Annotated in this window: 48 protein-coding genes and 3 pseudogenes (2 of these 51 cut by a window edge); 27 read left to right on the top strand and 24 right to left on the bottom strand. The window is 66.4% G+C overall.

Annotated elements, in window-relative coordinates; all coding sequences use genetic code 11:
• The 10 genes from urtB to M8R19_RS19425 all read left to right on the top strand — a co-directional run.
• Nucleotides 1–583, top strand: the 3' end of a protein-coding gene (gene urtB / locus M8R19_RS19470) for an urea ABC transporter permease subunit UrtB (protein ID WP_249918648.1). The gene continues 1004 nt to the left of window position 1, outside the view; 583 of the gene's 1587 nt are visible here — the last part of the coding sequence; the start codon falls outside the window, past its left edge; it ends in the stop codon at nt 581–583.
• A 148-nt stretch (nt 584–731) separates the two neighbouring features.
• Nucleotides 732–1811, top strand: coding sequence for an urea ABC transporter permease subunit UrtC (gene urtC / locus M8R19_RS19465; protein ID WP_249918647.1), 1080 nt, complete (start codon nt 732–734; stop codon nt 1809–1811).
• A complete protein-coding gene (gene urtD / locus M8R19_RS19460) occupies nt 1808–2653 on the top strand; it encodes an urea ABC transporter ATP-binding protein UrtD (RefSeq protein WP_116424280.1) in 846 nt (281 codons plus the stop codon). Before urtC ends, urtD begins: the two co-directional genes overlap by 4 nt.
• Before the next feature lie 202 nt (nt 2654–2855).
• On the top strand, nt 2856–3554 hold the full coding sequence (gene urtE, locus M8R19_RS19455) for an urea ABC transporter ATP-binding subunit UrtE (RefSeq protein ID WP_249918646.1): 699 nt from the start codon (nt 2856–2858) through the stop codon (nt 3552–3554).
• A 289-nt stretch (nt 3555–3843) separates the two neighbouring features.
• Complete coding sequence (locus M8R19_RS19450; protein ID WP_249918645.1) at nt 3844–4677, top strand: urease accessory protein UreD; 834 nt, start codon at nt 3844–3846, stop codon at nt 4675–4677.
• Between the two features lies 1 nt (nt 4678).
• Complete coding sequence (locus tag M8R19_RS19445) at nt 4679–4981, top strand: urease subunit gamma (protein WP_043268703.1); 303 nt, start codon at nt 4679–4681, stop codon at nt 4979–4981.
• A 43-nt stretch (nt 4982–5024) separates the two neighbouring features.
• Nucleotides 5025–5531, top strand: coding sequence for a GNAT family N-acetyltransferase (locus M8R19_RS19440; RefSeq protein WP_249918644.1), 507 nt, complete (start codon nt 5025–5027; stop codon nt 5529–5531).
• 310 nt (nt 5532–5841) lie between these two features.
• Nucleotides 5842–6147, top strand: coding sequence for an urease subunit beta (locus M8R19_RS19435; protein ID WP_249918643.1), 306 nt, complete (start codon nt 5842–5844; stop codon nt 6145–6147).
• Nucleotides 6148–6256: 109 nt separating this feature from the next.
• On the top strand, nt 6257–7957 hold the full coding sequence (ureC, locus tag M8R19_RS19430) for an urease subunit alpha (RefSeq protein ID WP_249918642.1): 1701 nt from the start codon (nt 6257–6259) through the stop codon (nt 7955–7957).
• A 658-nt stretch (nt 7958–8615) separates the two neighbouring features.
• Entirely contained in the window at nt 8616–9863 is a 1248-nt protein-coding gene (locus M8R19_RS19425; RefSeq protein ID WP_249918641.1) for a substrate-binding protein, read from the top strand.
• A gap of 6 nt (nt 9864–9869) precedes the next feature.
• Here M8R19_RS19425 and M8R19_RS19420 read toward each other — a convergent pair whose 3' ends face one another.
• Nucleotides 9870–10133 carry a DksA/TraR family C4-type zinc finger protein gene (locus M8R19_RS19420; protein WP_043318848.1) on the bottom strand — a complete coding sequence of 88 codons (264 nt, stop codon included), beginning with the start codon at nt 10131–10133 and terminating at the stop codon, nt 9870–9872.
• Nucleotides 10134–10289: 156 nt separating this feature from the next.
• Between M8R19_RS19420 and M8R19_RS19415 the strand changes: the two genes are divergently transcribed.
• Together M8R19_RS19415 and M8R19_RS19410 are read left to right on the top strand one after the other, a co-directional pair.
• Nucleotides 10290–10961 carry a hypothetical protein gene (locus M8R19_RS19415; protein WP_074982747.1) on the top strand — a complete coding sequence of 224 codons (672 nt, stop codon included), beginning with the start codon at nt 10290–10292 and terminating at the stop codon, nt 10959–10961.
• Nucleotides 10962–11060: 99 nt separating this feature from the next.
• Nucleotides 11061–11717, top strand: a complete 657-nt coding sequence (locus M8R19_RS19410; RefSeq protein ID WP_249918640.1) for a hypothetical protein — start codon at nt 11061–11063, stop codon at nt 11715–11717.
• 6 nt (nt 11718–11723) lie between these two features.
• Here the strand turns inward: M8R19_RS19410 and M8R19_RS19405 are convergent, their stop codons facing one another.
• Nucleotides 11724–12587 carry an oxaloacetate decarboxylase gene (locus M8R19_RS19405; RefSeq protein ID WP_009613347.1) on the bottom strand — a complete coding sequence of 288 codons (864 nt, stop codon included), beginning with the start codon at nt 12585–12587 and terminating at the stop codon, nt 11724–11726.
• A 216-nt stretch (nt 12588–12803) separates the two neighbouring features.
• Between M8R19_RS19405 and M8R19_RS19400 the strand changes: the two genes are divergently transcribed.
• From M8R19_RS19400 to osmE, 3 genes are all read left to right on the top strand, one after another.
• Nucleotides 12804–14069 (top strand): Hsp70 family protein, encoded by a 1266-nt coding sequence (locus M8R19_RS19400; protein WP_249918639.1) that lies wholly within the window; start codon nt 12804–12806, stop codon nt 14067–14069.
• 188 nt (nt 14070–14257) lie between these two features.
• Complete coding sequence (locus M8R19_RS19395; RefSeq protein ID WP_116425595.1) at nt 14258–15400, top strand: IS481 family transposase; 1143 nt, start codon at nt 14258–14260, stop codon at nt 15398–15400.
• 399 nt (nt 15401–15799) lie between these two features.
• A complete protein-coding gene (gene osmE, locus M8R19_RS19390) occupies nt 15800–16150 on the top strand; it encodes an osmotically-inducible lipoprotein OsmE (RefSeq protein ID WP_009613351.1) in 351 nt (116 codons plus the stop codon).
• 14 nt (nt 16151–16164) lie between these two features.
• On the opposite strand, the gene M8R19_RS19385 is transcribed toward osmE, so the two are convergent.
• Nucleotides 16165–16419 carry a hypothetical protein gene (locus M8R19_RS19385; RefSeq protein ID WP_249918638.1) on the bottom strand — a complete coding sequence of 85 codons (255 nt, stop codon included), beginning with the start codon at nt 16417–16419 and terminating at the stop codon, nt 16165–16167.
• 113 nt (nt 16420–16532) lie between these two features.
• Here M8R19_RS19385 and M8R19_RS19380 point away from each other — a divergent pair, with 113 nt between their 5' ends.
• Nucleotides 16533–16988 carry a GyrI-like domain-containing protein gene (locus tag M8R19_RS19380; RefSeq protein WP_074985038.1) on the top strand — a complete coding sequence of 152 codons (456 nt, stop codon included), beginning with the start codon at nt 16533–16535 and terminating at the stop codon, nt 16986–16988.
• A 1-nt stretch (nt 16989) separates the two neighbouring features.
• On the opposite strand, the gene M8R19_RS19375 is transcribed toward M8R19_RS19380, so the two are convergent.
• Nucleotides 16990–19062 (bottom strand): AsmA family protein, encoded by a 2073-nt coding sequence (locus tag M8R19_RS19375; RefSeq protein ID WP_249918637.1) that lies wholly within the window; start codon nt 19060–19062, stop codon nt 16990–16992.
• Nucleotides 19063–19559: 497 nt separating this feature from the next.
• Here M8R19_RS19375 and M8R19_RS33485 point away from each other — a divergent pair, with 497 nt between their 5' ends.
• Nucleotides 19560–20135, top strand: a complete 576-nt coding sequence (locus M8R19_RS33485; protein WP_390895847.1) for a phage infection protein — start codon at nt 19560–19562, stop codon at nt 20133–20135.
• 69 nt (nt 20136–20204) lie between these two features.
• Here the strand turns inward: M8R19_RS33485 and M8R19_RS19365 are convergent, their stop codons facing one another.
• A complete protein-coding gene (locus tag M8R19_RS19365; RefSeq protein WP_009613359.1) occupies nt 20205–21506 on the bottom strand; it encodes an MFS transporter in 1302 nt (433 codons plus the stop codon).
• 252 nt (nt 21507–21758) lie between these two features.
• On the opposite strand from M8R19_RS19365, the gene M8R19_RS19360 reads away from it, so the two are divergent.
• The 3 genes and pseudogenes from M8R19_RS19360 (at nt 21759) to M8R19_RS33475 (ending at nt 24098) form a co-directional block, all read left to right on the top strand.
• Nucleotides 21759–22004 (top strand): DUF6868 family protein, encoded by a 246-nt coding sequence (locus tag M8R19_RS19360; RefSeq protein ID WP_116424267.1) that lies wholly within the window; start codon nt 21759–21761, stop codon nt 22002–22004.
• A 174-nt stretch (nt 22005–22178) separates the two neighbouring features.
• Nucleotides 22179–23243 (top strand): annotated as a pseudogene (locus M8R19_RS33480) (methyl-accepting chemotaxis protein); the annotation flags it as partial.
• Nucleotides 23226–24098 (top strand): methyl-accepting chemotaxis protein, encoded by an 873-nt coding sequence (locus M8R19_RS33475; RefSeq protein WP_370686630.1) that lies wholly within the window; start codon nt 23226–23228, stop codon nt 24096–24098. The pseudogene M8R19_RS33480 and the gene M8R19_RS33475, both read left to right, overlap by 18 nt.
• 148 nt (nt 24099–24246) lie before the next feature.
• Here M8R19_RS33475 and M8R19_RS19350 read toward each other — a convergent pair whose 3' ends face one another.
• Genes M8R19_RS19350 through M8R19_RS19340 form a run of 3 tightly spaced genes read right to left on the bottom strand, consistent with a single transcriptional unit; the run spans nt 24247 to nt 25983 of the window.
• Entirely contained in the window at nt 24247–24903 is a 657-nt protein-coding gene (locus M8R19_RS19350) for a DUF799 domain-containing protein (protein ID WP_249918635.1), read from the bottom strand.
• Nucleotides 24903–25274, bottom strand: a complete 372-nt coding sequence (locus M8R19_RS19345) for a DUF4810 domain-containing protein (protein WP_074985142.1) — start codon at nt 25272–25274, stop codon at nt 24903–24905. Before M8R19_RS19345 ends, M8R19_RS19350 begins: the two co-directional genes overlap by 1 nt.
• Before the next feature lie 31 nt (nt 25275–25305).
• Entirely contained in the window at nt 25306–25983 is a 678-nt protein-coding gene (locus tag M8R19_RS19340) for a CsgG/HfaB family protein (protein WP_009613369.1), read from the bottom strand.
• Between the two features lie 577 nt (nt 25984–26560).
• Between M8R19_RS19340 and M8R19_RS19335 the strand changes: the two genes are divergently transcribed.
• Nucleotides 26561–28096, top strand: coding sequence for a cyclic-di-GMP receptor FimW-related protein (locus M8R19_RS19335; protein ID WP_249918634.1), 1536 nt, complete (start codon nt 26561–26563; stop codon nt 28094–28096).
• A 350-nt stretch (nt 28097–28446) separates the two neighbouring features.
• Complete coding sequence (locus M8R19_RS19330; protein ID WP_249918633.1) at nt 28447–28899, top strand: BRO-N domain-containing protein; 453 nt, start codon at nt 28447–28449, stop codon at nt 28897–28899.
• 148 nt (nt 28900–29047) lie between these two features.
• On the opposite strand, the gene M8R19_RS19325 is transcribed toward M8R19_RS19330, so the two are convergent.
• The 12 genes and pseudogenes from M8R19_RS19325 to M8R19_RS19275 all read right to left on the bottom strand — a co-directional run bounded on the left by M8R19_RS19325 (nt 29048) and on the right by M8R19_RS19275 (nt 46989).
• The gene (locus M8R19_RS19325) at nt 29048–29458 is read right to left on the bottom strand and encodes an Imm63 family immunity protein (protein ID WP_249918632.1); all 411 of its coding nucleotides are present in this window, start codon (nt 29456–29458) and stop codon (nt 29048–29050) included.
• 166 nt (nt 29459–29624) lie between these two features.
• Entirely contained in the window at nt 29625–30017 is a 393-nt protein-coding gene (locus M8R19_RS19320; RefSeq protein ID WP_249918631.1) for a hypothetical protein, read from the bottom strand.
• Between the two features lie 129 nt (nt 30018–30146).
• Nucleotides 30147–31535 (bottom strand): IS4 family transposase, encoded by a 1389-nt coding sequence (locus tag M8R19_RS19315; protein WP_249918630.1) that lies wholly within the window; start codon nt 31533–31535, stop codon nt 30147–30149.
• 186 nt (nt 31536–31721) lie between these two features.
• Nucleotides 31722–32312 carry a hypothetical protein gene (locus M8R19_RS19310; RefSeq protein WP_237770699.1) on the bottom strand — a complete coding sequence of 197 codons (591 nt, stop codon included), beginning with the start codon at nt 32310–32312 and terminating at the stop codon, nt 31722–31724.
• Between the two features lie 261 nt (nt 32313–32573).
• Nucleotides 32574–32939, bottom strand: a complete 366-nt coding sequence (locus tag M8R19_RS19305) for a hypothetical protein (protein WP_147310745.1) — start codon at nt 32937–32939, stop codon at nt 32574–32576.
• A 3-nt stretch (nt 32940–32942) separates the two neighbouring features.
• The gene (locus tag M8R19_RS33470) at nt 32943–33068 is read right to left on the bottom strand and encodes a hypothetical protein (protein ID WP_159458831.1); all 126 of its coding nucleotides are present in this window, start codon (nt 33066–33068) and stop codon (nt 32943–32945) included.
• 126 nt (nt 33069–33194) lie between these two features.
• Complete coding sequence (locus tag M8R19_RS19300) at nt 33195–33449, bottom strand: MafI family immunity protein (RefSeq protein WP_074985066.1); 255 nt, start codon at nt 33447–33449, stop codon at nt 33195–33197.
• Between the two features lie 5 nt (nt 33450–33454).
• Nucleotides 33455–33817: pseudogene (locus M8R19_RS33465) on the bottom strand (EndoU domain-containing protein); the annotation flags it as partial.
• A 462-nt stretch (nt 33818–34279) separates the two neighbouring features.
• Nucleotides 34280–42868, bottom strand: a pseudogene (locus tag M8R19_RS19290) (hemagglutinin repeat-containing protein); the annotation flags it as partial.
• Between the two features lie 114 nt (nt 42869–42982).
• Complete coding sequence (locus tag M8R19_RS19285) at nt 42983–44680, bottom strand: ShlB/FhaC/HecB family hemolysin secretion/activation protein (RefSeq protein WP_249918629.1); 1698 nt, start codon at nt 44678–44680, stop codon at nt 42983–42985.
• Between the two features lie 113 nt (nt 44681–44793).
• The gene (locus M8R19_RS19280; RefSeq protein WP_074985075.1) at nt 44794–45873 is read right to left on the bottom strand and encodes a fatty acid desaturase family protein; all 1080 of its coding nucleotides are present in this window, start codon (nt 45871–45873) and stop codon (nt 44794–44796) included.
• An 18-nt stretch (nt 45874–45891) separates the two neighbouring features.
• Nucleotides 45892–46989 carry a ferredoxin reductase gene (locus M8R19_RS19275; RefSeq protein ID WP_249918628.1) on the bottom strand — a complete coding sequence of 366 codons (1098 nt, stop codon included), beginning with the start codon at nt 46987–46989 and terminating at the stop codon, nt 45892–45894.
• Between the two features lie 147 nt (nt 46990–47136).
• Here M8R19_RS19275 and M8R19_RS19270 point away from each other — a divergent pair, with 147 nt between their 5' ends.
• From M8R19_RS19270 to M8R19_RS19250, 5 genes are all read left to right on the top strand, one after another.
• Nucleotides 47137–47772 carry a TetR family transcriptional regulator gene (locus M8R19_RS19270; RefSeq protein ID WP_043268660.1) on the top strand — a complete coding sequence of 212 codons (636 nt, stop codon included), beginning with the start codon at nt 47137–47139 and terminating at the stop codon, nt 47770–47772.
• A 488-nt stretch (nt 47773–48260) separates the two neighbouring features.
• Nucleotides 48261–48761 (top strand): urease accessory protein UreE, encoded by a 501-nt coding sequence (ureE, locus tag M8R19_RS19265; RefSeq protein WP_058488236.1) that lies wholly within the window; start codon nt 48261–48263, stop codon nt 48759–48761.
• Nucleotides 48758–49432, top strand: a complete 675-nt coding sequence (locus tag M8R19_RS19260; protein ID WP_249918627.1) for an urease accessory protein UreF — start codon at nt 48758–48760, stop codon at nt 49430–49432. Before ureE ends, M8R19_RS19260 begins: the two co-directional genes overlap by 4 nt.
• Before the next feature lie 11 nt (nt 49433–49443).
• The gene (gene ureG, locus M8R19_RS19255; protein ID WP_074985081.1) at nt 49444–50058 is read left to right on the top strand and encodes an urease accessory protein UreG; all 615 of its coding nucleotides are present in this window, start codon (nt 49444–49446) and stop codon (nt 50056–50058) included.
• A gap of 106 nt (nt 50059–50164) precedes the next feature.
• Nucleotides 50165–50737 carry a HupE/UreJ family protein gene (locus M8R19_RS19250; protein WP_249918626.1) on the top strand — a complete coding sequence of 191 codons (573 nt, stop codon included), beginning with the start codon at nt 50165–50167 and terminating at the stop codon, nt 50735–50737.
• A gap of 248 nt (nt 50738–50985) precedes the next feature.
• On the opposite strand, the gene M8R19_RS19245 is transcribed toward M8R19_RS19250, so the two are convergent.
• The 4 genes from M8R19_RS19245 to mdlC form a co-directional block, all read right to left on the bottom strand.
• Entirely contained in the window at nt 50986–52236 is a 1251-nt protein-coding gene (locus M8R19_RS19245) for an OprD family porin (RefSeq protein WP_249918625.1), read from the bottom strand.
• Between the two features lie 96 nt (nt 52237–52332).
• Nucleotides 52333–53796, bottom strand: a complete 1464-nt coding sequence (locus M8R19_RS19240; protein ID WP_249918624.1) for an aldehyde dehydrogenase family protein — start codon at nt 53794–53796, stop codon at nt 52333–52335.
• A 14-nt stretch (nt 53797–53810) separates the two neighbouring features.
• Nucleotides 53811–55148, bottom strand: a complete 1338-nt coding sequence (locus tag M8R19_RS19235; RefSeq protein WP_249918623.1) for an MFS transporter — start codon at nt 55146–55148, stop codon at nt 53811–53813.
• Nucleotides 55149–55211: 63 nt separating this feature from the next.
• Nucleotides 55212–56336 carry the 3' portion of a benzoylformate decarboxylase gene (mdlC, locus tag M8R19_RS19230; RefSeq protein ID WP_249918622.1) on the bottom strand. It continues 462 nt past the right edge of the window, so 1125 of the gene's 1587 nt are visible here — the last part of the coding sequence; the start codon falls outside the window, past its right edge; its stop codon occupies nt 55212–55214.

Here is a 56336-nt window from a genome sequence, read left to right as displayed (position 1 = left end):
GGGCATCAGCCTGGTGCTGATCCAGCTGGTGCGCGTGCTGTTCGGCGCGCAGAACGTCGAGGTGGCCAACCCGGCCTGGCTGTCCGGCGGCGTCCAACTGCTGCCGAACCTGGTGCTGCCGTGGAACCGCATCGTCATCATCGGCTTCGCCCTGTTCGTGCTGGCGCTCACCTGGCTGCTGCTCAACCGCACGCGGCTGGGCCTGAACGTCCGCGCGGTGACGCAGAACCGCAACATGGCGGCCTGCTGCGGCGTGCCCACCGGGCGCGTGGACATGCTCGCCTTCGGCCTCGGCTCGGGCATCGCCGGGCTCGGCGGGGTGGCCCTGTCGCAGGTCGGCAACGTCGGCCCGGACCTGGGCCAGAGCTACATCATCGACTCCTTCCTGGTGGTGGTGCTCGGCGGCGTCGGCCAGCTGGCCGGCAGCGTCTGCGCGGCCTTCGGCCTGGGCGTGGCGAACAAGATCCTCGAACCGCAGATCGGCGCGGTGCTGGGCAAGATCCTGATCCTGGCGCTGATCATCCTATTCATCCAGAAACGCCCGCAGGGGCTGTTCGCCCTGAAAGGGAGGGTCATCGATTGATGAAAACGCCAATGCCCGAACCGACCGCTCTTCGTAGGAGCGAGGGGGGCGCCTCAGCCATTGCTCGCGAACAGCGCCCGCAGCGAAGCCGTTCGCGAGCAAGCTCGCTCCTACAGGGTGCATCCGCCGACCGTGGGGAGATCTGCCCGTGAACCAGCCACTCACCGTGACAGCCGCGCAGAAGGCCGGCCCGCGAGTCACCGCCGGCATCGTCGGCGCGGCCCTCGTCGCGCTGCTGATCCTGCCGCTGCTGCACCTGCTGCCCGAGACCAGCGCCCTGCACCTGTCGGCCTACGGCCTGACGCTGACCGGCAAGATCCTCTGCTACGCCATAGTCGCGCTGGCCCTGGACCTGGTCTGGGGCTATGCCGGCCTGCTGTCCCTCGGCCACAGCCTGTTCTTCGCCCTGGGCGGCTACGCCATGGGCATGTACCTGATGCGCGAGGCCGCCGGCGACGGCCTGCCGGCGTTCATGACCTTCCTGTCGTGGAACGAGCTGCCCTGGTACTGGGCCGGCACCCAGCACTTCCTCTGGGCCCTGTGCCTGGTGGTGCTGGCGCCGGGGCTGCTGGCCTTCGTGTTCGGCTTCTTCGCCTTCCGCTCGCGGATCAAGGGCGTGTACTTCTCGATCATGACCCAGGCCCTGACCTTCGCCGGCATGCTGCTGTTCTTCCGCAACGAGACCGGTTTCGGCGGCAACAACGGCTTCACCAACTTCCGCAGCATCCTGGGCTTTTCGATCACCGCGCCGGGCACCCGCGCCGCGCTGTTCCTGGCCATCGTCCTGCTGCTGGCGGCCAGCCTGGCGCTGGGCTTCGCCCTGGCACGGAGCAAGTTCGGCCGGGTGCTCACCGCCCTGCGCGACGCCGAGAACCGCCTGATGTTCTGCGGCTACGACCCGCGCGGCTACAAGCTGTTCGTCTGGACCCTGAGCGCGGTGATCTGCGGCCTGGCCGGCGCCCTGTTCGTGCCGCTGGTGGGCATCATCAACCCCAGCGAGATGTCGCCGACCAACTCCATCGAAGCCGCCGTGTGGGTGGCCCTGGGCGGGCGCGGCACGCTCATCGGCCCGCTGCTCGGCGCCGGCGTGGTGAACGGCGCCAAGAGCTGGTTCACCGTGGCCTTCCCGGAGTACTGGCTGTTCTTCCTCGGCGCCCTGTTCATCGTCGTCACCCTGTACCTGCCGCGGGGCATCCTCGGGCTGATCAAGCGGGAGAAAGCGCAATGAGAGCCGTCCCCCACCTGATGCTGGAACCGGCCTTCGACCCCAGCGGCACCAGCCGCGACGCCGTCGGCCTGGGCGCCAGCGCGAGCGAAGGCCTGGACGTGCGCCACGGCACCATCCTCACCCTGGAAGACATCAACGTCAGCTTCGACGGCTTCCGCGCCCTGCGCGACCTGACGCTGTACATCGGCGTGGGCGAGCTGCGCTGCATCATCGGCCCCAACGGCGCGGGCAAGACCACGCTGATGGACGTGATCACCGGCAAGACCCGCCCCGACAGCGGCAAGGCGTACTTCGGCGAGACCTACGACCTGCAGCGCATGAGCGAGGTGGAAATCGCCCAGGCCGGCATCGGCCGCAAGTTCCAGAAGCCCACGGTGTTCGAGGCGCTCTCGGTGTTCGAGAACCTGGAGCTGGCGCAGAAGGCCGACAAGTCGGTGTGGGCCAGCCTGCGGGCGAAGCTCAGCGGCGAGCAGAGGGACCGCATCGAGGAGGTGCTGACCACCATCCGCCTGCGCGAATCGCGCAACCGCCCGGCCGGCCTGCTCTCCCACGGCCAGAAGCAGTTCCTGGAGATCGGCATGCTGCTGGTGCAGGAGCCGCAACTGCTGCTGCTCGACGAACCGGTGGCGGGCATGACCGACGCCGAGACCGAATTCACCGCCGAACTCTTCAAGTCCCTCGCCGGCCAGCACTCGCTGATGGTGGTGGAGCACGACATGGGCTTCGTCGGCAGCATCGCCGACCACGTCAGCGTGCTGCACCAGGGCCACGTGCTGGCCGAGGGCTCTCTGGAAGAAGTGCAGGCGAACGAGCAGGTGATCGAGGTTTATTTAGGACGATAAAAGAGTCGATAAGAGCCGATAAAAAGCGCTGGAGGCTGGACGAAAGAGCCGGTGCTTCCTCGTTCAGCCTCCAACCTTAAGCCTCCAGCGGCTTTTAAAACCGATAAGAGCCGAGAAAAGCGCTGGAGGCTGGACGAGGGAGTCGCTTTTTCGTTCAGCCTTCAGCCTCGAGCCTTCAGCGGCTTTTCAAAGGATTCAAAGCATGCTCAATGTTGAAAATCTGCATCAGTTCTACGGCGGCAGCCACATCCTCCGCGGCCTGTCGTTCGACGCGAAGATCGGCGAAGTCACCTGCCTGCTCGGGCGCAACGGCGTGGGCAAGACCACCCTGCTGCGCTGCCTGATGGGCCTGGTGCCGGCGCGCGAGGGCAGCGTCAGCTGGGAGGGCAAGACCATCACCGGCTTCAGACCGCACCAGCGAGTGCACGCCGGCATCGCCTACGTGCCCCAGGGCCGCGAAATCTTCCCGCGGCTGAGCGTGGAGGAGAACCTGCTGATGGGCCTGTCCCGCTTCGGCGCCAGGGAAGCGAAGCAGGTACCGGAATTCATCTACGAACTCTTCCCGGTGCTGCGCGAGATGAAACAGCGCCGCGGCGGCGACCTCTCCGGCGGCCAGCAGCAACAGCTGGCCATCGGCCGCGCCCTGGCCAGCCGCCCGCGCCTGCTGATCCTCGACGAGCCCACCGAAGGCATCCAGCCCTCGGTGATCAAGGAGATCGGCGCGGTGATCCGCAAGCTCGCCGAGCGCGGCGACATGGCCATCCTGCTGGTGGAACAGTTCTACGACTTCGCCGCCGAACTGGCCGACCAGTACCTGGTGATGGCCCGCGGCGAGATCGTCCAGCAGGGCCGCGGCGCAAACATGGAAAGCGAAGGCGTACGCGGGTTGGTCGCCATCTGAACGGATGCTGCGCTGTCTTCTGGGTTCCCGCGTTCGCGGGAATGACGATGGGGGAATACGATTTCAATCCCGTCATTCCCGCGAACGCGGGAACCCAGTGACGTCACCACCCAGTCGCGAACCATAATGGTGCACGACACGCCCCAATGCACCGCAATCGCCCCCATACCTGACCACTCGGACAACCCGCCCAGCCGCATAACCCAGGCACTTCAGGGCCCACGCACTATCCTGGCGCAGAAGGCACGCCAATTGCTCTACCCAGGGCAACCCCAGCAGAACACGCCCCATGAACGCACCCGCCGCCCTCTTCCACCCCGCCTGGCACGCCGAGCTTGAGTTGGCCTACGCCCGCGTCGGCGACAGCACGCGGCCGGTCACGCGGCGCCACCTGGGGCCGCTGCGGGTGCAGAAGCACCTCTACGCCGAAGGGCCGGAAGTCTGCCAGCACATCGTGGTGCACCCTCCCGGCGGCATCGCCGGCGGCGACACCCTCGCCCTCGACATCCATGCCGGCCCCGGCGCCTGGGCCCAGCTCACCAGCCCCGGCGCGGCCAAGTGGTACCGCGCCGCCACGCCGGCCAGCCAGCGCCTGCGCATCCGCGTCGAGGCCGGCGCCACCCTGGAATGGCTGCCCCAGGAAACCATCGTCTTCTCCGGCGCCCAGGCCGAACTGCAGACCGACATCGACCTGCAGGGCGACGCCCGCCTGTTCTACTGGGACGTGGTCGCCCTCGGCCGCCCCGCCGCCGGCGAGCGCTTCGACCAGGGCCGCTTCGCCGCCACCCTGGACATCCGCCGCGACGGCCGCCGCCTGTGGCACGAACGCCAGCGCATCGACGGCGGCGAGCGCCTGCTGGACTCGCCCATCGGCCTGGCCGGGCAACCGGTCATGGCCACGCTGATCGCCAGCGGGCAGATCGACGCCGAGTTGCTGGAAGCCTGTCGCGCGCTACCCTGCCAGGGCCGCGGCAACCTCAGCCAATTGCCCGGCCTGCTGGTCGCCCGCTGCCTGGCCGCCGAGGCGCTGCACGCCCGCGCCTGGCTCATCGAACTCTGGCGCGCGCTGCGGCCCGCGCTGCTCGGCCGCGAGGCCGTCCCCCCCAGAATCTGGAGCACCTGAGATGGATTTGACGCCCCGCGAGAAAGACAAGCTGCTGATCTTCACCGCCGGCCTGGTGGCCGAACGGCGCCTGGCCCGCGGCCTGAAGCTGAACCACCCGGAGGCCATCGCGCTGATCTCCGCCGCTCTGCTCGAAGGCGCCCGCGACGGCCGCACGGTGGCCGAGCTGATGCACTATGGCACCACCCTGCTCAGCCGCGAGCAGGTGATGGAAGGCGTGCCGGAGATGATCCCGGAGATCCAGGTGGAAGCCACCTTCCCCGACGGCACCAAGCTGGTCACCGTGCACCAGCCCATCGCCTGATGAGCGGCCGCTTTCGAACGAACCTGCCTGAAGGAACACCGCAATGCTGATCCGCGACGCCAGCCCAACCGACCTCGGCGCCCTGCGCGACATCTACAACGACGCGGTGCTCAACACCACCGCGATCTGGAACGAAGTCGCCATCGACCTCGACAACCGCCGCGCCTGGCTGGAACTGCGCGCCCAGCAGGGCTTCCCGGTGCTGGTCGCCGAAGACGCCGGCGAAGTGGTGGGCTACGCCAGCTACGGCCCCTGGCGCGCCTTCGACGGCTTCCGCGAAACCGTCGAGCACTCGGTGTACGTGCGCGCCGACCAACGCGGCAAGGGCGTGGGCCCGCAACTGATGCAGGCGCTGGTCGACCGCGCCCGCGCCCAGGGCCTGCACGTGATGGTGGCGGCCATCGAGAGCGGCAACGCCGCCTCCATCCGCCTGCACGAACGCCTGGGCTTCGCCACCACCGGGCAGATGCCGCAGGTGGGCCAGAAGTTCGGCCGCTGGCTCGACCTGACCTTCATGCAACTGATCCTCGATGCGCGGGATACGCCCTGACAAAAGACGAGAAAAGCCGCTGGAGGCTGAAGGCTGGACGAGGGCCATCGCTTTTTCGTTCAGCCTCCAGCCTCCAGCGAATCGAGGGAAGCTGCGCATGAAAAACAGTCGTCAACCCCACACCGACAGGTTCGGCCCCAGGAGCACCCCATGACAAGGGACGAGAAAAGCCGCTGGAGGCTGAAGGCTGAACGAGGGAGTCGCTTTTTCGTCCAGCCTTCAGCCTTCAGCCTTCAGCGAATTGAGGGAAGCTGCGCATGAAAAACAGTCGTCAACCCCACACCGACAGGTTCGGCCCCAGGAGCACCCCATGATCCCTGGCGAATACGACGTCCAGCCCGGCGAGATCGAACTCAACGCCGGCCGCCGCACCCTGGCCCTGACCGTGGCCAACCGCGGCGACCGGCCGATCCAGGTCGGCTCGCACTACCACTTCTACGAAACCAACGACGCCCTGCAGTTCGACCGTGAGGCCGCCCGCGGCATGCGCCTGAACATCCCGGCCGGCACCGCGGTGCGCTTCGAGCCGGGGCAGAGCCGCGAGGTGGAGTTGGTGGAGCTGGCTGGCGAGCGTCGCGTCTACGGCTTCGCCGGGCGGGTGATGGGCAATCTGTAAAGCCGATAAGAGCCGATAAGAGCGCTAGAGGCTGGACGAGGGAGTCGCTTTTTCGTTCAGCCTTAAGCCTTAAGCCTCCAGCGGCTTTTAAACCGAGAGGAAGGGAACCATGAAAATCAGCCGCCAAGCCTACGCCGACATGTTCGGCCCCACCGTCGGCGACCGCGTGCGCCTGGCCGACACCGAGCTGTGGATCGAGGTGGAGCAGGACTTCACCGTCTACGGCGAGGAAGTGAAGTTCGGCGGCGGCAAGGTCATCCGCGACGGCATGGGCCAGGGCCAGCTGCCGGCGGCCGAGGTGGTCGACACCGTCATCACCAACGCGCTGATCCTCGACCACTGGGGCATCGTCAAAGCCGACGTGGGCCTGAAGGACGGCCGCATCTCCGCCATCGGCAAGGCCGGCAACCCGGACATCCAGCCCGGCGTGACCATCGCCCTGGGTGCCAGCACCGAGGTCATCGCCGGCGAGGGCATGATCCTCACCGCCGGCGGCATCGACACGCACATCCACTTCATCTGCCCGCAGCAGATCGAAGAAGCGCTGATGAGCGGCGTCACCACCATGATCGGCGGCGGCACCGGGCCTGCCACCGGCACCAACGCCACCACCTGCACCTCCGGGCCCTGGCACCTGGCGCGCATGCTCCAGGCTGCCGACGCCTTCCCGATGAACATCGGCTTCACCGGCAAGGGCAACGCCAGCCTGCCGCTGCCGCTGGAAGAACAGGTGCGCGCCGGCGCCATCGGCCTGAAGCTGCACGAGGACTGGGGCACCACCCCGGCGGCCATCGACAACTGCCTGAGCGTGGCCGACCGCCTCGACGTGCAGGTGGCCATCCACACCGACACCCTCAACGAATCCGGCTTCGTCGAAACCACCCTCGCCGCCTTCAAGGACCGCACCATCCACACCTACCACACCGAGGGCGCCGGCGGCGGCCACGCGCCGGACATCATCCGCGCCTGCGGCTTCGCCAACGTGCTGCCCAGCTCCACCAACCCGACGCGGCCGTTCACCCGCAACACCATCGACGAGCACCTGGACATGCTCATGGTCTGCCACCACCTGGACCCGAGCATCGCCGAGGACGTGGCCTTCGCCGAATCGCGCATCCGCCGCGAGACCATCGCCGCCGAGGACATCCTCCACGACCTCGGCGCCTTCAGCATGATCAGCTCCGACAGCCAGGCCATGGGCCGCGTCGGCGAAGTGATCACGCGCACCTGGCAGACCGCCGACAAGATGAAGAAGCAGCGCGGCGCCCTGGATGGCGACGGCGCGCGCAACGACAACTTCCGCGCCAAGCGCTACATCGCGAAATACACGATCAACCCGGCGATCACCCATGGCGTCAGCCACGAAGTGGGCAGCATCGAAGTGGGCAAGCTGGCCGACCTGGTGCTCTGGCGCCCGGCCTTCTTCGGCGTGAAGCCGAGCCTGATCCTCAAGGGCGGCGCCATCGCCGCCAGCCTGATGGGCGACGCCAACGCCTCCATCCCCACCCCGCAGCCGGTGCACTACCGGCCGATGTTCGCCAGCTTCGGCGGCAGCCGCCACGCCACCAGCCTGACCTTCCTCAGCCAGGCCGCCTGGGAATCCGGCCTGCACGCCCGCCTGGGCCTGCACAAGGCCATCGGCGTGGTGCAGGGCTGCCGCACGGTGCAGAAGACCGACCTGATCCACAACGCCTACCTGCCGCACATCGAAGTGGACCCGCAGAACTACCAGGTGCGCGCCGACGGCCAACTGCTGTGGTGCGAGCCGGCCGAAGTGCTGCCCATGGCGCAGCGTTATTTCCTGTTCTGAACACCCGCCCAGGAACACCCTCGTAGGATGGTGTTGAGCGAAGCGATACCCATCGCCACGGCATCATGGGTTTCGCAGGCTCAACCCATCCTACGAAGGCGCCTCGGCGCAGCCTGCAAGACAGTCGCACCTACGCCACAAGCGAGCACGGCTTCTCGGTACACCACGCCATTCCCCTGTAGGAGCGCGCCCTGCGCGCGATTCGCGGGCAGGGCGCGCTTACGTTCCAGGAAGCACGGCTTTTCGTAGGATGGTGTTGAGCGAAGCGATACCCATCACCGCCACCGCATGGGTTTCGCAAGCTCAACCCATCCTACGAAGGCGCCTCGGCGCAGCCTGCAAGACAGTCGCACCTACGCCACAAGCGAGCACGGCCTTTCGTAGGAGCGAGCTTGCTCGCGAACAGACTCCGCAGCGGGGCCCATTCGCGAGCAAGAACTAGGCGTCCCCCTCGCTCCTACGAAGAGCAGCTCGATACACCACGCCATTCCCCTGCGCGCGATTCGCGGGCAGGGCCCGCTCCTACAGGCGGCTGAAATCCCCCGGGGAAATTCAGAAGACCTCCCCCACCGGCACCGCTTCGCATTTCCCCGCCGAGTCCACCCCCTACGCTGGCAGGGCCTCTGTGCCCGTCCCTCCAGAACAACAAGGACTCCCGATGAAACGACTGACCGCCACCCTGGCCCTGGCGCTGGGCCTGTGCGCCTGCGCCCAGGCCGCCGATCCCATCACCCTGGGCCTCAACTACCCCCGCACCGGCAGCTACCAGAACGAAGGCCGCGACCAGATGCGCGGCGCCCTGCTGGCCATCGACGAAATCAACGCCGGCGGCGGCGTGCTCGGCCGCTCGCTGCGGCTGTCCAGCCACGACAGCGCCTCGCGCTCGAAGAAGGCCGTGGCCAACGTCGACAAGCTGGCTGACGAGGGCGCCGCCATGCTCTTCGGCGGCGCCTCCAGCGCCGTGGCCATCGCCGCCGGCAAGCGCGCCGCCGAGCGCGGGCTGCTGTACTTCGGCGCCGTCACCTATTCCAACGACACCACCGGCAAGGACGGCCACCGCTACATGTTCCGCGAGGGCATCAGCGCCTGGATGAGCGCCCGGGTGCTGGGCCAGTACCTGGCGCAGAAGCACCCGGGCAGCCGCTACTTCTACGTCACCTCCGACTACACCTGGGGCCACACCACCGAAGCCTCGCTACGCCAGGCCACCGGCACGCAGGACGGCGCCCAGCACCCCGGGCGGCGCATTCCCTTCCCCGCCGTCGGCCTCGCGCACTACCGCGACAGCCTCGCCCAGGCGGCCGCCAGCGACGTCCAGGTGCTGGTCCTGGTGCTGTTCGGCCGCGACCTGGTGCGGGCCATGCAGGTGGCCCACGACCTCGGCCTGACCAAGCGCATGCAGATAGTCGCGCCCAACCTCACCCTGAACGTGATCGAGCAGGCCGGGCCGAGCGTGATGGAGGGCGTGGTCGGCACCGAGCCCTGGACCTGGCGCGTGCCGGAACTGGAGAACAGCGCCCGCGGCAAGGCCTTCGTCAACGACTACGTGAAGCGCTACCAGAAGTACCCGTCCAGCTCCGCCGCCTCGGCCTACGGCATCGTCTACCAGTGGGCGGACGCCGTGCGGCGCGCCAACAGCCTGGACAGCGAGGCGCTGATCAGGGCCCTGGAAGGCCACCGCTACGCCCTGCTCAAGGGCGAGCAGTACTGGCGCGCGTTCGACCACCAGAACGTGCAGCGCATCTATGCGGTGAAGGTGAAGCCGCGCAGCGAAGTGCTGAAGGACCCGCTGAAGCAGGACTACTTCGAGATCATCCACCAGCTCGACGGCGACCAGGCCGCGCCCAGCCTCGACGAGTGGAAGGCGGAAAGGCGCGCCGCCGGCAAGCCCCCGCAGTTGCAGTGAGGCGCCTCAGCGCAGCTGGCTGTCCTTGCTGCCGCGCCGGTTGTAGCCGGCGAAGGCCGCCTGCTCGTCATGGGCGGCCTGGCAGTTCACGCACAGACGCACGCCGGGCACGGCCTTGCGCCGCGCCTCGGGAATGGGCGCATCGCACTCCTCGCAATGCGTCAGGCTCTCGCCGCGGGGCAACTGGCTGCGCGCCCGGGCGACTGCGTCCTCGATGGTGCTGTCGATCTGTTCCTGCACCGCGCCGTCGTTCGCCCAACCACTGGCCATGGCAACCTCCGATCAAACTTTGTACAGATTGCAGATATTGGCGCCCCGGCGGCCGATTGCAAGGGCGAAAACGCGGCGGGGTGCGCTGAAAAGCCCCTTCCCCGGGCGCCGCGCAACGAGAACAATAGCGCGCTTTCCCGCCATGGATGTTCCCCGATGCGAATCCTCCCGTCTCCTCTGCGCCACTGCCTGCCGCTGGCCCTCTGCGCCCTGCTCGGCAGCCAGGCCCAGGCCGCCGAGGCCCCCGGCGTCGAAGCCGACCTGGTCGACGCCAACCGCTACCTGCTGCTGTACAGCGCCACCGCCGACGAGCGCTTCCTCGACCGCCTGGACGCCACCGGCAAGCACCTGCAAGCGGCCCTTGCGCAACGCCAGGATGCCACCACGCTGCGCACACTCTGGGCCAGCTACGAGCAGGGCCGCCAGCAGATGCTGGCCGAGCACGCCGCCCGCAAGCTCGACCAGAACGGCGAGATGGCCCGCAGCCTGAAGCTGGCCGAGCCCCTGGACGCCTACCTGCAAGCCCACCCCCTGGCCACCCCGGGCCTGGCCGACGACCTGCGCAGCCGCGCCCTGCTCACCGCCCGCCTGGCCAACCTGCAGAAGGTCGACGGCCCGCGCGCCGAGGCCGAGGCGGCGAACGTCAAGGCCCTGGACGAGCGCATCCAGCAGCGCATCGATGCCCTGGCGAAGAGCGACCCGGCCCTGCACGACGAACTGGACAAGCGCTGGCGCTACCTGCAGGTCAGCCAGCGCAACGGCCAGCAGTTGCTCTATCCCTTCAACGCGCAGATCGAGGCCATGCTCGGCAAGCTGGCCGGCGCCTGACGGGGACCCGGAGGCGGTCTACCGCAGCTTCGGAATCGTCCGATATCCGGCGCCGGGAGGGCCGCCAAGAATGGCGGCTCCATCGCCAGGAGCCGCCCCATGCACCGCCTCGTCCTTTCCCTGCTGCTGAGCCTGCTGGCCAGCCTGCCGACCGCGGCCCTGGCCGATGACTTCGACGCCACCCTGCAGGCCGCGCAGCGCTACCTGCTGCTCTACAGCGCCACGGGGGACGAACGCTTCCTCAAGCGCCTGGAACGGCTCGACGAGGCCTTCCAGGGCCAGGTCGCCGAACAGCACAACGGCGAGACGCTGCAGGACATCTGGTCGCTCTACGGCGAAACGGTGGCGCAGGTGGAAAGCGGCTACGAACAGAGCGGCCCGGTGCTACGCGAGGCGCTGGCCCAGGCCCTGGAAGTCTCGGCGCTGCTGCAGGAATTCCGCCTCCAGCCCGGCGCCACGCCGGGGGATGCGACCCTGGCGGCCAACCTGCAGCGCCTGGCCCTGCTGCAAGCCAAGCGGGCCAACCACCGCCTGCTGGGGGAAGACACCGACACCCTGCGCGAGGCCATCGCCGACCTGCAGCAGACCATCGAGACGCAGTTCGCCGCCCTGCCGGCCAGCGTCGAAGGCGAAGCGATGCGCGCCCGCTGGCGCTACCTGCGGCTGACCGAGCGCCCGGCCGGCACCCTGCTCTACCCGTTCAACGCCCAGGTCGAGTACCTGCTGGAGAAGCTCGGCGAGAACGGGGAAGCCTGAAAGGCCCTACTCCTTCACTTCCATGTATTCCCTGGCGAAGATCTGGTACTCCTCCGGCAGGGTGTACTTCTTCGCCAGCTCCGAGGCGGTCAGGTCGGACGCATCCACGCCGCGCTGCTCGCGCAGGCAGTCGTAGGTGGCCTTGATGGCGGCGAAGTAGGCGGCATGGCCGTCCACCACGATGCGCACGCCGAGCTTGGCCAGGCGCTTGTCGTCGTGCAGCTTCGGGTTGCCGTAGGACACCAGCATCAGCGGCACGCTCAGGTGCCGGGCGATGGCCTCCAGGTGCTCGAAGTCGCGGATGCCGACCATGCAGATGCCGTCGGCGCCGGCGGCCTGGTAGGCCAGGGTGCGGCGGATCACGTCGTCCACCTCGATCACCTCGGCGTTGGTCCGCGCGATGATCGCCATCTCCTGGTCCACCCGCGCCTCCAGCGCCGCGCGGATCTTGCCCACGCCCTCCTCCACCGGGATCAGGTCGGTGGACTTGCGGCCGAACTGCGCCGGCAACAGGGTGTCCTCGATGGTCAGCGCGGCCACGCCGGCGCGCTCCAGCTCGACGATGGTGCGCATCACGTTCAGCGCGTTGCCATAGCCGTGGTCGGCATCGGCGATCACCGGCAGGCGCGCGACGCGGCCGATGCGGGTGGCCTGCTCGACGAACTCGCTGAGGGTGATGAGGGCGAAGTCGGGCGCCGCGAGCACTTGTAGCGAAGCTACAGAACCACCCAGGATGCCGACCTCGAAGCCGAGGTCGCCGGCGATGCGCGCCGACATCGGGTCGAACACCGATGCCGTGTGGTAGCAGGAGGAAGAGTTCAGCAACGCCCGGAAACTCTGGCGTAGCTCGTGGTGGGAGGCTCTGTGCATGGCGGGATCCAACTGCGACCTGGAAGTGGGAAAGGGTTCTGCGGAATCGGCAAACTCATGTAGCAAAACTACAGGATGGCAAATGTAGCAAAACTACAAGGCCTTCCCAAGCACTCTATAACCTCCACCGTCCAGCGGCACATGAGCCGATAGTCGAGCAGGCCCAGGCGCACTCGCGTAAACTGCGCGGCCGTTTTTTCGCCGGACCTTTCCGCCATGCTGCACTCCACTGACGCCCGCGCCCTGGGCATCGACTTCGGCACCTCCAACTCCACCGTCGGCTGGTGGCGCCCCGAGGTGGAACCGCTGATCGCACTGGAAGACGGCAAGATCACCCTGCCCTCGGTGGTCTTCTTCAACACCGAGGAGCGTCGCCCGGTCTACGGCCGCCTGGCCCTGGCCGAATACCTGGAAGGCTACGAGGGGCGCCTGATGCGCTCGCTGAAAAGCCTGCTCGGCTCGCCCCTGCTCAAGAGCGAGACCACGGTGCTGGGCAGCGCCCTGCCGTTCAAGGACCTGCTCGGACTGTTCATCGGCGAGCTGAAGAAGCGCGCCGAGGCCGTCGCCGGCCACGAGTTCGAGGCCGTGGTGCTGGGCCGCCCGGTGTTCTTCGTCGACGACGATCCCGAGGCCGACCGCGAGGCCCAGGACACCCTGGTGGCGGTGGCGCGGAAACTCGGCTTCAAGGACATCTCCTTCCAGTACGAGCCCCTGGCCGCGGCTTTCGACTACGAGCGCGGCATCCAGCGCGAGGAGCTGGTGCTGATCGTCGATATCGGCGGCGGCACCTCGGACTTCTCCCTGGTGCGCCTGGCCCCGGAGCGCCGCGAGCAGGCCGAGCGCCAGGCCGACATCCTGGCCACCGGCGGCGTGCACATCGGCGGCACCGACTTCGACAAGCAGCTCAGCCTGCAGGGCGTGATGCCGCTGTTCGGCTACGGCAGCCGGATGAAGTCCGACGCGCTGATGCCCACCAGCTACCACCTGAACCTGGCCACCTGGCACACCATCAACGCGGTGTACGCGCAGAAGTCGCAGCTGGCGCTGAAGAACATGCGCTACGACATCGTCGACGGCACCGGCATCGACCGTCTGTTCCGCCTTATCGAACAGCGCGCCGGCCACTGGCTGGCGATGCAGGTGGAAGCCAGCAAGATCGAGCTGAGCGACAGCCAGCGCCGCGACATCGACCTGGCGCGCATCGAACCGGGCCTGGTTGCGGAACTGACCCGCGAACTGTTCGAGGGCGCGATAGAGCCGCAACTGGAACGCGTGCGCGCCGGCATCGGCAAGCTGCTGGGCGATGCCGACATCGACGCGGCCAAGGTCGACACCGTGTTCTTCACCGGCGGCTCCAGCGGCGTCCCGGCCCTGCGCCAGAGCGTGGCCGCCATGCTGCCCAACGCCCGCCACGTCGATGGCGACCGCTTCGGCGGGATCGGCAGCGGTTTGGCTATCGAGGCTAAAAAGCGCTACGGCTGAGGGATTGGCTTTTCGTAGGAGCGAGCTTGCTCGCGAATGGTGCCTCCCGGATACGCTGGCATCACGCTGACCTCCGTACCCTCTCCCCAGCCCTCTCCCTGTGTATGGACCGGAGACATGGTGAACAGGTGTTCGGAGACATGGTGAACACATCATGCTGAGGCATCGAAACGCATGAGGAGCGTGAGATGCCCTGGCAGGAGGTGTCCAAAATGCAGGTACGCGAGGAATTCGTTGCCTTGGCCAGCACGCCGGGTGCCAACCTCCGCCAGCTTTGCCGGCGCTTCGGAATCAGTCCGAATACCGGTTACAAATGGCTGAAGCGAGGTCAGGCGGGCGAGGGGCTGGAGGATCGCTCACGACGTCCAAAGCGCTCTCCGGGCCGTTCGCCGGAAGATCTCGAAGCGCACGTCGTGGCTCTGCGCCAGGAGCATCCGAGCTGGGGCGCACGCAAGTTGCGGCAACTCTTGCTCAATCAGGGGGTGGATGCTCCAGCGGTAAGCACTGTGCATGCGATCCTGCTCCGCCATGATTGCATTCAACCGGAGGCTGGCGAGCGCTGCCAGCCGTGGCAACGCTTCGAACATGTTGCTCCGAACGATCTGTGGCAGATGGACTTCAAGGGGCACTTTCCCCTCGCCAAAGGGCGTTGCCATGCCCTGACGATCCTTGATGACCACTCCCGCTATGCCCTATGCCTACAGGGTTGTAGCGATGAGCGACGGGAAACCGTGCAGGCACACCTCATTGCGACCTTCAGGCGCTATGGGCTACCGCGGCGTATGACCATGGACAATGGCAGCCCCTGGGGTGATACCGAAGCCCATTACACGGCCCTGGATGTCTGGTTGATGCGCCAGGGTATCCGGACCAGCCACTCCAGCCCTTACCACCCGCAAACCCAAGGCAAGGATGAGCGCTTCCACCGCACGCTCAAGGTCGAGTTGCTGCAAGGACGAGTTTTTGATGACCTGATCCACGCCCAGGCAGCGTTTGATCGTTGGCGCGGGCTTTACAATCAGCAGCGTCCGCACCAGGCACTGGACATGCAGGTTCCGCAACAGCGTTATCAACCGAGCCCGCTTGAATATCAGGAGCATCCACCCGCTCCGCAGTACGATGAGCTGGACCTGGTGCGCAAGGTCCAGGGCAAAGGTGAAATTTACTGTCAGGGGCGGCCGTACCAGGTAGGCAAGGCATTCATCGGTGAGTCGGTCGCTATACGGCCGACTACCGAAGAGGGACAGTACAACGTGTACTGGAGCACGCACCGTATTGCCAGGATCGACCTGCGCGAGCAGCTATGCATCGCTGGCAAACGGCTTCCCTAACCTGTTCACCCTGTCTCCGAACAGGTGTCTACCATGTCTCCGGTCCATACACCCTGAAGGGAGAGGGGGCTTGTCCGTGCCGAGAGGAAGATTGGTTTCAGTCGGTAATCTCCGTGCTAGCCGGCTAATGCCGAAACATCAGCGCACTCCGAACGGTCCCCTCTCCCTTCAGGGAGAGGGTTAGGGAGAGGGCGCTCTACAGCCCAACCCCAAAGCCCCCGGCAAGCACGGTTCGCGAGCAAGCTCGCTCCTACAAGTCACTTCCCCCGTAGGGCGTATAACCGTTCGCGGTTATACGCCACCGCCCCAAAGCCCCTCCCCCCAGTTTTTTCGAACTCCCCTCCCCGCCCCCGACTCGAAACAGCACCACCCACAGGTCCGAGCCGACAAGGAGGCCCCATGTACCGGCAAGCCCTGCTGACCGCCACCGCCCTGGCCCTGCTCGCGGGCTGTTCCCATGAATCCACCCGGGTGCAGAACCCGGTCAACCTGGTGACCTACCGCGACGCGCCGCTGGTGCGCGACGTGCACGACGGCATGAGCAAGGATGAGGTGCTGCGCGTCGGCGGCCCGCCGTCCAGCAGCCAGGCGCGGGCGTACAAGGCTGGTAGCTGCAACAGCTACATCCTCAACAAGGACGGCCGCGAGCAGCCCTACTACGTGACCTTCGACGACCAGGGCAAGGTCGACGGGACCGGTTTCCTCAGCTGCTCCGAGCGCGACCGCCACGACCGCGACGCGCACCCCTGAGGCCGGCGGGCGGCTCAGCTGAGCGCCGCCACCAGTTCCGCCTTGGTCATCCGCCAGCGCCCGCGCACGCCTGCGCAGGTTGCGCGCGCCAGCAGCTCCTTGCGCGTCATGCCCAGCAACTTCTCGGCGGCCGGCTTGCTGCGCCGGGCGAGCCTGGCCAGGGCGTCCACCTCTTCCGGGCTCAGGCCCAGCTTCCCGTACTGCGCCTGAACGTGCGCCCGCTGCTTCTCATGGCGCGCCGTGTGGCCCTGCGTACCGTTGCGAGGCATGGCAATCTCCTTCTGCAAAGGGGGGGAACAGAGCAATGGACCTGGCGTTGCGAAAAATATTCAGCCTTTGTCGCTGCCGTCTATCATGCGAGCAGGAAACAGGAGAGGACCTCATGAAACAGCGCATCGTCGAATTGCCCGCCTTCAGCGTGGTGGGCTTGGAATACCGTGGCGACGGCCAGGACGGCAGCATCGGCCAGCTCTGGCAGCGCTTCCTGCCGCGCGAGCATGAGGTCGCCGCGCTGGCCGACGACCGCAGCGCCTATGGCATCTGCGCCCAGGCCGCCGGCGGCGTCTTCCACTACGTCGCCGGGCTGCCGGTGGCGCCGGGTACAACGGTACCCGAGGGCATGGTGAAGTTCGAAGTGCCGGCGCAGAAGTATGCCGTGTTCACTCATATCGGGCCGGTGGAAGGCATCGCCGACAGCTTCCAGCGCATCCACGCCGAGCTGCTGCCCCAGCGCGGGCTGGAGCCGCGCCACGCGCCGTCCTTCGAGCGCTACACCGAGCGCTTCCACGGGCCGGACGACGCCACCTCGGAAACCGACCTGTACATCCCCATCTACTGACTCAGCGCTTCGGCGCCCGGGCCGGCTGCTTCATCTGCGCCAGCAGGGCGGCGCACTGGTTGTCCTCGCTCTTGCTCGGCGCGATCAGCGCCAGCAGCCCGGCCGCCGGCCCCGCCGCCACGCCCAGGGCGACCATGCCGGCGCCGCGGGCGATCAGCGGGCCGGCGTGCACCCCGGCCTTCGGGTTCTTAAAGGTGCCCTGCACGTACAGCGGCGAGCGCAGCGAGAACAGCCGCACGCCCTTGCTGTGGGGGATGATGTCCAGGTCCAGCTGCTCGGTGGCGAGGTTGCTGGTGCCCTCGACGTTGATGATGGCGTTCTCGGTATCGAAGGCGAAGATCCGCGGCTGGGCCAGGCCCTTGGCGATGCCGACGTCGGCCGCCGCGCAGTTGATCTTCACGTCGTCGTCGCCGAACAGCTTGGCCACCAGGTAGTTGCCGACGTTCAGCCCGGCGATCTCCATCAGCCCCTTGCTGATCCGCCCGTCGTTGATCAGCAGCTTGAGCTCGCCGTTGGCGCCGCCGAGGATGGCCGCCACCGAGTTGCCGGTGCCGGCCAGGGCGGCGTCGCCGTTGAGTTCGCCGAAGCTGGTCTGCATGGGCGCGAAGCTGGGGAACAGCTGCTTCAGCTTGAAGCCGCGGGCCTGCAGCTGCACCCGGCTCTGCATCGGCGCCTTGCCGCCGTCCAGGCGGATCTGCGCGATCAGGCTGCCGCCGGCCACGCCGAAGCGCAGCGGGTCCAGGCGCAGCAGGCCGTTCTCCAGGCGCAGGTGGGTCTGCAGGTCGCTGATCGGCAGTTTGTCGCTGTGGACGATGCGCTTGCCGGCGAACTCCACGTCGGCGTCCATGGCGCGCCAGCGCTCGGTGCGGAATTCCTCCACCGGCAGCACCTTGTCCGCCGGCTGGCGGGTACTCTGGCCGCGCGCCTGCTTCTGCGCGTTGCTGTCAGCGCCGATCAGCGGGCCGAGGTCGGCCATGCGCAACTGCTCGGAGGTCAGCTTGCCGCTGAGCCGCGGCCGCGGCTGGCCGTTGACGAAGGTCAGGCTGCCGTGCAGGTCGCTCTCGCCGACCTTGCCGTTGAAGTTCTGGTACTCGAAGCGCGCGCCGTCCGGGTCGTGCAGTTGCGCGCGCAGGCGGCCGTCGGTGGAATAGGCCGGGGTGTCCGGCAGGGTCACGCCGGTCAGCGGGTAGAGGTTGGCCATGCTGGTGCCGGCCAGCTTCAGGCGCAGGTCCAGGGCGCCCAAGTGCAGCGGATCGGTGAGGGTGCCGACCACCGCGGCGCGGGTGTCGCCCACCTTCACCTCGGCCTGCAGCGGGAACGGCCGGCTGGCGTCTTCCAGGGCCAGCACGCCGCCCACCTTGCCCTCGCCGGCCAGCGGCAGGCCCTTGTAGGTGCCGCGCACCTTCCAGCCGAACACGTAGTCCTGGGTGGCCGCCGCCTGCTCGCCGCCCAGCGCCTTGCCGGCCAACTGGGCGAAGGGCACCGGCTTGCCGAGGCTGTCCACCAGCACTTCCAGGCGCGTCTTCAGGGTCTGGTCGTCGAAGCCCACGCGGCCCTTGTCGAAGCCGATCTCGCCGATGGCCAGGGACCAGGGCGTGGGCTCCTCGGGCTGCCCCTCCTCCTTGGCCGGCAGGGTGAAGGTCCAGTTGGCGCGGCCGTCGGCCAGGCGCAGCAGGTCGGCGCTGGGCTGCGTCAGGCGCACCTGCGGGATCACCACCTGGTGCCACAGCAGCGGCAGCGGCGAAAGGCGGAACTCCACGTGCTTGAGGCTGGCGAACTCGGCCGCGCGGGTCTTGCCCTGCGCCCAGTCGGGGTTGCCCAGGGTGATGTCGCTGGCGGCGAAGTGCGGCCAGGGCACCCAGGCGCGCCAGCCGCCCTCCTCCGGCTCGCGCTGCCAGAGCACCTGCAACTCGCCGTTGATGGCGAAGGGGCGGCCGATGGCGGCGGAGACCTTGTCATTGATCAACGGCCGCACGCGGTTCCAGTCGAAGGTGGCGATGAACGCCAGCGCCGCCACCAGCAGGGTGAGCAGGCCGGCAAGGCTGAACAGGCAGATTTTTGCGCCGCGCGTCATGCAGAACTCCTTGTCGCCGCGTCGGTTGGGTGCGCCCAGGCAGGCTCTTCTACCGGGTTGGACCGCAGGGCGCCGGCGAAATGCCGGAAAAATCGCCGGGGCGGAAAATCGAACGTTTCCCCAACGTAGCACGCCACCCCGACCGCACGCCGACATCCGCGCGTCGATGCAAGCCGACGCCATGCCCCCAGAAACAGGCACAACCGCTCTGGCATGCGGTTCAGCGAGCGATTTGGCCGCTTCCGGGAAGGCTCCCGGGCTACCACATCGATAAAAACATCCAATAAATAGATATAAACAATCGCATCGATACAGCCCATCGAGGCCATTGATAGAAGTCAATATTTAAAATCATCTAATTGTTTTTAAAAGAATTAATCAAACATCATCGCCATCGATAGCGACCATTACCCGGCTTCGTTTTCAAATCGATAATCCAGATTGGATACTGGCTCCGTGTCCAGAACAACACCCCTTTCCTCCAGGAGCCAAACATCATGAAACGCACTCTCACCTTCGGTTTCGCCCTTTCCCTGATCGCCGCCAACCTCGCCTTCGCCGCCCCGCAAGTGGCCGAGAACGGTTCCTCCTACAGCGTCGACCGTCTGCACCAGCAAATGCAGGCCCGCGTCGCCGAGAACGGCAGCGGCCAGACCATCGAGCGCCTGCACAAGCAACTGAGCGAGCAGGTCCGTGTTTCGGAAAACGGCAGCAGCCAGACCATCGACCGCCTGCACAAGCAAATGGGTGAAGAAGCCCGCGTGGCCGAGAACGGCAGCAGCCGCACCATCGACCGCCTGCACCAGCAGATGGGTGAAGAGGCCCGCGTAGCCGAGAACGGCAGCTCCAACACCATCGACCGCCTGCACAAACAAATGGGTGGTGAAGAAGCCCGTGTCGCCGAGAACGGCAGCTCCAACACCATCGACCGTCTGCACAAGCAAATGGGTAGCGAAGAAGCCCGCGTGGCCGAAAACGGCAGCAGCCACACCATCGACCGTCTGCACGGCGCCATGAGCGTTGCCGAATCCGGTGGCGACACCGTCTTCAACGCCCACTTCCGTCAGGTCTGAAGCAACGCGCAGTACACCGCAAGGTGAAAGAAAAGCCCGGCATTCGCCGGGCTTTCTCATTTCTGCGGATCAGCTCGCCTGGTCGGGCGAACCGTCGGAGCGGCCGATGCTCGGCGGGGCCTCCACCACCAGCTCTTCCGGCACCTCTTCCACCCGCGGGTCGAGGGTGGCGGCCATGGGGCTGACGGTGTCGGGCATGGCCACGTGGTGCAGCGGCGCCTCGTCGACGCGGTGGATGCCGGTGACGCGCCGCGGCTGCACCCAGAAGATCAGCACCAGCGCATAGGCCGACACCAGCATGTAGAACATGCCCGGGCCGAAGTGGCTCATCAGCGCGCCGGCGAACAGCGGACCGATGCACGCGCCCACCCCGTAGGTGGTCAGCAGCATGGCCGAGAGCGCCACGCGCCGCGGCTGCTCGACGTGGTCGTTGGCCAGGGCCACCGCCAGCGGGTAGAGGGTGAACAGCAGCATGCCGGTGACGAAGCCGTTGGCCAGCAGCGCCCAGTAGGGCAGCTGGATCAGCCCCCACATCGGCGCGGCAGCCACGCACAGCAGCAGCGCGTTGCCGCGGATCAGCCAGCTGCGGTTGACGCGGTCCGACAGCCAGCCCAGCGGCCACTGCGCGCAGAAGCCGGCGACGATGCACATGCCGACGAACAGGCTCGACTGCGAGGTGTCCAGCCCGTTGCGGTTGGCGTACACCGGCGCCAGGCCGTAGAAGGCGCCGACCATCAGGCCGGCGACGAAGATGGTGCCCAGCGACTGCGGCACGCGCTTCCAGAAGAAGCCGATCTCCAGCGGCGCCGCCACCAGCTTGGCCGGGTGCACCCGGCGCGTCAGCGCCAGCGGGATCAGGCAGGCGGAGAAACAGATCGCTACCAGCAGCAGCGGTTTGTAGTCCAGCGCAGGGCTCGCCGCCAGCAGGCCCTGGCCGAGCACCAGGCCGAGGTCCACCGCGACCATGTAGCCGGCGAACACCTTGCCGCGCTGGTGCCCTTCGGCCTGCTCGTTGAGCCAGCTCTCGATCACCATGTACTGGTTCATCATCACCGCGCCCATCACGAAGCGCAGCGCCACCCAGACCGCCAGGGTGTCGATGAGCGCGTGCAGCAGCACGATCACCGTGGCCAGGCCCGCGCAGGCCACGTAGGAACGGATGTGGCCGAAGCCGGCGATCAGCTTGTGGCCGAACTTGCCGCCGCAGACCAGGCCGAAATAGTAGGCCGCCATCAGGCCGCCGACCCACAGGTCGCCGGCGCCCTCGGCGGTCAGGCGCAGGCCCATGTAGGTGGTGAACAGGCCGGAACCGGCCAGCATCAGGAGGGTGGCGGTGTAGAGCGCGGGGAAGGTGACGAGCGGGCTGAACATGGGGCTACCTCGCCGGGCGACGCTGCGCACGGCGGACGAGAGGACCAGGGAGAGGGGCCGGGAAACCACGGGCGCAGCGGGGCGACCACCACCGCGCGGGAACCGGCCGCGGGCCATACTGCAAAGCCGCGGCATGGCAGCGGCGCATTATCCACGCCGGCCGGCTGCCCCGCCATTGGCCGCGACGTTCGGCGAGTGTCGGAACCGTCCGACATAGACGCCCTCGAATGAAAAAACGCCCGGGAGATCGCCATGAACGTCAGAGACCCGCAGGAATTCCTGCTCTGGTGCACCCTGCTCAACTACGCCGTGCTGCTGCTCTGGTTCGGCGCCTTCAGCCTCGCCCACGACGGCCTGTACCGCCTGCACAGGCACTGGTTCGGCCTGGGCCGGGAAGCCTTCGACGCCCTGCACTACGGCGGCATGGCGGTGTACAAGATCGGCATCCTGCTGCTCAACCTGGTGCCGCTGCTGGCGTTGTGGATAACCGGGGGCTGAGCCGCCCCCGGAACGGTGCGCCTCGTTTCTGGCGTCAGATTTTTCTCACTTTTTCCTACGGTTCCGCCATGCCCTGCCGATAACACCTCCCTGGCGCGGTGCGCCTTGCCATGGCCTCGACAAGAACAATCTCCGAATGGCCTGCCTTCACCGAACCTTCTTTGGAGATCGTCAATGCATAGCTGGATATCCAACCTGAGCGTGAACCTCAAGTTGGCCCTCGGCTTCGGCGTGGTCCTGGCGTTTACCGCCATCCTCGCCGTGGTCAGTTGGGTCGGCCTGGGCTCGCTGATCGACCGCAGCAACTGGATGAGCGACATCACCGAGCTCAACGCCCGCCTCACCAAGCTGCGCATCACCCGCCTGCAATACATGATCGCCGACGGCGGCGAGCAGGAAGCCGGCGCCGTCATGAGCGCCCTGGGCGAATTCAAGGCGCACCAGCAGAAACTGCGCGGCTACTTCGTCAGCCCCGAGAACGTGCGCATGCTCGACCAGTTGGGCGGCGTCATCGCCGACTACGAGAAATCCCTGGCCGCCATGCGCAGCGGCTACCAGAACGCCAGCGCCACCCGCCGCGCCCTGGAAGGCGAGGCCGCCCGCGCCGGCGAGCTGACCGCGCAACTGCAGGAAGACGTGCTCAAGGCCCCGGCCGACGAAGAACGCGCCGCCCGCTACCAGGCCATCAGCCGCACCCGCGAGGACCTGCTGCAGGCCCGCTACGACGTGCGCGACTACCTGGCCACCGCCCTGTCCCGCGATGGCGACGGCGTCACCCGCCACCTGGACGAAAGCCTCGCCAGCCTACCGACGCTGGAAAGCACCCTCGGCCCCGACCTGGCGGCCCGCGTGCAGCAACTGGGCGCTGCGCTGCGCGGCTACCGCGAGGGCGTACAGGCCCTGCGGGCGAACATGGCCGCCATCGTCCAGGCGCGCAAGGAAATGACCACCCAGGGCCAGGACATCGTCAAGCTCAGCGAATCTCTCTACCAACTGCAACTGGACCGCCGCGACATCGAAAGCGCCCGCGCCCGCAACCTGCAGGTGCTCTTCACCCTGCTGGCCCTGGTGCTGGGCGGCCTGGCCGCGGTGGTCATCACCCGGCAGATCACCCGCCCACTGCACGCCACCATGGAAGTGGTCGACCGCATCGCCGCCGGCGACCTGTCCCGCGACATCCAGGTCGAGCGTCGCGACGAACTCGGCCGCCTGCAACAGAGCATGCAGCGCATGAGCCACAGCCTGCGCGACCTGATCGGCGGCATCCGCGATGGCGTGACGCAGATCGCCAGCGCCGCCGAGGAGCTGTCGGCGGTCACCGAGCAGACCAGCGCCGGTGCCAACAGCCAGAAGGTGGAAACCGACCAGGTGGCCACCGCCATGCACGAGATGTCCGCCACCGTGCAGGAAGTGGCGCGCAATGCCGAGCAGGCCTCCCAGGCCGCGTCCGCCGCCGACCGCGAAGCCCACGACGGCGACCGCGTGGTGAACCAGGCCGTGGAACAGATCGAGCGCCTGGCCGAGGAAGTGGAACGCTCCGCCGACGCCATGCAGCGCCTGGAACAGGAAAGCGAGAAGATCGGCAAGGTCATGGACGTGATCAAATCAGTGGCCGAGCAGACCAACCTGCTGGCCCTCAACGCCGCCATCGAAGCTGCCCGCGCCGGGGAAGCCGGCCGCGGCTTCGCCGTGGTGGCCGACGAAGTCCGCGCCCTGGCCCAGCGCACCCAGCAGTCCACCGAAGAGATCGAAGCCCTGGTCGCCGGCCTGCAGAGCGGCACCCGCCAGGTCTCCAGCGTCATGCTCGGCAGCCGCGAACTGACCGCCAGCAGCGTGGCCCTGAGCCGCCAGGCCGGCGAATCCCTGGGCAGCATCACCCGCACCGTGTCGAACATCCAGGCGATGAACCAGCAGATCGCCACCGCGGCCGAGGAACAGAGCGCCGTGGCCGAGGAAATCAGCCGCAGCGTGGTCAGCGTGCGCGACGTCTCCGAACAGACCGCCGCGGCCAGCGAAGAAGTCGCCGCCTCCAGCGTGGAACTGGCGCGCCTGGGCGGGCAATTGCAGACGCTGGTGAGCCATTTCCGCGTCTGATCAGAATCGTCTGATTCCCCCGCCAGGCCCGCCCGGCGAAAGCTGGGCGGGCCCTTGCTGAGGGTGGATGGGTCATGGCAGGGACGCCGGGCCCATCCTTGCCGGCGGCAGAAGAGACAACCTCATCCCTTCGCCCGGCCTCGACGGGTCAGTCGGTGCCGTACTTCGGCGAGCGCGGGCCGTACAACAGCGCACCCGGTTGCCCGGCGGACAGCAGGCGCTGGCTGGTGACCCCGGCGATGGGGTAGCCGGCATCATCCTGGGCGCTGCTGATGATCTGCTTGACCGCCGCGGTGATCAGCATGCCCAGCAGGCCGCCGTTGTTGCTGCTGCCCTCCTCGCTGGAAGCGGTGGCGCTTCCCGTCCACAGCGTGGTGCCGGACTTCAGGTCCACCAGCTTGGCCCCGGCGGTCACCACGGTCGCGCTGCTCAGCACCATGTAGCTGGTGCCGTACTGCGTCACGGTGATGTACAGGGCCGCATCCGCGCCGAAGATTTCCTGCAGCTTCGCCGGGGACACCGCATGGATGTCCGCCGGGGTGGAGAGGCCGTTCTGGCGGAACGTCTCGGCCACCAGCGCCACCGGCAGCACGTAGTAACCGGCCTCGGCGAGCGGGAAGGTCACCTGCGAGAGCATGCTGTAGGTCGCCTTCACGTCCGGCGAATCGTTCAGCGGCGGCAGCACCAGGATCGAGCGCGGCCGGGCCTGCTTGTAGGCGGAGTAGTCGACGGTCTTCTGCGGCGCACAACCGGCGAGCAGCGCCAGCGCAAACAGGGCCAGCAAAGTCTTGATCGGGTTCCACATCACTTGCTACCTCCCTGCCTTGCGTTCTTCAGCAGAAAATCCATGTAGGCCGACGACTCCGGGAACAGCGCCTTCTCGGTATTGAACTGCTGGACCATCTGGTCGTCCTTGCCCAGGCTCGAATACAACAGGCCCAGTTGCGCGTGATAGCCCGGCGGAACATGGCCGTCGGTGGCGGCGATCTTCTGCAGGTCGCGCTCCAGCGCCTCGGCCTGCGCCTCCTTCGCCTCGCTGGTGAAATAGTCGTGGACCTGGGACTGGTAGCTTTCCCACTGGTACAGCGTCTTCGGCGAGGAACACCCGGCAAGCGACGCCACGCCTGCGCACACCAGCGCCACCAGGCAGCCCCTGGAAACAAAGTTCTTACCCATGAACATCACTTACTCCCTGCTTTCCTTCGGGTTATCGGGCCGGGTTCCAGGCGCCGCTGTCCACCGCGTTCACCAGCTTGTTCACCGCCTCGCGCATGGCCAGGTCGAGGACCTTGCCGTTGAGCGTGGAGTCATAGCTGGCGGTGCCGCCGAAGCCGATGATCTCGCGGTTCGACAGCTCGTACTCGCCCGCCCCCTGCGAGGAATAGACGACCTCGGAGGTGCTGATGTTGACGATGTTCAGCGCGACCTTGGCATAGGCCACCTGGGTCTTGCCGCGCCCGAGAATGCCGAACAGCTGGCGGTCGCCGACCTCCTTGCGACCGAATTCGGTGACATCGCCGGTCACCACATAGTCGGCACCCTTGAGCTGCTGGGCCTGGCCCTTGATAGCGGCCTCCTGCTGGATCTCGCTCATGTTGTCGCGGTCCAGCACGTTGAAGCGGTTGGTCTGCTGCAGATGGGTGATCAGGATGGTCTTGGCCTGGCCGCCAAGGCGGTCGACGCCATCGGAGAAGATGCCCCGCATATAGCTGGAGCGGTTATCGAACTTGCCCACCGCAATGGGCGAACGCACGCCGGAATACGGCTTGTTGACGCTCTCCACCTGCTGCACCGGCAGCGCCCTGGAGCTTTCCGTGGCACAACCGCCGACCGTCAGCAGGGCGGCGGACGCCACGCCCAACAACAAGCCCCGGGACATTTTCATCTTCACACTGCATTCCCCCTCGGAAATCCAATAAACAGGGCCGCCAGCCAATGCCGACGGCCATCCTCTCAATGGCCAGGCAATGCCATCGAGCCACCATGGCAACCGGAACCACGATGGGCCCGGGCACCCGACGCGCACGGCGGAACCCATGCGCGCAGGCATGCGAGGAAGGAAAGTTCGAGCACGGGAAACGCAGCCGCTACAGGACGTACCGGCGTGAACGGCAGGAGGAGGCGAGACAAGGCCTGGCATCCAGCCTGTGGGAATGAACTGCATCCCGTCGATCCTTCGAAAACATCTTGTTACCTGGCCGCGCCATTAAAACACAACCATTGAGCCACCACCCACGCCACCTACGTGGAATCAGAAGTGCCTCAAGAAATCCTCTTCGCGCAGTGGACGGAACCGCGGCTCCAGCACAGGGCTCCTGGCCCTTGCGAGCACGCCGACGCGCAACAGTCCATGCAAAAAGCCCTTTCCCCAGCGTTTTTCAGATGTGTCCTAAACCCATCGCATAGCGAAGCAAGCAGTCTCCGGGCAAGTTCTGGAGAACCGCAACCTAGAGCCTTCCGCGATGAAAACGCAGTCGAACGACGCCACCCGGCGCCCCGACGTTGCCTACCTGGCAACCCGGACACGAACCCTCTACCACCGCCTGGTCGACCTGGACTCCGCACACTTGCCGCCAGCCACACGCCTCAAGCAACTGGAGCGTTCGCGAGCGGAAGTCTTCGACCTGGGGCACAACCTCGCCGAATTGCTCGGCGACCGACGGGGCAGCACCGAGCGACGGCGGGCGGACAAGGCGGCGCAACTCATCGCCGCCCTGCACCGCCGGCTGATCCAGGGCTACTGGGCCCTGGCCCGGGGCGAATGCGCCGAGGCGCAACTCAAGGCACTGCTCTTGCAGCGCACGCTGCGCAGCGCCCAGGAAATCCACTTCAGCGCCCTGCTCAACGGCCAGGAGGCACCGGCCGGTTTCTGGCGCCTGCTCCATCGCCTCTACGCCAAGGCCCGGCAGGCGTCGCTGCAGGACATCGACGTGAAGGACCCGGAAATCCCGGAAGCCCGCAGCCAGAGCATCAGCCGCGGCTACCTCGGCGCGTTGCTGCTGGCCAGCTCCGCTCCCCTGCAGATGCCCGGGGAAGCCCTGCAGGTGCTGATCGAATCCCTGGAAACGCTCGCCTCGACAGCCCGCCTGGACAATGCCCGCGACACGGACCGCTGGATCGTCGCCAGCGACCGCGACCAAGCGTTCCTCGACATCGACAAGACGCCCGCCACCGAGGGCCACCAGGCCCTGCAACTGGACGAAGCGCTCAAGGTGATGCAGCACTTCAAGGGCCTCGGCGGCGCCAAAGAGGGGTTCGACCTCAAGGACCACCTGCTGCGCAGCTGGCGCGGCCAGCCGCCCGGCGCCGACTGGGAAGCCTGCCACGGCTTCGGCGTACTCCTGGAGCACCTAGGCGCCGGCAAGGACGAGGCCGCCCTGGACGCCCGCCACTTCGCCCTCCAGGCCAAGGCGCAGGACGTCTGGGCAATCCACAGCGACGGCCGGGGCGGGCTCGACGAAGAAGTGCCGCACCTGGAGCCCATTGAATTCGAGTCCCCCAACGAAAGCGCCGCCGAGCGGCCCCCGGTCATAGCGCTGAGCCAGGTCACGCCCCTTTCCAACGGAGTATCCGCGCTCTGGAGCAACGGCGAGCCCCCACCGCCCAAGGCCGGCGACCTGCTCGGCATCCGCCCCGGCTCCGAAGCCCCCTGGCAACTGGCGCGCGTCGACAGGGCCACCCCGGCAGGCAACGGCCAAGCCCTGCTCACCCTCACCTGGCTCTCGAAACATCCCCGCGCCTGCCGCATCACCCTGCGCAGCAAACTGCAGGAAAGCGCCCCGCGCAACGCCCTGTTGCTGGACGACGCCGGCACGACACGCATCCTCTGCCCCACGCTGCCGCTGGCCAGCGGCAAGAAGCTGCTGGTGGAAGAAGCTGAAAGCCGCTACATCGCCCTGCTCGGCGAGGCGCAGGACGGCGAAGCGGAACCGGCCTGCTTGAAATTGCAGCGCCTGGACATCGAGGTGGAGGCAGAGCCGGCTGGCAGCCCGGGATAAATCCGCCGCCTTGTCGCCAAGGCCTGTCCTACAGGGAATTTCGGAAATTATCCGTCTTCCGCCGCTCCAGCGACCTGCCTATCCTGCCCCGGCCACGGTCAGTCCCGTGGCCGGGTTTGACAGTCCGACGAATAGGCGCGATGCGCCAGAAGGTGCAGGCGAAAACGGCGAACGTTTTCGCAGGCTCCCGCACACCTGCAGTTTTCTGCTGCAATCCTCCATGGCGGATCGTGCGGGGGAGACCTTCGGGTCTGCCGGTCCCTATTCCCGGTCTGTCACCTCCGTACGGTCCGCCTCCATTCGACTGACAGCGGATGGCGGCGGCTCCTCAATGGAATAGGAGTCCGACAATGCACGACGCATACACCCCGACCACCTTCATTCGCCACGGCCGCCCCCTGCGCGGCGTGATGATCGACAACCAACCCTGGTTCACCGCCCAGGACCTCGCCCGCCTCCTCGGCTTCGGCTACCCCCAGCGCTTCCACCATCGCTTCCGCCCCCACGAAACCCGCCGCATCCACGTCCGCTACGCCACCGACAGCGAAGAACCGCTCGACATGATCAACGAAGCCGGCCTCTACAAGGCCCTGGTCCGCTTCGGCCACCCGGAAAGCCAGCACCTGGACCAATGGCTGAGCCGCGAAGTCATCCCCACCCTGCGCGACCAACACACCCCCGACGACCACACACCCCGCCGCGTACTGATGAGCTGGCAGGCACGCCGGGTGATGTTGCTGGATTGGCAGGGGGAACTGTGGGTGCCGCTGGAGGAGATGCCGAGGTTGATGCTGGAGCGGTGAGGGGGGAGCGGCTATTTACTGGTTCAGGGAAAAGGGGATGGGCTTATTTTGTGAGGATAGGAAAATAAGTCTGTTTCCTTTCGCCCCTCTAACCCCAATAATTTCACCAGCCTCAGAGCAGATAAACCGCCTACTTTTAGGCATCCATCTATTGACCATCCACGTAGGGAGTAGACTCTAAAATCTCTAGAACCTCATTAGATGCCCTTTCTTTCCACTCCCCACTAATCTCACCAAAAATCGAAATGTATTTCGAAAAATACAACCTACGAAAATCCACACCTTCAACTCTATTAGCCAACTCGTAGTCAGAGGCCAACCTAAACACTACACCACTCATTATCCAATACAGCAACTCTTCCACGATATCAGTATGTTTCCTATATATCTCACAACCTCTTTCAGAGCATACATACTCAAATCCATTGCTGTTGATCTCAACATGAGGACTTCCATCCTCTGGAGAGTTCCCCCTCACCAAAAGAAGAGATCTTGGAGCTCCGACCTTTTTGCCAAGCTCATAAACGCAAACCTGTATATCCTCTATAGAGCAGCACATAACTTTTATATATCCTTAAACACCCTTCTCTCACCAAGAGGCTCGCTCAGTAAGGTTGGAAATCTCCAAAAAAGGGGATAGATTTATTTCTCACACCCTAATCCTGCCCACTCAGCCAGCTTTAGAGTAGGAAAAATAAATCTGTCCGCTTTCGGTCCCCTGGGATTCATTCGACCATCTTTTTTATAAATCGAAGCCCACCCTTATCTCGAACCACATACACTGACTCATACTGAAAAGACAGGATAAATCCAAATTCTGTTTCCCCAGAGAGCCTAGTTAGAAATCCTTCAATATCAGACTGACTATAATCGAGGGTGCTTGCCCTACAATGAATTGCCCCCCTCACGCCGACCTTCCATGTAAGCTGGACACCCTCAGCCACAACATCATCAAACTCATCGGCATAACTAAACACGAAATGTGAACCTGACTTATTAAACTCCCCCCATAACTCCTCTCCCTCATGCGAGAAGCACTCACCCATATGAGAGAGCACCCTGGCCACATCATCAAGCTTCGCCCCCCTCTCCAACTCCAAAGACATTGTAATAGTCATCACCCACCCTTAATAACCTTAACCCCCCATCTTACCTTTTAAAAAAGGGATAGATTTATTCCTCGTGCTCTAATCCTGCCCAGCCGGCCAGCTCTAGAGCAAGGAAAATAAATCCGCCCCGAATGGCACTTACTTAACCCTTTTCGGATGACCGTGTTTCTTGATCGCTGCCCGAGCAGATTGACGTGTGCAGGTCAGTAATGGGTAGGGCTTTGGCCTTCGCTTGAAGGCTCTGGGTTCAACTCGCCCGGAGCGATTGCCGACACGCTGTTGCGCGACCAGAACCAGCAGGCCGCGAAGAGTCGTACCTCCGTCAGGATCATCGTCGAATTGCCGCCACGCCAGCCATAGCTGGAGGCTGTGCTTGAAGCTCAATTCACGGGGTAGGCAGTCAGCCATCGAGGCCGATTGCGCCATGATCAGGCGAATCAGGTTGTGTGCCAGCAGGTAAATCCAGAGTTCCTTGATAGCCATCGCGGGAGCTTTACAGCTCAGCATTTCGAGCCCCATCGTGGTTTTGAGATTGCGCAGATCCAACTCTACGTGCCAGCGGCTTTTGAACAGCGCTTTCAAGGCAGCCTTGGGCGTTTGACTCGTGCGGCGCAGCGTCGTGACCAGAATCTTGTCGCCCGCTTTCAACTCCCGAACCTCCAACCTGTCAGGCACTTGCTCGTAGTAAGCCTGGCTCATCCAGGATGGGCGTTTCCGGGGCTTTTCCAGACCGATCAGATGATCGCGCGTCCCCAGGCGCTTACCTCGCCGAAAGTCGGTACTGCGCCGACGCGCGCCATATTGCTCAAACACACCATCGATGCCCCTGCGCTGCAATTCACACAGCAGGAAATAGGTCGCGTAGTAGGCATCTCCCAGCAAAACATCGCCAGCGTTCAACGTATCGAGCATCGACCGCAACAGGGTTTGCTCATCGCCACCCTTGCCGCGAAAACGACCCAATGCTGCATTCAGCACTGCACCGCTGGAGAGGCAGACGATGCCAACCAGCCGACAAATCGGAAAGCCCAATCCCGGCTTTTGCCCGCGCGACTGCGGATAGGCGGCCTGATTAGCCGTTGTATCCGGCATCGACACCGTCGTGCCATCCACCAGCCGAACCGGTCTGCCCATCCATTGCCCTGTCTTGCCTGAATAGTGACTGATCAGGCTGCCAGTGTTGCGCACCAGCGTGGAAACCATCTCCACCGGCAACCGCTGACGAGCACGGCAGTAGCCGCCGGTGTGCGTGCTGCACGGCTTCAAACCCGCTAACAGTTGTTTGACGGCCATCTCATTGACCGCCTTATGGCAGGAACGGTCGGCACTCAAGGCCTGGGCCATGAACATGGACAACGTCTCTGTCGGCGGGAACAAGCGCTCCCGATGAAACGGCAGCAACGACTCGACATGCTCGAATAATTCAGGGCCGGTTAGCAGGTTGAAGAAGGCGTAAGCGTCCGTATTCGATGTATGCCGACGGGCGCGCTGCTGTTGATGAATGACGGCTTGGCGCCTAGGATTCATCTGGGCTGCTCCTTGGGCTCGGTGTGTGTTCGCAACTATCACCGTAGACCAAGAGCAGCCTTTCTTTTCTGAATCAATCGCTTAGCGCTTAAGTAAGTGCCATTCAAATCTGTCCCCTTTTCGTCTGCCTTTTCGTCTGTCCCTTTTTCGACATCCCCACAATAACGGTCCATTCCGTTTCTTGCCTTAACGATCAGAGATCTCTATATGAAACGACTCCGCACAGATTTCCAGACTCATCCATCCCGGCCCAGGCGAAACACCGATTACCCCCTCAAGAAAATACTCTTTAACCATCCCTCTACCCACAGACCTGTGGCCAATCTCTTGCACGAACTCAGTACCGGAAGGCGATGTACGATCGGACGAATACTGACAAATGACTCGCCTCGAAAAACTCACACCCAAGAATACAAGCCAACACCCCCCAACATACTCATGCATAGCATATGAACTTTCCTCTTTACTTTTATATTCAACCCATTCTCCATTCTTATTACGAGCATTTAAAAGCCCATCTACAAGCTCCCATTCAACATATTCAGCATCTCTAGCGGGATCATATATATAGTGAACCGGAAAAATGTTTTCCACTTTAGAACATTCATCCTCTTCACACTCAACAATTTGAGTTAGCTCGCCCTCTCTGATCAACTTTGATCTTTTAAGCATCAACCCCTTCTCGACAAAGACCCGAACAACCCCATCTTTAACAACACAATTTCCGTACGTACAATCAAACGTAACGAGAGAGTCAAAATTCACTGAAATCATCATATTGCTTTCTCTAAAACTATGGTTTTCATACCATCTAAATTGGTAATAACACCACCATCTGTACGTAAAAAAGTTTGCCCCGCGAAGCGAGCATCTAAAGGACCATCCTGAATAATTCGCAACCCTAAAGACTCAAGATCAGCTGCACTTTAAGCGAAAAGAAAGCGAAAAGGGGACAGATTTATTTCTCATACCCTAATCCTGCCCAGTCAGCCAGCCCTAGAATAGGAGAAATAAATTTGTCCCCTTTTCGGTCGTTATTTATACCGTTTCTCGGTATCGGGGGTCTTCCCTCATGAGCCTTAGAACCTCAGACCAGTTCCATAGAATCCCAGGAATGTGACTTTCCGGAACTATCTTCGCTCTTTCCGAAAGCGGGAACTCGCCCATTGCTTTCTTGCAATGAGAATAAAACAAGTTAAAGCAGCCTTCATCAACATAGTCCAGAACGATAAAGTTCTGCCCTTGTTCATCAAGCGGAGTATAAACTGCCTTCAGACAGCACTGTTCATCAACTTTAAACAGGCTCCTGGTTTCCTCAACGATACAATCAAACACCCCTCCAGAAGTAGACCACCCTGCACCAGGTGGGCCACTTCCTTCACCTATAGAAATGAACATCGCCATAACTCACCTCAAAATAACAATCTTGCTCTGCTGTTCAGGAGTGAACCCCTTTATCCATGAGTTAACTGTGTTCTGGTTGGCAGGGGGTAGATTCCTATCATCCAATGGAACAATATCTGCTTTTTCCAAAAAAAGGGAACAGATTTATTTATCACACCCTAATCCTGTCCAGTCAGCCAGCTTTAGAGTAGGAAAAATAAATCTGTCCCCTTTTCGTGTCCCCTTTTCGCTCTTTTCGCTCTACCAACTTTTGCTCTACTCCTTCAGCCCCAGCAAATGTTTAAATGGCCCCTCATCCATATTCAGCCCCAAATCTCGAGCCAGTTTAACCGCCTCACTATACTCTTCATCCGTTATAGAAACATCATACTCACAGATATGATCACACAATATCTCGAACGCTAGACCCTCTTCGTTATACGCGACATAATCCAAGGCACCCTTAAGAAGATCAGCACTCAAACGCCCCTCAAATCTAGCCCCAAACTTCACAATACGATCTGCAAACATAAAACCTACTTAATTGGCTTATAAGGTGGTACAGGAGCGTCATCAGGGAACGCAGTAATTACCTTCCCTGTAGCTGGCTGGTATACAATTCGCATGCGCACACCATCACGAACTTCATAAGCCACCCATTTTGCCGGATCTCCCTTAGCCGTATAAATCCCACCTGTCCCAGTTTGCGCATACCATTTAGTCTCTGGAGACGTCACAACATCTCCAATTTCGTGAACAATCTTATCTGCTGACCAACCTTCTGGAAAAACAGTTTTCCCCTCCTGCCCTGGCCACATATGTCCACCGCTACCAGGCTTATCACCGTAGAGAATATGTTGCTTGGCTTCAGGAGAGAGAATGTCAACGTAACCTTGCCCAGTTGTTTTCGCTCTTCCACCAGCCAGAATAGTCTCTACCGCATCAGCCGAAAGCTTCTGCCCCGTCTGTCTCTCCACCTCTTGGGCAACACGAATCTTAGTCGCCTGCTCCAGAGTGAGTTTTGCCCCCACCGTGCCCGCCACCCCGGCAGGCAGTGCTTCGCCGATACCCATCTCAGCTACCGCAATGGTGGCCTCGTTAACGCACAGCAGCGGATTGGTTGTGCAAGCCACTGCGGCGGCCCTCGCAGCGGCAAGTATCGCAGGAGTAGCCGCCGCGCCTACGATAGCTACCGGCAAGAGAGCGAAAGTGGCGGCGGTTTCAAGCCCGCCATTTGCAAGCTGCTCATTTTCATAGTGTTGTCGGCACTGTTGGCGTGTGGCGCCGCCACAACCTCCGCTCTGCACGTAAGCCTCGAACAGATGATCGACATAGAGCCGGCCGCCGAACTCATTGTTCTCGACGGCGTTCTGCCCGCCTTTCGCTCCCGCGACCGCGCCACCGGCACTGCCATCAAGTACTCCGCCGGCCAAGCCACCCGCCAGCGAAGATAGTGCAACGACGGCCTGTTTCTCTGACTCGCTGAGATCATCGGTGTTCTTGCCATACAACTGCTTGGCGATAACCGAGGCCATCGCTTCGCCCGTAGCAGCACCCGCTGCACCCGCAATCGCCGAGTTCCCCTGAGCCTGGGCGACCAATGCACCGAGCACCGCATGGGCCATCAATTGCACCTCGCGATCACCCTCGGTCAGTTGTTTGATGGTGTTCGCGAGATAAGGTGCCGATGCTCCAGCCAACGCAGCTCCAATATCACCACCAGCGAGTCCCTGGAGTGCAGCAGTTACAGCCTGTGCCGCTCGTTGAAGCTGGCTCCCAGTTCCGTATTGGGACATTTTCTGCTGGTAGATCGCGCTTTCTTCGATCTGCTCTTTGGTTGGGTTCGAAATACCGTTCCTGGCTAGCTCTTCTTTCGCCGCATTACTGGCATTGATCTCCCCCTGCGTCCGAACGATATCCATCGCCTGGGTGCCGATCTCGGCGATCAGTTGCACCTGCTTCAGCCGGTTCTGTTCCTTCTCCTTGTCGAAGATCGGGCTGATGCTGCCGTTGGCGTGCTCGACGTCGCGGCTCAGGCTGGCCACGTCCTGCTGCTGGTTGGCCGGGTCGCGGATTTCGAGGGTGCCGTTGGAGATGGCCGAGCCGGTGGTGCCGCTGGCGCTGTCGCCGTGGTTGTAGGCGACCAGCATGCCGCTGGGCATGTTGCTGATGAATTTGCCGCTGCCATCGCTGCCACTGCTGATGCTGACGCTCTGTTGCTGGCTCTTGTAGTCGGCCTTGTTGTCGATGCTGCTCCAGCCCAGGGTGCCGGTGCTCAGGCGGTTCTTGTCGGCTTCGGCGGTGCTGGCGATGACGCTGCCATCCAGTTGCGTGTGGTTGCCCACGTCGATCTGGAAGCCGCCCTTGCCGGCGTAGAGGCCGGTCTGTTCCTGCACGCTCTTGTAGTTGGAGTCGATCTTGCTCTGGCTGGCACTGACGCTGGCGCTGCCGCCAGTGCCGATGATGGCGACGCTCGCCCCGGCGGAGACGTTCTTCTGCTTGGAGTCGTAGTAGTCGCTGTCCTGCAGGCTCTGCAGGGTCAGGTCGCGGCCGACGTTGGCGATGATCTGCTCGCCGTTGACCTGGGCGCCCTTGAGCGTGGTGTCGCGGCCGCTGACCAACTTGACCTGGCTGCCGGCGTCCAGGGTGGTTTCCGTCCAGGTGGTGCCGGTGCCGATTTCCTTGCCCGAGCCCTGGTTGGCGTTGGCGAAGATGCTCAGGCCTACCCCGTTGTCCGCCGAATACCCCACGCTCACGCCAACCGCGCCGCCGCTGCTCTTGTTCTTGCCATCGAGCTTCTGGGTGTTGGCGGCGGCTTCGAGCAGGATGTCGCGGTTGGCGGCCAGCAGCATGTCGTTGCCGGCCTTGAGCTGGCTGCCCTGGATGCGGATGTCGCCGTCCTGGCCCACGGCGCCGCTGCCGGTGGCGAGGATGTTGAGGTTGTTCCCCGCGGTCAGGCTGCTGCCCTGGCTGACGCTCTGCTCCTGGGTCTGCTTCGAGCTGGACTTCTGCGAACCGAGCGAGGCGCTGATGCCGAAGAACTGGCTGACGCCGCCCCCTTCGGTGCCCTGCTGCGCCGCCTGCCAGGCCTGCACGCCGGTCAGCCCGGCCTTGATGCCCTGCAGCGCGGAGAGCCGGCTGTCATCTTCGTGCCTGGCCTGCTTGGCGGTCTGGTAACCAGCGTCCATGGCGCTGCCCACGGTGCCGGAGAGCGCCAGGGTCAGGCCGCTGCTCTTGCTCTTGTAGGTCTGCTCGCTGCGGTTCTCGTTCTGCGCGGCGAGGATGTCGACGTTCTGCCCGATGAGGTTGATGTCCTTGCCGGCGACCACGTCCGAACCGCGGATGGTCAGGTCCTTGCCGGCCTGGATGTCGACGTTGCCCAGCACGCTGCCGATGGTGCTGCCGCGGGTCTGCTCGCTGTGGCTGGTCTGGGTGGCCTGGGTGCTGGCCGAACCGAGGGTGAAGCCGAGCCCGCCGCTGCTCATCACGCCGGACTTCTTCTTCGACTCGGCGTGGCTGGTTTCGCTGGTTTCGGTGGCGCCGTCGATCAGCACGTTGCGCCCGGCCAGCAGGCTGGTGCCGTTGGTGGAGGCCACGTCGCTACCGCTGACACCGATGTCCTGGCCGGCGCGGATGGCGATCTTGTCGGCGCTGACCAGCGAACCTTTCTGGGTGGTGTAGAGGGAAGTGTCCTCGGTCTTTTTCTCCGAGCTGGAGAGCAGCCCATGGCTGCGTTTGGTCTTGCTCAGCGCATGGCTGTCGGTTTCCGCCGCTGCCTGCAAGTTCACGTCACGGGAGGCGTATAGGTAGGCCTCGTTGCTGGCGCTGATGGTGCTGGCGGTCAGGTTCAGGTCCTGCCCGGCGCTTGCCACCAAGTCACCGCCCGCTGTCAGTTCCGCGCCGAGCTGGCGGGTCTGCCCGGTCTGTTCGACGGTGCGGCTGCTGCTGGTCTTGCTGCGGACTTCGACGCTGGCGGCGTCTTCGACAGCGCTCAGGTTGATGTCGCGACCGGCGGCGGCGGTCAGGTCGCCCTTCGCGCTCGCCTGGCTGCCCACTACGTTCAGGTCACGCCCCGCATCCAGCACCAGGTCGCCCCCGGCCGTCAGGCTGGAGCCGTGGTTCTGCGCGACCGTGGTGGTGGTGACGTGGTGCCCGCCCTGCTGGATGTCGCGCAGGCGGCTGGCGTCGGTCACGGCTTGCAGGTTGATGTCGCGGCCGGCGCCGAGGTAGCTGTCGCCGCCGCTGGCGAGGCTGCCGCGGTTGCTGATGTCGCGGCCGGCGTCCAGGCTGAGGTCGCTGCGCGCGCTGATGCTCGCGCCGGCGTCGAGGAAGCTGCGGTATTCGTCGCCGCCGATGCCGGCGGTGACGGCGGTGCGGTCGTTGACGATGTCGCCCTTGAGCGCGGTGAGGTCCACCTGCTCGCCGCGGATCTGCCCGGCCAGGGCGTTGCGGATGCTGTCGCCGGCCAGCAGGCTGACGCGCTGGCCGGCGTCCATCAGGCCGCCCTGGAGGATGCTGCCGCCGGCGCTGGCGCTGAGGTCTTCGCTGGCGCGCAGGGTGCCGACGTTGACCAGGTCGCCGCCGGCCATGAGGTTGAGGTCGCGGCCCTGGATCAGGCTGCCGCCGCGCAGGTTGCGCGCGTCGGTCTGGGCCAGGTAGACCACCGGGACCAGCACCTGCTGGCCGTCGATCACGCGGGTTTCCATCCACACGATGTCGTGGGTCAGCGCCGCCACCTGTTCGGCGGAAAGGCCCACGCCGACGCTCAGCTGCAGAGCGTCCTTGGCGGCCAGGGCGTTGTCCATCAGGTACTGGAACTGGTCGTAGTCGCTGGTCAGGCCGTCGAGGAAGCGCTGGCCGGTCTGGGCCTGGATGGCCTCGCGGATCAGGCGGGTTTCGTAGGCGCCGTCGCCCAGGCGCTTCCAGGCCTGGTCCGGGTCGAAGCCCAGCTTGCCCAGCAGGTAGTCGGAGTTGAGGAAGCGCCCCAGGTCGGTGAGCGCCGGGTTGGTTTCGATGAGGTAGTGGCTCTGTGGGTCCGGGCTGCGGATGAACATCCCGTACTGCCCCTGGGGCAGGCGGAAGGTGTCGGCCGCCGTCGGGTCCACGGCGGCGAAGGGCACGCCGCTGTAGTCCACCGGGATGAAGCTGACCTGCTGGCTGCCGTCGGCGGCCGTGTGCGTCACGCTCTGCACGCTCTGCGGCCCGCTCGCCTGGGCGTCGCCGGACTGTTTGTTGAGGGTCAGGTTGACCGTGCCCAGTTGCCCGCCCAGCAGGCTGCCGGCCAGTTGGCCGGTGAGCTGGGCGAGGCTGTATTCGCTGACGGTGCCGTTCTGCAGGTTGTGCGCCACGTTGAGGGTGACGCGGTTGCCGGCCTGCAGGGTGGCCGGCGCGGACTGGGCGCCGTCTTCGCTCCAGGTGACGACCGGGGTGCCGATCGCCCAGCGGTCGCCGTTGTAGATGGCCCAGAGCTGGTCGTACAGGTCCTGGTCGAAGGTGCCCGCGGCCATCTTGGTGTTGAAGGCGCGGGCCAGGTTTTCCATGGTGTCCCACTGGCCGGTGGGGATCTTGCCGTAGTCGCCCGGCACCACGTTGATGACCACCACCTTGTTGCCGGTGCGCGAGGTGTTGCCCTGGTTGAGCAGCGAGTCGGCGTTGATGGTCAGGTCGCCGTTGGCGGCGAGGGTGCTGTTGCGGTTTTCCACCGTGCCGGCATCGATGGTCAGGTTGCCCCCGGCGGTCAGCCAGGCGGCCGGGCTGTTCTGGGTGATGCGCTCTGAGAGGGTTTCGTTGACGTCGATCTTGCCGCGCTTGAAGGAGTCGTGGCCGCCGCAGTGCTGGCCGCACTGCACGTCGAACTCACCGAAGCTGGTGGTCTGTTCGAAGGCGAAGACGTCGCGGGCGTTTTCCAGGCTCGCCACATCGAGGTGGATGTCGCCTTGCGCCTCGATGGTGCCGGAGCGGTTGCTCAGGCTCTGCGCCCGTCCGCCGTCCTGGCCGGCGAAGCTGAGGTTGCCCTGGCTGTAGAGGTCGCCGTAGCGGTTGCTCAGGCTGGCCGCGCGCAGGGTCATGTCGCCGCCGCTGAACAGCAGGCTGTCGGCGCCGTTGGCGATGCCCTGGCTGGTGATGTCGAGCGCGCCGAGGGCGCCGAGGGTGCCCGTGTTGTTCACTTGCGCGGCGCTGGCGTGCAGGGCCTGGTTGGCGATCAGCCAGCCCTGGTTGTTCAGGTTGCCGGCGAGGCTGAGCCGGGTGTCCAGGCCGCTGGCCAGGCGACCGCCCTGCTGGGTGAAGTTGCCGGCGTTCAGGGTGAAGTTGCGCTGGGCGGAAAGCAGGCCGGCGTTGTAGGCGTCGCCGCTGAGGCTCAGGCCCAGGTCGCCGTCGCTGAGCAGTTCGCCCTGGTTGTTCAGGTAGGCGGCCGTCACGCTCAGGTTGCCGGCGCTGGCGATGCGTTCGCCGGCGCCGACTTCCAGGCCCTGGCCGACGCGCAGGTCGAGGGTGCCGTTGACGCGCATCTGCCCGGCATTGGTCACGCTGCCGAACTGCCATTGGCCCTCGCCCAGGCCAGTGAGCGAACCGGCGCCGACGAGGCTGCCCGCGCCCAGGCGGAACAGGCCGGTGCCGGCATGCTGGACCTGGCCCTGGCCGTTGAGCAGGGCTGCGCCGCTGCCCAGTTCGAAGGCCTGGCTGGCGACGCCGATGTTCCCGCCCTGGTTGTTCAGCTGGCCGGCGCTGCGGATGTGGCTGCTGTCGCCGCCGAGCGCGCGCAAGCGCCCGCCCTGGCTGTTGTCCAGCGTGCCGCTGTCCAGTTCCAGGCTGGTGGCCGATTCGATCAGGCCAGCCTGGTTGTTCAGCGCGCCGCTGCTGGCGAGCACGACGCGGCCGCCGCTGAGCTGGCCGCCGCCGTTGTCCAGTGTGTTGCCGGTGACGCTCAGCTCGCTTTTGCCGAACAGCTGGCCGCCCCGGTTGATGAGGTTGCCAACCACCAGTTCGAGCTTGCCGAGCAGGCTGGCGATGCTGCCGGCCTCGCCGTCGGCCTGGCTGTTGTCGAGGCTCGCGGCGCTGATGGCGACGCTGTCGCCCTGCACGGTGCCGGCCTGGTTCTGCAGGCTGCCCGCCCCCAGCGCGGCGGTCACGGCGCCGCCCTGGGCATGGACCAGGCCCCGCTGGTTGTTCAGCGCGCCGGCCGTTACCGAAAGGCCCGCGGCGCCCGCCAGCAAGCGCCCGGCCGCGGAGTTGTCGACGCTGCCGGCAAGCACGTCGAGCCGCTCGCCGCGCAGGGTGCCGCCACGGTTGTCGAGCTGGCCGACGGCACGGGTGAACAGCAGGGCCTGGTCGCCTGCGTCGATCAGGCCGGTGGCGTTGTTCAGCACGCCATCCAGGCTCAGGCTCAGCTGTTCGCCATTGCCCACCACCGCGCCGCCCTGGCTGTTGTCCAGGTTGCCGCCCAACAGCTCGACGCGCTGGCCCAGCACCACGCCGCCACGGTTTTCCAGCTGCGGCGCTTGCAGCCGCAGGCCTGCGTCGCTCTGGATGCGCCCCTGGTCGTTGGACAGGCGCTGTTGCGCCGTTAGCGCCAGGCCATCCGCACCGGCGACCAGCAGCCCCTGGGCACTGTTGTCGATGACGTCGGCGCTCGCCTGGATGCCATCGCCCACGATGCGGCCGCCGCGGTTATCCAGCGCCCCGCTGGTCTGCAGCAACAGCTGGGCCCCGGCTAGAGCGCCCTGGCGGTTGTCCAGGCTGCCTGCCGTGACGTCCAGGTTGCCCTGCACCGATTGCAGGCGCCCCAGCGCGTTGTTCAGCGCCTGGGCCACGGTCAGTTTCAGCGCGCCGTCGGCGCTCAACGTGCCGCCGGCGTTGTCGCTGATGCTGGCGAGGTCGGCCTGCAGCGTGCCGCCCAGCAACAGGCCGTTGGCGTTGTCGAGATCGCCGGCGGTCAGGGTCAGGGCAGAGCCGGCCTGGACCCGCCCATTGCGGTTGGCCAGCGACTGGGCATTCAGGCTCAGCCGCTCGGCGGCCAGGGTGCCGCCGCTGTTGTCCACGGCCCCGCGGGAGGTCAGGTCGAGTGTCTGCGCCACCAGCTTGCCGGCGGCGTTGGCGAGGTTGCCGACGTCCAGCAGCAGGGCGCCGCTGGCCTGGGCCAGGCCAGCGGCGTTATCGAAGGCGCCGCTCAGGCGCAGGTCGAGGTCGCCCCGCTCGGCGCTGAGAACGCCGCCCTGGCGGTTGTCCAGGCTGCTGCCGGCAAGGTCGATGGAGTCGCCGACCTGGGTTCCCGCCCGGTTGTCCACCGCCCCGGCGCTGATCCGCAGGGCCTGCGCGGCCTGCAGCTTGCCGCCGGCGTTGTTCAGTGCGCCCTGGCTGTTCAGCGCCAGGTCGCCGCCGCTGGTGCCGATCAGGCCGCCGGCGTTGTCGATGCGCTGCGCGTCGATCCGCGTGCTGCCAGCGACGATACGCCCCTGCTGGTTATCCAGCGTGCCGCCGGCCAGCGTCAGGCTGCCGCCATTCACCTCCAGGCGACCGTTGCGGTTGTCCAGGCTGGTGAAGTTCAGGCTGGCCGCCTGGCCGTCGCCGAAGCGGACCAGGCCGCCCAGGTTGACCACGGCGGGGGCATCGAGCAGCAGGCTGCGCTCGCCGATCAGTTGCGCGCTGTCGCCGAGGTTGTTGAACTGGCGGGTGCGCAGCGCGACTTCGCGCCCCTGCAGGGTTCCGCGGTTGTCCAGTTGCCGGCGGGCGTCGACATCGATGCGCTCGGCGTAGGCCTGCCCCACGTTGTCCAGGGTGTCGGCGGCCACCTTCAGGCTGCCGGTGGCATCCAGCCGGCCACGGTTGCCAACGCGTTCGGCGGCGATGTCCAGGCCCTGCCCGGCGATGCGCTGCTCCCCCTCGATGCCGGCGACGATCTGGCCAGCGTTGTCCAGGCTGCCGGCGCGCAGTTGCACGCCTTGCCTGGCCGCCAGGCTCTGCGCATTGCTCAACGCACCGCTGGCCTGCACGCTGGCACTGCCCCCGGCATAGGCCGGGCCGTTCAGGGCCACGTCCTGGCCCTTCAGCGCCAGGTCTCCGCTGGCCGCCACCTGGGCCAATTCCAGCCTGCCGTTGGCATCGATGCGGATGTCGCCGGCGCTGGCCGCCATGTTGCCGGCCAGTTTCACGCCCACGCCCTGTTCGGTGCCCACCAGGCGGATGGTGTTGGCGTACATGCCGCCCAGGGCGGAGCTGTCGATGGCCAGTTGCGGCTTGGCGCTGCCATCGTCGGGCTTGGCGGTGGCAGCCAGGGTTTGCGCATCCACCGTGTTGCGCCCGGCCACCACGGTGAGCTGCTTGGCGTACAGGTCGGCGTTGAGTCTGGCGCTGCGGGTGATCAGGTCGAACTGGTCGAGGTTGCTGGCGTTGAGCCCGGCGCCTTCGATGGCAATTTCGCCACCATCCACGTCGTAGCCCTGCAGGCGCTCGCCGGCCAGGATCGGTTTGCCGGTGGTGAGGGTGGCGCGCGGGGTGTTGATGAAGCCGCAGCCGTTGCAGGTGATGCCGTGGGGGTTGGCGACGATGACGTGGGCGCCCTGCCCCGCCACCTCGGTGTAGCCCTTGAGTTGCGAGGGGCTGCCGCCGGTGACTTCGTTGAGGATCTTCTGCGCCGCCTGGCCCTTGAGATTGGGGTTGCCAATGATGATCCCGCCCAGTTGGGTGCCCTGGGTCTTGCCGGTGGCGTTGTTGAGGATCAGGCCCTGCTGGCCGACGTTGTAGTCGCTGAATTTGTTGTGCGAGAGGCCGCTGCCGTTGGGCGTGGCGATGTTGACGATGGGCACGCCATTGCCCGCCGCGCCCAGGCTGGTGTTGCCGCCGGCGGCCGCATCCACCGCCAGTTGGGCGGCGGCCGCGACTATCGGGTTGAGGATCAGCAGGCCGGCCAGGGCGCTGGCGATGGCCTGGTAGAGGGGGCGGCGGATGTCCATATGGGCGGCCTCTTGCGTGCTTTCGCCAGGCCGGGCCGGGCATCCCGGTTCGGATGCGGGGCCGCTCGCCGCGGCGGGGGTGTTGTCCTTGTTCGTCGTCTTTTCGCGCAGCCGTCAGAAGAACAGGTCGACGCGGAAGTACACCGGGTGTTCGCGTTTGTCGATCACGCTGGGCCGCTCCAGGGAGCGGGCGAAGCTCAGCGTCGCGGCCAGGTACTGGCCGCGGGCGTTGAACTCCAGCGCGTGGCCGCTCAGGCGGCCGTGCAGTTCGGGGTTGTAGCGGTCGTGCTCGATGGCGCCGAAGTCGTAGCCGTAGCCCACGCCGTACTCCTGCAGCCAGGGCTGCAGCGCCACCCAGGTCACCGGGCGGCGCCAGCGCAACTGGTTGCGCCAGTAGTAGCCGCTGTCGCCGGACAGGCTCTGGTCCTTGAAGCCGCGCACCGAGTTGAGCCCACCGAGGCTGATGCGCTGCGGGCTGTAGAGCACGTCTTCGCTCTTCTGCGCGGTGGCCAGGGCGTCGAAGCTGAAGTTCTCGCCCCACAGTTGGAAGGGCTGCAGGTAGCTCAGGGTGAGGGTGTATTTGTCGTAGCGGGCGTGGGGCTGGTAGGGCTGCGGGTCGTGCTCGCCCTGGGCGCCGAGCGCGCCTATGCCCTGCTGCCAGCCGGCGTCGAGGTTGACGAAGGCGCTGCCGATGCGCCGGCCGTGGTTGAAGCCCAGCAGGCCCTCGGTGATGCGGCTGCTGGAGACGTCGAGCTTCTCGTCGTCGATGTAGTTGTTCGAGCGCACGTGGGCCAGGCCGAAGTTGACCGCGGTCTTGCTCAGGCTGTCGCGGTGCAGCACACGCTCGGCGCCGAACTGGTGGGAGCGGCTGTCGCCGTCGAGCTTGAAGGCGAAGCCGCTGCCTTCATTGCGGGTGCGGTAGTAGCTCTGGTTGTAGCTGTAGCTGAAGGTCCACCAGCCGTAGGGCAGGCTGTAGAACAGGCCCTGGTTGTCGGAGTGCTTCCAGTGGTCGCTGACCACGTCCTCGGCCACCCGCAGGCCGAGCTGGTCGGCCAGGCCCAGCGGGCTGTCCCAGTCCAGGCCCAGGCCGGCCTGCTGCTCGCCGCTGCTGCGGTCGCCGTTGTTGTCGCGGAAGGCCGAGACGCGCCAGGGCTTGCCGCGCTCGCCGGCCAGTTGCACGCGGCTGCCGCCGACCTGCTCGCCGGGCACCAGTTCCACTTGCGCGTGGCGCGAGGGCAGGCGGTTGACCTGGTCCACCAGCTGTTCCAGCTCGCGCAGGTTGAGCACCTCGCCAGCCTTGCCGGGAAAGCCCATGGCCAGTTCGCGTGGGCTGGCCACGGCGGAGTCGTCGAAGCCTTCCAGGCGGCCTTCGACCACGATGATTTTCAGCGTGCCGCCGGAGAGGTCCTGCTGCGGCAGATAGGCGCGGGTGGTGACGAAGCCGCGGGCCAGGTAGTGGTCGGTGATGGCCTTGAGCAGCGCGTTGAGCTGGGCCACGCCCAGGCACTGGCCGCGGTAGGGCGCCAGCAGGCGCTCGCGGGTGGCGGCGCCGAGGTGCCCGGCGCCTTCCAGGGTGATTTCGCGGATGTCGAAGCAGCGCGTGTCGGCGGGCTGCTCGGCGGGGGCCTGCGGCGCTGCCTTGCCGGGTAGCTGCTGCAGCTCCTCCAGGCGCTTCTGCTGTTCGCGCAGTAACTGCTCCTGGCGGTCACGCTGCAGGTCGCGGTCACCGGGGGTGGTCAGCGGCGCGGCGGAAACATCCAGAACGACGGCCAGGGCCAGGCCCAGCGTCCAGTAATGGGGAATGGACTTCATCCCTTCGATCCCTCGACTACGACATCCAGTTGCAAAACCGGGCTGATTAAATCATGGCCAATTGATGTTGAGGGAGTGTCATTCGGCGACTGGTTTCACTTTTAGGACTATTCCTATGAGGCGGATTCACCCTTGGCCGGCAGGCGGTGAACCCAGATGCGCCGCAGCACCGCGGCGAATTGCCGCGACAGGCGCCCGCTGTTGTAGTACTGGCCATAGCGCTCGGCTATCTGCCGCACTTCGCGGGCCAGTTCGGCGTAGCGGCGCGCCGGCAGGTCGGGGAACAGGTGGTGCTCGATCTGGTGGCTGAGGTTGCCGGTGAGCAGGTGCAGCAGCGGCCCGCCCTCCAGGTTGCTGGAGCCGCGCAGCTGGCGCAGGTACCAGTGGCCGCGGCTCTCGCCCTGCAGCACGCTGGCCGGGAACACCGCGGCCTTCTCGGTGAAGTGGCCGCAGAAGATCACCGTGAAGGTCCACAGGTTGCGCAGCAGGTTGGCCACGAGGTTGCCGCAGAACACCGCCCAGAAGCCGCCGGCCAGCAGGCCCAATAGGGGGAAGGCGAGGTAGTCCTTGGCCCACTGGCGGCCCAGCTTGGCGTTGAACCGGCGCAGCAGCGGGCGCAGTTCGTCCTTGCCCAGGCGGCCCTTGAAGTACTGGTCCAGGCGCAGGTGCTGGATGGCCACGGCGTACTGGAAGAGCACGGCCTGGATCGTCACCCACAGCGGCTGCCAGCGGTAGAAGGGCTTCCACTTCTGCTCGGGGAACAGGCGCACCACGCCGTAGCCGACGTCGTCGTCCTTGCCCAGGACGTTGGTGTAGGTGTGGTGGATGTGGTTGTGGGTGTGCCGCCAGAAGTCGGAGGGGCCGGCGATGTCCCATTCGTACTGGCGCCCGGCGAATTCCGGGTCGTTCATCCAGTCGTACTGGCCGTGCATGACGTTGTGGCCCAGCTCCATGTTCTCGAGGACCTTGCCCAGGCCCAGGAGCAGGCTGCCGAGCAGCCAGGTAGGGGCGGACCAGCCGCACAGCAGCAGCGCGCGGCCGGCCCAGCAGCAGGCGCGCACGGCGCTGCGCACGCGGCGGATGTAGCGGGCGTCGGCGCCGCCGAGGTCGTCCAGGGTGCGTTGGCGCAGGGCGTCCAGTTCGGCGCCGAAGGCGGCCAGCTCGGCCGGGGTGAGGTCGCGGTCTTCGCGCATGCTGGGGTTCCGGGGAGGCTAGAGGTCGAGGCTGACGTCGCCCTGCGGGGCGCTGACGCACAGGCGGATGGGTTGTTGCGGCTCGCTGTGCAGCGTGCCGCTGCGCAGGTCGCGCACGCTGCCAGCGAGCAGGGTGCAGGTGCAGCTGGCGCAGATGCCCTGGCGGCAGCCGTGGGCCGGGCGCAGGCCGGCGGCCTCGGCCTGTTCCAGCAGGCTGCGCTGGTTGTCGCCGGCCACCTGGCTGCCGCTGCGGGCGAAGTGCAGATGGACCTCGCGCCGGGCCTCGTCGGTGGACCAGGCGGGCGCGCTGAAGGCTTCCCATTGCAGGCTGGCGGCGCGGGGTTCGAGGTGGTCGCGCACGGCGCCGACGAAGCCGGCCGGACCGCAGGCCAGCACGTGTTCGCTGGGCAGGCCCTGCAGGTGTTCAGCGTGGAAGCGCCCCTGCAGTTCACCGGCCTGCGCCGCGCCGCCGCTGATGGCCCAACGCGGGCGGAAGTTGGGGTACTCGCGGGCCAGGGCCTGCAGGCGCTCGACGAAAGCGCGCTGGCTGCGTTCGCGCACGTAGTGCAGCAGCGTCACCGGGCCGCGGTAACCGTCGGCCAGGGCCTGGCGCAGCAGGCCGAGCAAGGGTGTCAAGCCGCTGCCGGCAGCCAGCAGCAGCACGCCGCGTTCGTCCTGCGGCCAGTGCAGCTCGCCGCCCGGCGCGCCCAGTTCCAGCACGTCGCCGACGCACAGCCGGCCCAGCAGCAGCGGCGAGACCCGCCCGCCGGGTTGCAGCTTCACCGCGATCTCCAGGCAGCCGTCCTCTTCGGCGATCAGGCTGTAGCTGCGCCCCAGGCGCACGCCGTCGTGCTCGATGAACAGCTGCAGGTGCTGGCCCGGCCGCGCGCCGTGCCAGTTGGCATTGGGCCGCAGGCGCAGGGCGAGCATGTCGTCGGCCACCCACTGGCGGCCTTCGACGCGGGCGAACACCCGGTTCAGCGCCCAGGCCGGATTGAGCACGGCCAGCACGGCATCGACGTCGGCCTCGCGCAGCCAGCGCTGGCGCACCAGCACGCGCAGGGGGCCGAGCAGCGGGCGCAGGGCGCGCAGCCAGGCCAGGGGAAGCAGGGACATGGACGGCATCCAGACAGTAAACACTTGTTCACTAAACTGGCATGCCGCTCCTTTTCAGTCAACAGTCGTTCACTGAAGTGGCCGACGCAGTCGCCGATTTCCCCGGCCATTTGCTAGAGTGCCGGGGCCCCTGCCATGGAAGCCCCGATGTCCTCTCCCCGCGCCGAACAGAAACAGCAGACCCGCCAGGCCCTGATGGACGCTGCGCGCGGCCTGATGGACAGCGGCCGCGGCTTCGGCAGCCTGAGCCTGCGCGAGGTGGCGCGCGCCGCCGGCATCGTCCCGGCCGGTTTCTACCGGCACTTCGCCGACATGGACGCCCTGGGCCTGGCCCTGGTGGCCGACGTCGACGAGACCTTCCGCCAGACCCTGCGCGCGGTGCGGCGCAACGAGTTCGAGCTGGGCGGGGTGATCGAGGCCTCGGTGCGCATCTTCCTCGACGCGGTGAGCGCCAACCGCACCCAGTTCCTGTTCCTGGCCCGCGAGCAGTATGGCGGCTCGCTGCCCATCCGCCAGGCCATCGGCACCCTGCGCCAGCGCATCACTGACGACCTGGCGGCGGACCTTGCGCTGCTCAACAAGCTGCCGCACCTGCAGGCCCAGGACCTCGACGTGCTCGCCGACCTGGTGGTGAAGACGGTGTTCGCCACCCTGCCCGAGCTGATCGACGCACCGGCCGAGGCGCTGCCGGCGCACCTGACGCCGGAGGCCAAGGTCACCCAGCAGCTGCGCTTCATCATGATTGGTGCAAAGCACTGGCTGGGGATCGGGGCGCGGGGCTGAGGCTGGGGCTTCCTTGTAGGAGCGAGCTTGCTCGCGAACCAGCCGGAGGCACCTGCGCTCTGGTTCAACTCCGCTCCCTCTCCCTAACCCTCTCCCTGAAGGGAGAGGGGACCGTTCGGAGTGCGCTGATGTTTTGGCGTTAGCCGGCTTGCACCGAGTAGCCGGCTGACACCAAACCCTCTCTCGGCACGGACAAGCCCCCTCTCCCTTCAGGGCGGGGCGCGCAGCCGAGGGCTGGGGAGAGGGGACGGAGTCAAACCGAAATACCCAGGTTGCCTGGAGACTCCCTTCGCGAGCAAGCTCGCTCCTACGAAAAGCCCCATTCCGCCCCACATCGGTGCGCACCATTTACGTGCGCACCAGCAACGCGCACGCGCACCATTCCTGATCACTCGGACAACCCGCCCAGCCCCCGCCATTGCTGGCCGCGCCCGCCCCTGGCAAGGCCCTTGCTGTAGCTCGGCCATTGCCTACTGCCGGACACCGCCATGCTGGTCATCCACCAACGCATCGAGCCCCGCGAGCGCTGGGACGCCGAACTGCACCTGAACTACGAGGCGCGCAGCAAGAGCCGCCTGCGCTGCTACAGCCGCGATGGCGAGGACGTCGGCCTGTTCCTCGAACGCGGCCAGCCGCCGCTGGCGGACGGCGACTGCCTGCTGGCCAACGACGGCCGCGTGGTGCGCGTGTGCGCCGCGCCCGAGCAGCTGATGCACGTGACCTGCGCCAGCCCGCGCGAGCTGAACCGCGCCGCCTACCACCTGGGCAACCGTCACGTGGCGCTGCAGGTGGGCGAAGGCTGGCTGCGCCTGCTCGACGACTATGTGCTCAGGGCCATGCTCGACCAGCTCGGCGCCACGGTGCAGAGCATCGAGGCGCCGTTCCAGCCCGAGCACGGCGCCTACGGCGGCGGCCATCACCATTCGCACCATGGCGAGGCGGAGTTCAACTACGCGCCGAAGCTGCACCAGTTCGGAGTGCGCAAGTGACCGGCGCAGGCCTCTGGCCGTTGCTGCGCCTCGCCAGCCCGCAGTTGCCCATCGGCGGCTACAGCTATTCCCAGGGCCTGGAAGCCGCCCTGGAGCACGGCCTGGTGAGCGATGCCGACAGCGCCTTCGCCTGGCTGGCCGACCAGCTGCAGTTGAACCTGGCGCGCTTCGAGGGCCCGCTGCTGGCCGAGCTGCTGCGCGCCGCGCGGGCCGCCGACTGGACCGCGCTAAGCGATGCCGCCGAACGCCACCGCGCCAGCCGCGAGACCCGCGAACTGGCCCTGGAAAGCCGGCAGATGGGCTTTTCCCTGGCGCAACTGCTGGAAGCCCTGCCCGAGCTGGACGACCCGGCCCGCGCCTGGCTGGCCGCGCAGCCGGAGCCCTCGCTGGCCGCCACCTGGGCGCTGGCCGCGCGGGCCTGGGGCCTGGACGTGGAGCAGGCCCTGGCCGCCTGGCTGTGGAGCTGGGCCGAAAACCAGCTCGCGGTGCTGATGAAGGCCCTGCCCCTGGGCCAACTGGCCGCGCAGAAGCTCACCTCGCGCCTGCTCCCCGAACTCGAACGCGCCTGCGCCGCCGCGCTGGCGGAGGACGCGCCCGGTGGCGCGCCCTTCGGCCTGGCCCTGGCGAGCATGGCCCACGAAACGCAATACAGCCGTCTGTTCCGTTCCTAGGAGAACCCCGCATGAACTCCCAACCCCTGCGCGTCGGCATCGGCGGTCCGGTGGGCTCCGGCAAGACCGCCCTGACCCTGGCGCTGTGCCACGCCCTGCGCGAGCGCTACAACCTGGCCGTGGTGACCAACGACATCTACACCCAGGAAGACGCCCAGTTCCTGGTGCGCAACCAGGCCCTGGCGCCGGAGCGGATCATCGGCGTGGAAACCGGCGGCTGCCCGCACACGGCGATCCGCGAGGACGCCTCGATCAACCTGGAGGCGGTGGACCAGCTCAACCGCCGCTTCCCGGGCCTGGAGCTGATCCTGGTGGAGTCCGGCGGCGACAACCTCTCGGCCACCTTCAGCCCGGAGCTGTCGGACCTGACGCTGTACGTGATCGACGTTTCCGCCGGCGACAAGATCCCGCGCAAGGGCGGCCCGGGCATCTGCAAGTCCGACCTGCTGGTGATCAACAAGATCGACCTGGCGCCGCTGGTCGGCGCCTCGCTGGAAGTGATGGAGCGCGACGCGAAGAAGATGCGCGGCGAGCGGCCCTTCGTGTTCAGCAACCAGAAGACCGGCCAGGGGCTGGACGAAATCATCGCCTTCATCGAACGCCAGGGGCTGCTGACCGCGGCCTGAGTTTGTTTTTGGGTTCCCGCGTTCGCGGGAATGACGATTTCGACGCTCACCTGCGTCTCCCCCGCGAACGCGGGGGCCCAATAACCCCATATATCAAGGAAGCCCCATGTCCCTGCGCAAAAGCCTCTACGCCCTGGCGCTGTTCCTCACCCCGGCCATCGCCTTCGCCCACCCCGGCCACGGCGAGCACGGCCTGGCCGCCGGCGTGCTGCACCCGCTGACCGGCCTCGACCACCTGCTGGCGATGTTCGCCGTCGGCCTCTGGGCCGCCCAGCAACAGGGCGCGGCGCGCCTGGCGCTGCCCTGCACCTTCGTCGGAGCCATGCTGCTCGGCGGCCTGCTCGGCTTCGACGGCGTGCAGTTGCCCTTCGTCGAGACCGGCATCGCCGCCTCGGTGCTCGCCCTCGGCCTGTGCGTGGCCCTGGCGGTGCGCCCGCCGCTGCCGCTGGCCATGGCTGTGACCGCGCTCTTCGCCCTGGCCCACGGCATCGCCCACGGCCTGGAGCTGCCGGAGCTATCCAGCCCCTGGGCCTACGCTGCGGGCTTCGTCTGCGCTACTGCCGCCCTGCATGCCGCGGGCTATGCGCTGGTGCGCTTCCTGCCGCAGGCTGCGGCGCCGTTGGTGCGCGTGGCGGGTTTGGCATCGGCGGGGGCCGGGGTGTGGTTGCTGGCGGGTTGATCGCGAATCCGGATTGAGAATCGCGGACAGAGTCCGCTCCTACGGGGGAGGAATACTGTGCCTCCCAGCAGCCTGTAGGAGCGGGCCCTGCCCGCGATTCGCGCGCAGGGCGCGCTCCTACATGGGAATGAGCATGGGACTGAGCCAAGGTGCTCTTCGTAGGAGCGAGCTTGCTCGCGAATGAGCCCCGCTGCGGAGTCTGTTCGCGAGCAAGCTCGCTCCTACGAGAAGCCATACACACCGATCCGTCAGAGCGAAATCGGGTAGTTGAAGATCACCCGCGTCTGGTCGAAATCGCTGTTGAAGCTGCGTCGGTTGCTCGCATGGTTGACGCGCACGTTGAGCTTCTTCAGCGGCCCGCTCTGCACCGTGTAGCCCAGCTCCACGTCACGCTCCCATTCCTTGCCGCCGCTGCCGACCTTGGTGGTGGCGTTATCGCCCTTGCCGTAGCGCACCATGCTCACCAGGCCGGGCACGCCCATCGCGGCGAAGTCGTAGTCGTAGCGCAGTTGCCAGGAGCGCTCGTCCTCGTTGGTGAAGTTGCCGTTGAACATGTCGTTGCCCATGGTCCTGCCGCTGCTGCCGTAGACCGACTGCCAGCCACCCTCGCCGCCGACCTTCTGCAGGCCGAGGTAGAGGGTATGCCCGCCATGGTTGGCCGAGAGCAGTGCGTAGGCGGTGTGGCTGTCGATGTCGCCGGCCAGGGCGCGGCCGTCGTCGCGGTCGAAGAACAGGCCGAGGTTGGCGCCCAGCACCCAGTCGCCCACCGGCTGCTTGTGCAGCAGGTTGAAGTAGCGCTGGGTGTAGATGTCCTCCAGTTGCGCGTACCAGGCGCCGACCAGGGTGCGCTGGTCGTTGAAGCGGTATTCGCCGCCGGCGTAGTTGAAGGCGTCGGACTTGGCCGTGGGCGCCGACCAGGACGACAGGTCCTGCATGTCCGCCGAATTGCGCAGGCTGACCTGGTCGTAGCGCCCGCCGTACAGGCTCACCCCGGCCCACTCGCGGGACACCAGCGCCGCGCCGCGGAAGGTCTGCGGCAGCAGGCGGCCGTCGTCGTAGCGCAGCACCGGCACGTCCGGCAGCATCTCGCCGACCTTCAGCTCGCTGGCCGACAGCCGCAGCTTGGCCGCCACCGCCACACGCCCGTACTCGTCGGCGGCCTTGCCGTCGTCGTGCACCGGCAGCAGCTCGGAGCCGCTCTGGTCGCGGCTGCTGTTCAGCTTCACGCCGTACAGGCCCATGGCGTCCACGCCGAAGCCCAACGGCCCGCGGGTGTAGCCGGAGCTGAACTTGAGGATGAAGCCCTGGGCCCATTCGTTGATCAGGCTCTTGCCGGCGCTGTGGTCGCGGAAGTCGCGGTTGAACGCGTAGTTGCGCAGCACCAGGTCGGTGCGCGAATCCTCGAAGAAGCCGCCCTCCTCGGCCAGCGCGGGCGCGCACAGCAGCGGCAGGGCCACGCAGGCGAGGGACGGCAATAGGGCGGTGTGACGGTTTTGCATTGTTATTGTTCTCCGTTTTTTTCGGGGTGCAGCGGCCCGCGGCGCGTCCTCGTGGACACGCCGTGGGCGGGGTTACTGGCAGAACCGGTTAGGCGATCAGAACGGGTAGTGGCGCGCCTCCCGTTGCACGCTCACCCAGTGGTCGCGGGTGAATTCGTCTATCGCCCAGTCGCCGTTGAAGCGGCCCAGGCCGGAGTTCTTCTCGCCGCCGAAGGGCGCGTTGGCCTCGTCGTTGACCGGGATGTCGTTCACGTGGGTCATGCCCGCGCGGACCTTTCGGGCGAAGGCCACGCCGCGTTCCAGGTCGCGGGTGAACACGGCGCTGGAAAGGCCGTACTCGCTGGCGTTGGCCAGCTCCAGGGCGTGGGCCTCGTCGCGGGCGCGCAGCAGGCCGATCAGCGGGCCGAAGATTTCGTCGCGGGCGATCTCCATGTCCGGGCCGACTTCGCCGTAGACGTGGGGCGCCAGCAGTTGGCCCTGCACGCCGCCTTCGTACAGCGGCCTGGCGCCTTCGCGGCGGGCCAGGGCGACCTTCTCCAGCAGGCCTTCGAGCTGGCGATGGTTGATGATCGGGCCCACCGCGGTCTCCATCGACTGCGGGTCGCCGACCTTCACCTGCTTCACGCGCTCGACGAAGCGTGCGGCGAAGGCGTCGTACAGCGCGTCGACCACGATGATGCGGTTGATCGCCATGCAGATCTGCCCCTGGTGCAGGAACTTGCCGAACACCGCGGCGTTCACCGCCTGCTCCAGGTCGGCGTCCTCCAGCACCACGAAGGGGCTGTTGCCGCCCAGCTCCAGAGCCACGTGCTTGAGGTGCGCGCCGCCGCTGGCGATGCGCCCGATGTTGCGCCCCACCGGGGTGGAGCCGGTGAAGGTCACCAGGCCCGGCACCGGGTGCTCGACGAAGGCATCGCCGATCTCGCTGCCGGCGCCGACCACCACGCCGAGCACCCCGGCCGGCAAACCGGCTTCCTCGAAGATGCGCGCCAGCAGCAGGCCGCCGCACACCGGGGTGTCGCTGGCCGGCTTGACCACCACCGCGTTGCCCAGCGCCAGGGCCGGGGCCAGCGAGCGCTGGGTGAGGTGCAGCGGGAAGTTCCACGGGCTGATGACGCCGACCACGCCGATGGCGCTGCGGTACACGCGGCTTTCCTTGCCGGGGATGTTGGAGTCGACGATGCGCCCGTGCACGCGGCTGGGGAAGGACGCCGACTCCAGGGTGATGCCGCGCGCCGCACCCCATTCCAGGGTGGCCTTCAGACGGGTGCTGCCGGACTCGCGGATGATCCAGTCGATGATCTCCTCGCGGCGCCGGTCGAACACCTCCACCACCCGGTGGAGCAGCGCGGCGCGTTCCGCCGGCGGCAGCGCGGCCCAGGCCGGCTGCGCTTCGGCGGCCTTGCGGTAGGTGGCATCCAGGTCCTCGCGGCTGGCCTGGGGGATTTCCGCCAGCAGGCTGCCATCGTAGGGGTTGCTGTCGCGCAGCACCTTGCCGGCGCTGCCGGTGCGCCATTCGCCGGCGAGGGATTGCAGGTGGAAGTCGGTGTAAGCGGTCATGGACGTTCTCCTGATCAAACGGATTTTTCCGGGGCGGCGAAGGCCGCGCCGGCGTCGCGCGGACGCACGCGGATGAAGCCGATGGCCAACGCGCCGATGACGCCGGGCAGGGCGAAGGCCAGGAAGTTCTCCTGGAACGGCAGCTCCAGGGCCAGCAGGCTGCCGCCGAGCATGGGCCCGGCGATGGCGCCGAGGCGGCCGATGCCGGCGGCCCAGCCGACCCCGGTGGAGCGCACGTGGGCCGGGTAGAACTGCGAAGCGTAGGCGTGGATCACCGCCAGGGTGCCGATGGTGGTGGCGCCGGCGATCACCAGCAGGGCGTTGAGCAGCCAGGGGCCGGGGTTGATGCCCAGCGCCGCCAGCGAGGCCGCGGCCAGGGCGAAGAACAGCACCAGCGTGCGCTGGGTGCCGAGGCGGTCGGCCAGCCAGCCGCCGAAGAGCGCGCCGAGGGTGGCGCCGACGTTGAGGGTGACGAGGAACACCAGGCTGGAGGTCAGCGGGTAGCCGCCGTTGGCCATCAGCTTCGGCAGCCAGGTGTTGAGGCCGTAGCTCATCAGCATGCACATGGCGAAGCCGAGCCACAGCAGCAGCGTGCCCAGCGCCTGGCCGCCGGCGAACAGCTGCGGCAGGCGCGCCTTGTCCGCGTCGGCATGGGGCCTGGCGATCGCCAGTTCGGTCCCCGCACGGTAGTTCGGCTCGACCTTGGCCAACAGCGCATCGAGTTCGCCGCGTCGGCCCTTGAGTTCGAGGAACGCCGCCGATTCCGGCAGGTAGCGCAGCATCAGCGGTACGCTCAGCACCGGCAGCACGGCGACGTAGAACACCGACTGCCAGCCCCACTGCGGGATCAGCGCAATGCCGACCAGCGCCGAAAGCACCGCGCCCACAGAATAGAAGCTGGACATCACGGTGATCAGCGTGGCGCGGCGCCCGGCCGGGGCGAACTCGCTGATCAGGTTGACCGCGCTGGGCACCAGGGCGCCCAGCGCAAGGCCGGTGCCGAAGCGGCAGACGCCCAGCTCCAGCGGGTTGCGCGCATGCCCGGTAAGGAAGGCAGCGAGGCTCGCCAGCAAGGTCATCAGGATCACCAGGCGGCGCCGGCCGAAGCGGTCGGCCAGGGGCGCCAGCAGGGTGCCGCCGAAGAGCATGCCGAACAGCGCGCAGCTGCCCAGGGTGCCGGCCTGCACCGGGCTGAGCTGCCACTCGTGCATCAGGCGCGGCACCACCGAGCCGTAGACCACCATGTCGTAGCCGTCGAACAGCATGATGAAGCAGCCCCAGGCGAGGATCAGCCAGTGGGTGCGGTTGAAGCGGGCGGCGTCGATCACCGCCGCGACTGTCGTCTTGTGCATAACCACCTCTTGTTATTTTTCTGTGGGTGTAGCGGGAGGCGCCCCAGGCAGGGCGCGCACGCGTCAGGGTTCGATGGTCAGGGTGGGCACCTCGATCAGCACCGGCTCGTCGCCGGCCAGGGCGCGGGCCAGTTCCGCGCGCAGGCTGGCGGCGTCGGCCGCCTGCACCGAGCGCACGCCGTAGCCGCGGCCGAGCTGGCAGAAGTCCAGACCGGGCACGTCCAGGCCCGGGGCGTCGGGCACGTCGAGCACCCCGGCGAACCAGCGCAGCGCGCCGTAGGTGCCGTTCTTGAGGATGATGAACACCGCCGGGATGCGGTACTGCGCGGCGGTCCAGAGCGCGGTGATGCCGTAGTTGGCCGAGCCGTCGCCGATGATGCCGATCACCCTGCGCTGCGGTTGCGCCAGTTGCACGCCCACCGCCGCCGGTAGGCCGAAGCCCAGGCCGCCGGCGGCCGGGAAGAAGTAGCTGCCCGGCTCACGCATCTGCACGCGCTGCCAGAAGGCGGTCACGGTGGAGGTGGATTCCTTGACGAAGATGGCGTCGTCCGGGGCCTGCTCGTCGATCACGTCGAACACCGTTTCCGGGTGCAGCGGGCCCGCTTCGGCGGCGCGGGGCGCCGGGCGTGGCAGGGCTTCGGGCATCGGCCGCGCGCTGGGGCGAACCGACTCCACCAGGGCTTCGAGGGTGAGGAAGATGTCGCCGACCAGGGCATCGCCCATGGGTGCGCGGGCGGCCTCGCCGGGGTCGCAGGTGATGTGCACCAGCTCGGCGCCGGCGGGCAGGTAGTCGCCCGGGGCGAACTGGTGGTAGCGGAACACCGGGGCGCCTACCACCAGGATCAGGTCATGCCCGGCCAGCCGTTGCGAGATGCCGGCGATGGCCGCCGGCAGCACGCCGCGGAAGCACGGGTGGCGGGTGGGGAACGGGCAGCGCGAGGCAGACGGTGCGATCCAGGCCGGCATGCGCAGCTTCTCCGCCAGTTGCACGGCCAGCGGGTTGGCGCGGGCACCGTCGACGTCCGGCCCCAGCACCAGCACCGGGTTGCTCGCCCGCGACAGGCGCCCGGCCAGTTCGCCCAGTTGCGCCGGCGAAGGCAGCCCGGCGCTGGCCACGTTGCGCGCGGCCAGGTGCTCGACGCCGGCCGGCGCCGGCTGCGCCCAATCGTCGTAGGGAATCGACAGGTA

The sequence above is a fragment of the Pseudomonas sp. R3.Fl genome (genome assembly GCF_023516765.1).
Taxonomy (GTDB): Bacteria; Pseudomonadota; Gammaproteobacteria; order Pseudomonadales; family Pseudomonadaceae; genus Pseudomonas; species Pseudomonas citronellolis.
Note: the sequence above shows the minus strand (reverse complement) of the source record. Positions and strands in the feature narration are given on the sequence as shown.

What these genes read in the sequence shown, in the direction of transcription:
- M8R19_RS19235 (WP_249918623.1), bottom strand. Translation starts at nt 55,148, where the DNA reads ATGCACAAGACGACAGTCGCGGCGGTGATCGACGCCGCCCGCTTCAAC.
- ureC (WP_249918642.1), top strand. Translation starts at nt 6,257, where the DNA reads ATGAAAATCAGCCGCCAAGCCTACGCCGACATGTTCGGCCCCACCGTC.
- M8R19_RS19445 (WP_043268703.1), top strand. Translation starts at nt 4,679, where the DNA reads ATGGATTTGACGCCCCGCGAGAAAGACAAGCTGCTGATCTTCACCGCC.
- M8R19_RS19425 (WP_249918641.1), top strand. Translation starts at nt 8,616, where the DNA reads ATGAAACGACTGACCGCCACCCTGGCCCTGGCGCTGGGCCTGTGCGCC.
- M8R19_RS19450 (WP_249918645.1), top strand. Translation starts at nt 3,844, where the DNA reads ATGAACGCACCCGCCGCCCTCTTCCACCCCGCCTGGCACGCCGAGCTT.
- M8R19_RS19300 (WP_074985066.1), bottom strand. Translation starts at nt 33,449, where the DNA reads ATGTTTGCAGATCGTATTGTGAAGTTTGGGGCTAGATTTGAGGGGCGT.
- M8R19_RS19405 (WP_009613347.1), bottom strand. Translation starts at nt 12,587, where the DNA reads ATGCACAGAGCCTCCCACCACGAGCTACGCCAGAGTTTCCGGGCGTTG.
- M8R19_RS19350 (WP_249918635.1), bottom strand. Translation starts at nt 24,903, where the DNA reads ATGTGGAACCCGATCAAGACTTTGCTGGCCCTGTTTGCGCTGGCGCTG.
- M8R19_RS19310 (WP_237770699.1), bottom strand. Translation starts at nt 32,312, where the DNA reads ATGATGATTTCAGTGAATTTTGACTCTCTCGTTACGTTTGATTGTACG.
- M8R19_RS33475 (WP_370686630.1), top strand. Translation starts at nt 23,226, where the DNA reads ATGCAGCGCATGAGCCACAGCCTGCGCGACCTGATCGGCGGCATCCGC.
- M8R19_RS33485 (WP_390895847.1), top strand. Translation starts at nt 19,560, where the DNA reads ATGAAACGCACTCTCACCTTCGGTTTCGCCCTTTCCCTGATCGCCGCC.
- M8R19_RS19385 (WP_249918638.1), bottom strand. Translation starts at nt 16,419, where the DNA reads ATGCCTCGCAACGGTACGCAGGGCCACACGGCGCGCCATGAGAAGCAG.
- M8R19_RS19305 (WP_147310745.1), bottom strand. Translation starts at nt 32,939, where the DNA reads ATGGCGATGTTCATTTCTATAGGTGAAGGAAGTGGCCCACCTGGTGCA.
- M8R19_RS19280 (WP_074985075.1), bottom strand. Translation starts at nt 45,873, where the DNA reads ATGCGCGAAGACCGCGACCTCACCCCGGCCGAGCTGGCCGCCTTCGGC.
- M8R19_RS19345 (WP_074985142.1), bottom strand. Translation starts at nt 25,274, where the DNA reads ATGGGTAAGAACTTTGTTTCCAGGGGCTGCCTGGTGGCGCTGGTGTGC.
- M8R19_RS19395 (WP_116425595.1), top strand. Translation starts at nt 14,258, where the DNA reads ATGCCCTGGCAGGAGGTGTCCAAAATGCAGGTACGCGAGGAATTCGTT.
- M8R19_RS19415 (WP_074982747.1), top strand. Translation starts at nt 10,290, where the DNA reads ATGCGAATCCTCCCGTCTCCTCTGCGCCACTGCCTGCCGCTGGCCCTC.
- M8R19_RS19325 (WP_249918632.1), bottom strand. Translation starts at nt 29,458, where the DNA reads ATGTGCTGCTCTATAGAGGATATACAGGTTTGCGTTTATGAGCTTGGC.
- M8R19_RS19420 (WP_043318848.1), bottom strand. Translation starts at nt 10,133, where the DNA reads ATGGCCAGTGGTTGGGCGAACGACGGCGCGGTGCAGGAACAGATCGAC.
- M8R19_RS19400 (WP_249918639.1), top strand. Translation starts at nt 12,804, where the DNA reads ATGCTGCACTCCACTGACGCCCGCGCCCTGGGCATCGACTTCGGCACC.
- M8R19_RS19245 (WP_249918625.1), bottom strand. Translation starts at nt 52,236, where the DNA reads ATGCAAAACCGTCACACCGCCCTATTGCCGTCCCTCGCCTGCGTGGCC.
- M8R19_RS19360 (WP_116424267.1), top strand. Translation starts at nt 21,759, where the DNA reads ATGAACGTCAGAGACCCGCAGGAATTCCTGCTCTGGTGCACCCTGCTC.
- ureG (WP_074985081.1), top strand. Translation starts at nt 49,444, where the DNA reads ATGAACTCCCAACCCCTGCGCGTCGGCATCGGCGGTCCGGTGGGCTCC.
- M8R19_RS19375 (WP_249918637.1), bottom strand. Translation starts at nt 19,062, where the DNA reads ATGACGCGCGGCGCAAAAATCTGCCTGTTCAGCCTTGCCGGCCTGCTC.
- M8R19_RS19330 (WP_249918633.1), top strand. Translation starts at nt 28,447, where the DNA reads ATGCACGACGCATACACCCCGACCACCTTCATTCGCCACGGCCGCCCC.
- urtD (WP_116424280.1), top strand. Translation starts at nt 1,808, where the DNA reads ATGAGAGCCGTCCCCCACCTGATGCTGGAACCGGCCTTCGACCCCAGC.
- ureE (WP_058488236.1), top strand. Translation starts at nt 48,261, where the DNA reads ATGCTGGTCATCCACCAACGCATCGAGCCCCGCGAGCGCTGGGACGCC.
- M8R19_RS19270 (WP_043268660.1), top strand. Translation starts at nt 47,137, where the DNA reads ATGTCCTCTCCCCGCGCCGAACAGAAACAGCAGACCCGCCAGGCCCTG.
- osmE (WP_009613351.1), top strand. Translation starts at nt 15,800, where the DNA reads ATGTACCGGCAAGCCCTGCTGACCGCCACCGCCCTGGCCCTGCTCGCG.
- urtE (WP_249918646.1), top strand. Translation starts at nt 2,856, where the DNA reads ATGCTCAATGTTGAAAATCTGCATCAGTTCTACGGCGGCAGCCACATC.
- M8R19_RS19340 (WP_009613369.1), bottom strand. Translation starts at nt 25,983, where the DNA reads ATGAAAATGTCCCGGGGCTTGTTGTTGGGCGTGGCGTCCGCCGCCCTG.
- M8R19_RS19335 (WP_249918634.1), top strand. Translation starts at nt 26,561, where the DNA reads ATGAAAACGCAGTCGAACGACGCCACCCGGCGCCCCGACGTTGCCTAC.
- M8R19_RS19285 (WP_249918629.1), bottom strand. Translation starts at nt 44,680, where the DNA reads ATGAAGTCCATTCCCCATTACTGGACGCTGGGCCTGGCCCTGGCCGTC.
- M8R19_RS19410 (WP_249918640.1), top strand. Translation starts at nt 11,061, where the DNA reads ATGCACCGCCTCGTCCTTTCCCTGCTGCTGAGCCTGCTGGCCAGCCTG.
- M8R19_RS19315 (WP_249918630.1), bottom strand. Translation starts at nt 31,535, where the DNA reads ATGAATCCTAGGCGCCAAGCCGTCATTCATCAACAGCAGCGCGCCCGT.
- M8R19_RS19275 (WP_249918628.1), bottom strand. Translation starts at nt 46,989, where the DNA reads ATGTCCCTGCTTCCCCTGGCCTGGCTGCGCGCCCTGCGCCCGCTGCTC.
- M8R19_RS19365 (WP_009613359.1), bottom strand. Translation starts at nt 21,506, where the DNA reads ATGTTCAGCCCGCTCGTCACCTTCCCCGCGCTCTACACCGCCACCCTC.
- M8R19_RS19435 (WP_249918643.1), top strand. Translation starts at nt 5,842, where the DNA reads ATGATCCCTGGCGAATACGACGTCCAGCCCGGCGAGATCGAACTCAAC.
- M8R19_RS19440 (WP_249918644.1), top strand. Translation starts at nt 5,025, where the DNA reads ATGCTGATCCGCGACGCCAGCCCAACCGACCTCGGCGCCCTGCGCGAC.
- M8R19_RS19250 (WP_249918626.1), top strand. Translation starts at nt 50,165, where the DNA reads ATGTCCCTGCGCAAAAGCCTCTACGCCCTGGCGCTGTTCCTCACCCCG.
- M8R19_RS19240 (WP_249918624.1), bottom strand. Translation starts at nt 53,796, where the DNA reads ATGACCGCTTACACCGACTTCCACCTGCAATCCCTCGCCGGCGAATGG.
- M8R19_RS19380 (WP_074985038.1), top strand. Translation starts at nt 16,533, where the DNA reads ATGAAACAGCGCATCGTCGAATTGCCCGCCTTCAGCGTGGTGGGCTTG.
- M8R19_RS19320 (WP_249918631.1), bottom strand. Translation starts at nt 30,017, where the DNA reads ATGACTATTACAATGTCTTTGGAGTTGGAGAGGGGGGCGAAGCTTGAT.